The sequence below is a fragment of the Micromonospora sp. D93 genome (assembly GCF_018070365.1).
Classification (GTDB): Bacteria; Actinomycetota; Actinomycetes; order Mycobacteriales; family Micromonosporaceae; genus Micromonospora; species Micromonospora ureilytica.
Map to the genome: position 1 here is coordinate 1 of NZ_JAGPXW010000039.1, position 56,256 is coordinate 56,256.

Genomic DNA, 56,256 nt, shown 5'->3' on the forward strand with positions numbered 1-56,256 from the left:
GGCGGGGGCGGGGCGGGGTTAGGGGAGTTGTTCTTTGCGGGTCTGGTCGGCCAGGTGGGCGGGCATGGGGTCGTGGCGGACGAAGTGGCGGCGGAAGGTACCGGTGCCGGCCGTCATGGAGCGCAGCTCGACGGCGTACCGCAGCAGTTCGGTGGCCGGCACTTCGGCGCGGACGAGGGTGCGGCCCTCGGTGTCCGGGTCCGGTTCGGTGCCGAGCACCCGGCCGCGTCGGCCGGACAGGTCGCCCATCACCGTGCCCACCGAACCGTCCGGAACCCGGATGGTGACCTCGTCGATCGGCTCCAGGAGGGCCGGCTGGCCACGCTCGGCGGCGTCGCGCAGCGCCAACGCGCCGGCGGTCTGGAAGGCCGCGTCGGAGGAGTCGACGCTGTGCGACTTGCCGTCGACCACTGTCACCCGCAGGTCCACCACCGGGTGACCGGCGACCAGCCCGCGCTCCAGTTGGGCGCGGACGCCCTTCTCCACGGACGGGACGTAGTTGTGCGGCACCGCCCCGCCGACGACCCGGTCGACGAACTCGAAGCCACTGCCGCGGGGCAGCGGCTCGACCTCGATGTCGCAGACCGCGTACTGGCCGTGGCCGCCGGACTGCTTGACGTGGCGGCCGTGCCCCTTCGCGGGCACGGTCAGCGTCTCGCGCAGCGACACCTTGACCGGCTCGGTGTCCAGCTCGACGCCCCCGGCGCGCAGCCGGTCGAGCACCACGTCGGCGTGTGCCTCGCCCATGCACCAGAGCACCAGTTGGTGGGTCTCCGGGTTGCGCTCCAGCCGCAGCGTGGGGTCGCCGGCGACGAGGCGGGAGAGGTTGCGGGCCAGGGCGTCCTCGTCGGCGCGGCTACGGGCGACGATCGCCACCGGCAGCAGCGGCTCCGGCATCTCCCAGGGGGCGATCAGCAGCGGGTCGTCAGCTGTCGAGATGGTGTCGCCGGTCTCGGCGCTGCCCGATTTGGTGATCGCGCAGATGTCGCCGGCCACGCAGAGCGACACCTCACGCACTGTGGCGCCGAGCGGGGTGTAGATGTGGCCGACCCGCTCGTCGGCGTCGTGGTCGGGGTGCCCGCGTTCGGCCATGCCGTGCCCGGAGACGTGCACGGTCTGGTCGGGGCGCAACGTGCCGGAGAAGACCCGGACCAGGGAGACCCGACCGACGTGGCGGTCGACGGTGGTCTTGACGACCTCGGCGACGAGTGGCCCGGCCGGGTCGCAGCTCAGCGGTGGACGCGGCGAGCCGTCCACGCCGGTCACCGCCGGCAGCTCGTGCTCCAGTGGCGACGGGAACGCGGCGGTCAGCACCTCCAGCAGCACGTCCAGCCCGACACCGGTCTGGGCGCAGACCGGCACGACCGGGTAGAAGTGACCCCGGGCGACGGCCTTCTCCAGGTCGTCGATGAGCACCTCGTCGCTGATCTCCTCGCCGTCGAGGTAGCGGTCCATGAGGGTCTCGTCCTCGCTCTCGGCGATGATCCCCTCGATCAGCTCGTCGCGGGACTCGTCGATGGCCCGCTGGTGCTCCGGGTCGGGATCGCGCACGTCGGCGGGCAGCCCGGCGCTGTAGTCGAAGACCCGACGGGTGATCAGGCCGAGCAGACCTTCGGTGGAGACCCCGTCGTCGCCGAGCATCGGCAGGTAGAGCGGCATCACGTTGTCGCCGAAGAGGCGTTGGCAGAGCGCCACCGCCTCGTCGACGTCGGCGCGGGGCTGGTCCAGTCGGGCCACCGCGACCGCGCGGGGCATGTCGACGGCGGCGCACTCCTCCCACAGCGCGACGGTGGCAGCGTCCATGCCGCCCGCGGCGGACACCACGAAGAGCGCGGCGTCGGCGGCCCGCAGCCCGGCGCGCAGCTCGCCGACGAAGTCGGCGTACCCCGGGGTGTCCAGGAGGTTGACCTTGATGCCGTTGTGCAGCAGCGGCGCGCAGGACAGGCTGACGGAGCGCTGCTGGCGTACGGCGGCCGGGTCGTGGTCGCCGACAGTGGTGCCGTCGGCCACGGCGCCGGCGCGGCCGATCGTGCCGGTCGCCGCGAGCAGGGCCTCGACCAGTGTGGTCTTGCCCGCCCCGGAGTGCCCGACGAGCACCACGTTGCGAACGCGCTCGGGTTCGGTCACCACCGGCGTGCCGCCGGTGGAACCTTTGTCGTGACTCTTCTGCGCCATGGGGCGCACCTCCCTCAGCCGGTGGTGGTGGCGACCGCCGCGCGACGGGTAGCGGCCCGGGGCGAGTGCGCGGCGTCATCCTCCGGTGGTCTGCTGCACAGCGGGAACGGGACGGGTGGACGGGTGAGCTGGCTCACCTCCCGGCTCGATCTCACACCCGTTGCCGGGTAGGCACAAGCCTCTCCCGGGCGGGTCGGCGGTACCGTCCGTATCGCCGGAGCTGGGCGGACCGTTATCGTGGGGACCGCCATGGCGAAGATCTTCCAAGTGTCGGCCCGCGCGGGGATGACCCGCGTCGTCGAGCCGATTGCCCGCGCCCTGCTGCGCGCGGGCGTCACCCCCAATGCCGTCACCGTCGCGGGCACCGTTGGTGTGCTCGTCGGCGCGCTCGGCTTCGGTGCTCGCGGCCACCTGGTCGCGGGCGCGTTGATCGTCACCCTGTTCGCGCTCACCGACCTGCTCGACGGGACGATGGCCCGGATGAGCGGTGGCTCCACCAGGTTCGGGGCGTTCCTCGACTCAAGCATGGACCGGGTCGCCGACAGCGCCGTCTTCGGCGCGGTCGCGTACTGGCTGGCTACGCAGAGCAACTACTCCGGGGTGGCCGCCGCGTTGGTCTGCCTGGCCGCCGGCAGCCTGGTCTCCTACGTGAAGGCTCGTGCCGAAGGGCTCGGCATGACCTGCAACGTGGGCATCGCCGAGCGCACCGAGCGGCTGCTGATCGTCGGGGTCGGCGGGATCCTCACCGGCGTCGGCGTCGATCCGGCCCTGGAGATCGCGCTCTGGCTGCTCGCCGCCGTGTCGATCTTCACGGTGGGGCAGCGGATGGCGCACGTCTACCGCCAGGCCCAGCAGCTCCAGCCGGACGGCCAGGCGTGAGGGGCGTGCCGGCGACCCGTCGGAAGACCGGCGGCCGAGTCGCGTGAACCTCACCGAGCTGGGCTACGTGGCCGGGTGGCGGGTGGTCCGCGCGCTACCCCGGCCGTTGGTGGCGGCGGCGTTCCGGGCGGGCGCGGACCGCGCCCACCGCGCCGGTGGCGGGGGTACGGCCCGACTGCGCGCGAACCTGCGCCGGGTTGTGGGCCCGGAGCTGCCCGACGCCGAGTTGGACGATCTCGTCAAGCGCGGGTTGCGCTCCTACGCCAGGTACTGGATGGAGGCGTTCCGGCTGCCCGCTCTGAGCCGGTCGCAGATCCTGTCCGCTTTCCGGCTCGACGGCGCCGAGCTGCTCGCCGCCGACGTGGCCGCCGGACGGGGCGCGGTGGTGGCGCTGCCGCACGCCGGCAACTGGGATGCCGCCGGCGCCTGGGTGGCTGCCACCGGTTGGCCGATCACCACGGTCATGGAGCGGCTCAAGCCGGAGGGCGTGTACAAGCGTTTCCTGGCTTTCCGGGCGAGTCTGGGGATGGAGATCCTGCCCACCCACGGGGGGCCGCGTCCGGCGTTCGACGTGTTGCTGGACCGGCTGCGGGCCGGCGCGGTGGTGCCGTTGCTGGCCGACCGGGACCTCTCCGCCCGGGGGGTTGAGGTGGACTTCTTCGGTGGGAAGACCCGGATGCCCGCCGGGCCGGCGTTGCTCGCGCTGCACACCGGTGCGCCGCTCTACGTGGCCTCGCTGTGGTACGAACCGGACGCCGCCTGTGCGTCGCTGGCTGGTCCGTTGCCGGTGCCGGGGCCCGAGGTGGGGCCGCTGGACCAGCGGGTCCGGTCGCTGACCCAGCTGATCGCCGACCGTCTGGCGGCGGGTATCGCCCAACATCCGGAAGACTGGCACATGTTGCAGCGGATGTGGCTGGACCAGGCGAGGTCAGGGGAGGGCGCGGCGCGGTCCTCGTCGGCCCCCGGCCAGGCCTGAGGAGGTGGGCTGACGCATGCGGATCGGCATCGTGTGCCCGTACTCCTTCGACGTGCCCGGTGGGGTGCAGAACCACGTCATGGACCTCGCCGAGGCGCTGATCGCGCTGGGCCACGAGGTCAGCGTGCTCGCGCCTGCCGACGAGGATTCACCGCTGCCGGAGTACGTGGTGTCCGCCGGGCGGGCCGTTCCGCTGCCGTACAACGGTTCGGTGGCCCGGATCGCGTTCGGCCCGGTGTCGACCGCCCGGGTGCGGCGGTGGATCACCAACGGCGACTTCGACGTGCTGCACGTGCACGAGCCGCTCACGCTGAGCCTGTCCCTGCTGGCCGTGCTGTCCGCCCGTGGCCCGGTGGTGGCCACGTTCCACACCGCGATGACCCGTTCGCGGGTCCTCGCCGCCGCGCAGGGTGTGCTCCAGATCGTGTTGGAGCGGATCACGGCCCGGATCGCGGTGAGCGCGCTGGCCCGCAAGGTGCAGGTCGAGCACATGGACGGCGGCGCGGTGGAGATCCCCAACGGGGTGGCGGTGGCCAAGTTCGCCGACGCCGAGCCGTTGCCGGGCTGGCCGGGGGAGTGCGCGGCCGGCACCGGCGGCACGCTCGGCTTCCTGGGCCGGTTCACTGAGGCTCGCAAGGGCTTCCCGGTGCTGCGCGACGCGTTCGTGGCGTTGGCCGCCACCCGGCCCGGTCTGCGGTTGCTCGTCGCCGGCCCGGGTGACCCCGACGACCTGTACGACCAGTTCCCCGCCGAACTGCACGAGCGGATCACGTTCCTCGGCCTGGTCAGCGAAGCGGACAAGGCGCGGATGCTGCGCAGCGCGCACCTCTACGTCGCACCGAACACCGGCGGTGAGTCGTTCGGAATGATCCTCACCGAGGCCCTCGCGGCGGGTACGACCGTGGTCGCCAGTGACCTGGACGCCTTCCGGCGGGTCCTCGACGGTGGGCGGGCCGGTCGCCTCTTCCCCACGGGCGACCCGGTGGGGCTGCGTGACGTGCTGAGTGAGCTGCTGGACGACCCGGCCGGGCGGGCCACGCTGAGTGCCTGCGGCGATCAGGTGGTCGCGAATTTCGACTGGCCGGTGGTTGCTCGGCGCGTTCTGGAGGTATACGCAGCGGCGATCGAGGCAACCGACGGGCGGGTCATCGACCAGGAATGGGTGGGGCTGGGCTGAGCCGGTGTGACGGATGGTGCGGTGGTGACCGGCGGGACCGGTCCGGCCGTGCCCAATCGGACGAAACGGAGCAGCACTACGATGCCGCACATGTGGTGGGTGGTGGCCGGAAGCGTGGTCGTGGGGCTGGTCGCGGCGTACCTCATCTGGACCGCCGGCCGGGTCGAGCGGCTGCAGGGCCGGGCGGAGCTGGCGGCCCGGGCCCTCGACGCCCACCTGCTGCGCCGCGCGGCGGCAGCCGCGGTCCTGGCTGAGCGGCGTTTCGGGGTCGAGCTGTACGCGGCGGCCCGGATCGCCCTGGACGCCAGCCCGGACGAGCGGGAGGCGGCGGAGAACGACCTCACCCGGCAGTTGCGGAGCGTCCAGTTGGACCCGAACGATCCGAGCTGCGCTGCGGTCATCGCCGCCAGCCGTCGGCTCGCGTTGTCCCGGCAGGTGCACACCGACCTGGTCCGGGACGCCCGTTCGGCGCGCAGCCGGCCGCTGGTGCGGCTGTTGCGGATGGGGCGTGGCCGGCAGTGGCCGCGTTACTTCGACATCGACGACCCGACCCTCGTCGTCCCGGCGGACGTCCCCGCCGCCTGATCTCCGACGGTCGCCGTGGCTCCACGTCGGGCCGGTGACCACTGCCACAGTGCAGGCCACCGGGGGTCTGATTGGCTGTCGGAACGGCGTTGAACCGCGCGTAGCATTTCGCTGCCACCCCCAGAGCACGTCCAAGGAGCGATGACCCGTGCCCGAAAACACCGTCTCGAACGCCGGTACCGCCCCCGTCGTCGGCACCGCCCGCGTGAAGCGCGGCATGGCCGAGATGCTCAAGGGCGGCGTGATCATGGATGTCGTCAACGCCGAACAGGCCAAGATCGCTGAGGACGCCGGCGCCGTCGCGGTGATGGCCCTGGAGCGGGTGCCCGCCGACATCCGCGCGCAGGGCGGGGTGTCCCGGATGAGCGACCCCGACATGATCGACGGGATCATCGAGGCGGTCTCCATCCCGGTGATGGCCAAGGCCCGCATCGGTCACTTCGTGGAGGCACGGATCCTCCAGTCGCTCGGCGTGGACTACGTCGACGAGTCCGAGGTGCTGACCCCGGCCGACTACGCGAACCACATCGACAAGTGGGCGTTCACAGTGCCCTTCGTCTGTGGCGCGACGAACCTGGGCGAGGCGCTGCGCCGGATCACCGAGGGCGCGGCGATGATCCGCTCCAAGGGCGAGGCGGGCACCGGTGACGTCTCCAACGCCACCACCCACATGCGGAAGATCCGCCAGGAGATCAGCCGGCTCTCCTCCCTGCCGGCCGACGAGCTGTACGTCGCGGCCAAGGAGCTGCAGGCCCCGTACGAGCTGGTCAAGGAGGTCGCCGAGAGCGGCAAGCTGCCGGTGGTGCTGTTCACCGCGGGTGGGATCGCCACTCCGGCGGACGCGGCGATGATGATGCAACTCGGCGCGGAGGGTGTCTTCGTCGGTTCCGGCATCTTCAAGGCGGGCAACCCGGCTCAGCGGGCCGCCGCCATCGTCAAGGCCACCACCTTCCACGACGACCCGGACGTGCTGGCCAAGGTCTCCCGGGGTCTCGGCGAGGCGATGGTCGGCATCAACGTCGACGAGATCCCGCAGCCGCACCGCCTGGCCGAGCGCGGTTGGTGAGCGCGAGGAGTGAGCCGCTCTTGCGAGCCCCGCAGTCGCGAGCGAAAGAAGGGTTGGTGAGCGCGAGGAGTGAGCCGCTCTTGCGAGCCCCGCAGTCGCGAGCGAAAGAAGGGTTGGTGAGCGAAACGTGGGCGTACCCGTGATCGGTGTGCTCGCCCTTCAGGGCGACGTCCGCGAGCACGTGGCGGCGCTGGCCGCGGCGGGCGCGGACGGCCGCCCGGTCCGCCGTCCGGCGGAGCTGGCCGCGGTTGACGGCCTGGTCATCCCGGGCGGCGAATCCACCACAATCAGCAAGCTCGCCGACATCTTCGAGATGCGCGAGCCGATCGAGAAGCGGATCGCCGACGGCATGCCGGTCTACGGCTCCTGCGCCGGGATGATCATGCTGGCGACCGAGGTGCTCGACGGCCGACCCGATCAGCGGGGTTTCGCCGGCATCGACATGACCGTCCGGCGCAACGCCTTCGGCCGGCAGGTCGACTCGTTCGAGGCGCCGGTGACCGTCGCCGGTGTGCTGGGGGAGCCGTTCCACGCGGTGTTCATCCGTGCGCCGTGGGTCGAGCGGGTCGGCCCCGGTGTCGAGGTCATCGGGGTGGTGGCCGGCGGCCCGGCTGCCGACCGGATCGTGGCGGTCCGACAGGGCAACCTGGTGGCCACCTCGTTCCATCCGGAGCTCACGGGTGACCTGCGGGTGCACGCGTACTTCGTGGACCTGGTCCGCTCTGCCTGCTGAGCGACGGGCGACCGCGCCGGGCTGTCCATGATGCTCGCCGCGGTCGTGACGTCGTCCAGGGTTTTTGTCCCGTCTGCCCTGGTCCGTCGGGGCCGGGCGGTACTGCCGCGCGCGGTGCATGACAGGGACCTGGGGGACGTCGGTAGGATTGCGGAGATTCGGCAGGGCCATCTGCCCGCCACGGCTTCCACCAGAGCTGACCGGCACCTCCGCGTGCGCCGGCGGGAGCGGGGCGTGAGCGGTGCGGTCGATGCAGACGGCGGGTAGCAACGGAGGTAGAAGATGTCCGGCCACTCAAAGTGGGCGACGACCAAGCACAAGAAGGCCGTCATCGACGCCAAGCGCGGCAAGATGTTCGCCAAGCTGATCAAGAACGTCGAGGTGGCCGCACGGATCGGCGGCGGCGACCCCACCGGCAATCCGACGCTCTTCGACGCCATCCAGAAGGCGAAGAAGAGTTCGGTGCCGAACGACAACATCGACCGCGCCGTCAAGCGTGGCTCCGGCCTGGAGGCCGGCGGTGCCGACTGGCAGACGATCATGTATGAGGGGTACGGGCCGAGCGGCGTGGCCATGCTCATCGAGTGCCTCACCGACAACCGCAACCGGGCGGCGACCGAGGTGCGCACCGCGTTGACCCGCAACGGCGGCTCGCTCGCCGACGCCGGCTCGGTGTCGTACATGTTCTCCCGCAAGGGCGTGGTGATCGTCTCGAAGGAGGGCACCAGCGAGGACGACGTGATGCTGGCCGTCCTGGACGCGGGCGCCGAAGAGGTCAACGACATCGGCGAGGCGTACGAGGTGGTCTCCGAGCCGACCGACCTGATCCCGGTGCGGACGGCGTTGCAGGACGCCGGCATCGAGTACGAGTCGGCCGAGTCGTCCCTGATCCCCAGCGTCAACGTGCCGCTGGACGAAGAGGGCGCGCGCAAGATCTTCAAGCTGATCGACGTCCTGGAGGACTGCGACGACGTCCAGAACGTCTACGCGAACTTCGACGTCAGCGACGACGTGATGGCAGCCGTAGACGCCTGACCCCACCCCCACTCCGCCGCGATCTTGCACTTTCTGACCCGACATACCGGGTCGCTCGCGGCATATCGTCAACAGAAAGTGCAAGATCGCGGTGAGGGTTGGAGGGCTTGGTGGGGGAGCGGTTTTCGACTGGTGACGCCGTGGTGCGGCGTGAGGTGCTACGGGGTGAGGTCTGGTTCGGCTGCCCGACGATCTGCGTCGAGGATTCGCCTGACCTGCTCGCCCTCTACCTCCCACCGGGGGCCGAGTTCGGCTTCCCGGAGACCGGCGTCTTCCCGTGCGGGCGGCACCCGTGGGAGGCGGCGGGGCAACGCTCCTGGTCCGGGCACGGCAAGCTGATGCTGCAACGCCCCGGTGAGGCGCACTCGATCGACGTGTTCTGGACCGGGCCGGGGCGCGACTTCGCCGGCTGGTACTTCAACCTCCAGGACCCGGTGCGGCGGACGCCGATCGGCGTGGACACCCTGGATCACGAGCTGGATCTGTGGTGGGCCGCGGACGCCGATCGGTACGTCTGGAAGGACGTGGAGATGTTCGCCCAGCGCCTCGTCGAGGGGCGCTACCCGGGTATGGGGGACGCCATCCAGGCCGAGGGCGACCGGATCGCCGCCCTGCTCGACGGGGGTGAGCGCTGGTGGGACCCGGCGTGGGCCGCCTGGCGGCCCGACCCCGCCTGGACGGTGCCCCCGCTGCCCGCCGGCTGGGACCGGGTGCCGCCCGCGCGCTGAGCAGCACGCGGCGGGCGCCGGCGTCCGATCAGGACACCGACGCCCGCGCGGGCGAACCGTCGTGCTCAGCCGATGGTCTCCCGCTCCCGCCAGGCGGTGCGCAGCGAGGTCCGACCGTTGGTGCGCAGGAGCGACCCCTCGTACACCCGGGCGCCGGCGACGAGGAACGCGCCGGCGGCGAGCACGAGGATGACCAGCGAGACGATCGGTTCCCACCCGGCCGCGTCACCGGTGAACAGCCGCAGCGGCATGGCCGTGGGCGACGAGAACGGCAGGTAGGAGAGCACCCGCATCGCTGTGGCGTTGTCGTTCAGGAAGATCACCGCGAAGAACGGCAGCATGACGGCGAGCTGCACCGGCGTCGACACGGCGGCGATGTCCTCCTGCCGGTTGGCCAGCGCGCCGGCCGCCGCCCACATGGCGGCGAGCAGCACGAAGCCGATCAGGAAGAACGGCACGAACCAGCCGATCGCCGGGGCGAGCAGGCTGAGCAGACCTCCGCTGTCGCCGATCTGCAGCCCGAGCACCGCCACCACCGCGATCAGGGCGATCTGCGCGAACGCCAGGATCGCCCCGGCCACCACCTTCCCGGCCAGCAGGGCCCGGACCGGCACGGCGGCGACCAGGATCTCCACGATGCGGGTCTGCTTCTCCTCGATGACGCTCTGCGCGATCTGCACACCGAACGTCTGCGAGGTGAGGAAGAAGACGAACGCGAAGACGAACGGCACCAGGAACGCCACCACCGGGTCGACCGCGTCCGGGTCGAGCAGACGGACGGTCGGCTGGGTGCTCAGGGCCTTCACCACGTCGTCCGGGGCGTCGTCCATGGCCAGGACGGCCGGTCCGGTGACCACCGCCGCGTCCACGTCGTCGTCGCGGACGGCCTGCTCGGCGGCCCGGTCGTCGGGGACGACCCGGACCTCCAGCCCGGCGGCGCGCAGCGGCGCGGCCAAGCTCTCGGTCACCGCCACTGTGGACGGCCCGCCGGAGAACAGCGGCGGCAGGATGGTGCCCGCCGCGGCGATCAACAGGAAGAACAGCGTGCCGAACAGGAAGGTGCGGTCGCGGAGCTTGACCCGGATCTCGCGTTCGGCGACCAGCCGGGTGGCCTGGGTGACGTTCACTGGGTGACCTCTCGGAAGATCTCGGTGAGCGAGGGGCTGACCGGGCGGAAGGCGCGGACCGGACCACGCGCGAGGGCCGCCCGCAACACGGGCTGTTCGTCGGTGCCGGCCGGCAGGTCGAAGACCACACGGGCGCCGTCCAGCTCGACAACTGTCACCCCGGGGTGGTCGCGTACCCAGCCGGCGTCGTGTTCCACGACAAGCTCGAAGCGGGGCACGGTGTACGAGTCGCGCAGCTGCTGCCGGCTGCCGGCGGCCCGGATCACCCCGTCCCCAATGATCACCAGGTCGTCGCAGAGGCGCTCCACGACGTCGAGCTGGTGACTGGAGAAGAGCACCGGCGCGCCGGCCGTGGCCCGTTCCCGCAGCACGGCCACGACGGTCTCCACGGCCAGCGGGTCGAGGCCGGAGAACGGTTCGTCGAGCACCAGCACCTCGGGATCGTGCACCAGCGCGGCGGCGATCTGGGCGCGCTGCTGGTTGCCCAGCGACAGCGTCTCCAGCAGGTCGTCGCCGCGCTCACCGAGCCCGACCCGGTCCAGCAGCGCGTCGGTGGAACGCCGTGCCGCTGCGCCGTCCAACCCGTGCAGCCGGCCCAGGTAGGTCACCTGCTCGCGGGTGGTCATCTTGGGGTAGAGGCCCCGCTCCTCCGGCATGTAGCCGAAGCGCCGACGGTCCTGCCGGGTCAGCGTCGTGCCGCCCCAGCTCACCTCGCCGGCGTCGGGGGCGAGGACACCCAGGATGATGCGCATGGTGGTGGTCTTGCCGGCGCCGTTGGCGCCCACGAAACCGGTCATCCGACCGGCGGCCACCTCGAAGGACACGTTCCTGAGCACCTGACGGTCGCCGAAGCTGCGGTCGACGCCGTCGAGGCGAAGCGTTCTGGTCACGCACCCACGCTAGATCGCGTACGCCGCCGCGCCGTCCGCCCGACGGGTGAGCGGGCTGGTCCACCTCGCGGCGGACGCCTGTCACCCACCGGGCCGGACCACCCCGTTCTCGTACGCGAACACCACGGCCTGCACCCGGTCGCGCAGGCCGAGTTTGGCCAGTACGCGACTCACGTGCGTCTTCACCGTCGCCTCCCCCAGGTGGATGGTCGCGGCGATCTCCGCGTTGCTCGACCCGGCGGCGAGCAGCATCAGCACCTCCCGTTCGCGCGGGGTCAGTTCGGCCAGCGCGGCATCGGCGTCCGGGCCTCGGTGAGCGGTGCCCGTCGGGTCGCCGGGTCGGGCGAAGGTGGAGATCACCCGGCGGGTGATCTCCGGGGCGAGCAGACCGTCGCCCCTGGCCAGCACCCGGATCGCCTCGATCAGCTCCTCCGGCGTGCCGTTCTTGAGCAGGAAGCCGCTGGCCCCGGCACGCAGCGCGGCGAACAGGTAGTCGTCGCGGTCGAAGGTCGTGAGGATCAGCACCGCGGGCGCCCCGGGGCCGTCGGCGACGATCTGCCGGGTGGCCTCCAGGCCGTCCATCCCGGGCATCTCCACATCCATGAGTACGACGTCGGGGGCCGTGGCTCGGGTCATGGTGACGGCTCGTTCGCCGTCGGCGGCCTCACCGACCACCTCGATGTCGTCCTCCACCTCGAGGATGACCCGGAAGCCGGTACGGACCAGGTGCTGGTCGTCGGCGAGCAGCACCCGGACCGGCTGGCCCGCGTCTGGTGCGGCGCTCATGCCGCAGGCTCCGCGCCAGCTGCCGCCTGCTGCCTGTCGCTCGGCTCCCGCTGCGGGCTCACAGTGTTGGCTTCCGGCACCGCGAGGGGGAAGCGGGCGCGTACCCGCCAGCCGCCGCCGGCCCGCGGCCCGACCTCCAGGTCGCCGTCGTGGGCGGTGACCCGTTCGCGCATCCCGATCAGGCCCAACCCGACGATGTCGGCCCGGCCACCGCCCCGCCCGTCGTCGGTCACGTCGACCTCCACCTCCCGGGCCAGGTACCGGACCCGCACGTCCAGCAGGGCCGCGTCGGCGTGCTTCAGGGTGTTCGTCACCGCCTCCTGCGTCACCCGGTAGGCCGTCTGGGAGACCGAGTCGGGCAACGCGACCGGGTCGCCGTACACCCCGAGGGTGGCCGTCAGCCCGGCGGCCCGAGCCCGCGCGACCAGCTCGTCGATCCGTTCGACGCCGCCGGCCACCGGCGGCGCGGCGTCGGTGCCGGCGGAGGTCCGCAGCACGCCGAGCATCCGACGCAGCTCGTCGACGGCCGTGCGGGCGCTCTGCTCGATGGCGGCCAGCGCCGTGCGGGCCTTGCCCGGGTCGCGGTCGAACACCCGGCGGCAGGCGGATGCCTGCACGCCCATCACCGACACGTGGTGGGCGACCACGTCGTGCAGCTCCCGGGCGATCCGGACCCGTTCGCCGAGCACCGCCCGTTCCCGGGCCTCGGCCTGCGACCGGCGCAGGTCCTCGGCCTGGGCGCGCAGCTCGTGCTCGCGGCGCGCGGCCACCCAGGCGGTCTCGCCGAAGAAGTACGCGAAGCCGAAGACCAGCACGTTGAGCAGCACGCCGTTGACCATCGCGGCGAGCACCGGCGGCACCGGCCCGACCGCGTCGGCGAAGGCGGTCGCGGGAATGTGATCGATCATCACCGTGTAGTAGACCCCCAGCCAGGCGAACATCGTGGCGATCACGCCGATCCGCAGCCGGCGGGACAGCTGACGGTCCCGCCCCCAGGCGCCGACCGTGTAGAGGGCGCAGAACAGGGCCCAGGAGGAGAACTGGGTCTCCGGGGCCGAGCGCGCCTGTGCGGCGATGAACGCCACAGCGACGACCAGCAGGGTCGCGGTCGGCCAGCGGCGCCGCCAGATCAGCGGCAGGGTCACCGCGACGGTCCAGAGCAGCTGCTCCGGCCCGGACGGCGGTGGGCCCAGCAGGAACGCCCCGGTGCTGCGGGCCAGGGTCAGACTCACCAACGCCAGCCCGGTCATCCCCAGGCCGATCCAGAGGTCGTTTCGGCGCTGCTCCGCCGTTGGACCCGGACGACGCCAAACCTGTCGCGGTGCCACTGTCATCCGGGAACGATGCCACGCCGCCCGCCCGGCCCGCCGACCGGGCACGCCGGTTCCCGCGCGGTCGCGTCGACGGGCGGCGGCCCGGCGCGGGGTACGCGCCGGGCCGCCTACTCTGGTGTCGCTCATGCGGTCGTCTGCTGGCGGGCCTTCCGGGCTGTGTCGACCAGGTCCCAGACCACGACCGCGGCCGCGCCGACCGCGATGGCCAGGCCGAGGGAGTCCCGGTTGCCTGCCTCCGCCACCCAGCTCAGGCGCTCGCCCAGGGCCGGGTTGAGCAGTCGGTCGGAGAGCGCCAGCCATGCCAGCGGCACCGAGAAGGCCAGGTTGAGCAGCGCCTTCATGCCGAACAGAGCCCAGGTCCAGCGGTCGATCCGGTACTTGACGATCTCGAAGATCACGCTGAGCGCCAGCACCACGATCAGTGCCGGCAGCCAGAACGACCACAGAGCCGGGTCGAGGATCGGGATGTTCTCGCCGTCGGTGCCGCGCACCCAGGAGTGGTAGTGCTGGAACGGCAGGTACGCGATGGTCAGCACCAGCATGATCACGGATGCGATGGTGTCGGCGAGGGGGATGCCTCGTCGCACCGGCGCGTCGGGCAGCTGGTCGACGGTCCACTCCGGCACGTCCACGGCCGTCTGGGTGCGCTCGATGATGGCGAAGGTCAGGGTGAGCCAGAAGGTGATCTGCACGGCCACCTGCATGGCCGCGACGATGCCCGGCCCGATGGCCCCGAAACCCTTTCCTTCGGCCGCCTCGACCACTGTGACGATCGTGCCGACGAGCGCCGGGATGAAGCTGAGCAGCAGCTTCAGCAGTCGCAGCCAGAGCAGGTAGTAGGTCGGGCCGATGAGCTGCAGCCGGCGGTCGGCGTACCGGGCGGCCAGCACGTCGGGGTTGCCCAGCTCGGTGAGCACCTCCCGCTCGGCGGTGGCGGTGTCCTGCCCTCCATCGGTCCGACCCTCGATCATGTCGTCGATGGAGGCCCGCAGCTCGGTGGCGATCTCGTCCCGGCGCGGTGTGGGCACCGAGCGCAGGGTGGCGGCGAGGTAGCGGTCGGTCAGGGTGTTCATCGGTCCACTCCTTGGATCAGCCCGGTGACGGAGGTCTGCACGGCGGCGAGGTCGTCGAGGAGCCGGCTCAGCATCGACTCGCCCTCGTCGCTGGTCCGGTAGAACTTGCGCGGTCGGCTCTCCGCGGTGTTCCACTCGCTGGTCAGCAGCCCCTGGTCCTCCAGGCGGCGCAGCAGCGGGTAGAGCGTGTTGGCGTCGACCGGGAAGCCGTGGTCGGTGAGCCGTTGCAGTAGTGCGTAGCCGTAGTCCGGTCGGCGCAGCGCGACCAGGCTGGCCACCACGACGGTGCCTCGACGCAACTCCTGTAGGTGCGTCCGTAGAACGTCCTCGCTAACCATGTGTCACACCATACTGTGTGGCACACAGTGTTGTCTACAGCGACATCATCGTGTCCGCCCAACCTCCGTTCGGGCCGACACGACGTAGGGGGCGCCCGGTCGACACCGGACGCCCCGTACCTGGGAAAAGTCAGCAGGCCGCGCCGTGGCGGAAGTTCCGCTCGACGAAGCTGGCCGGGCCGACCTGGAAGTAGCCCACCCCGGGCCGGATCGGGTGCCCGGTGAACAGCTCCACCCGCGACCCGACCCGGACCAGGTACGCCTCGGCGTCCCCCGCGTCGTTGCGGATCAACGAGCCCCGCCGGCCGTAGATCGCCTCCAACTCGTCGAAGGACATGCCGACAGTGGCGCCGGCGGGAGAGCGCGGTGGCGCGGTGGCCGTACCGACCTCCACCAGTCGCCCGTCGCGGAAGGCCAGCAGCAGCACGCCCGCCCAGGAACCGGTCACGCCGGTGTGCACCACCCCGTCGCAACCCGGCGCGGTCCAGCCGACGTGCCCGTTCCTGGTGAGCGCCGCCAGGCTGGCGCCGATGCGGTACACGCCGGCGCCACGAACGCTGAGCACTTCCGGGTGGCTGTGCCCGACAGCGACGGCGAGCGGACCGGACGCCGAGGCGTACGCGGCGCCGCTGGCCGGCGACGCCGCCGCCGGACCGGCGACGGCCGCCGGGACGAGGGTGCCGAGCGCCAACGCGGCGGTGGTGAGGAGGATCGCGGGACGGTTCATGGTGGCTCCTTCGGTGATGGGTCTCCTGCCCTCTTAGTCACCGCGCCAGGGCCAACGGTTCGTCGGGATTCCGACCGGCCCGGTCTACTGTGCAGAGAAACGCCGGCCGGGGGTGACGCCGTGACGGCTCCACTGCGGATCGGGCCCTACGCCGTCGAGCGACTGCTGGGCGTCGGTTCGTTCGCGATGGTCTGGCTGGGCTACGACCGGGCGCTCGACGCGCACGTGGCGATCAAGGTGCTGGCCGAGAACTGGAGCCACGACCTACGGGTCCGGGAACGCTTCCTCGACGAGGCCCGGTTGCTGCGCCGGTTGGAGCACGAGCGACTGATCCGGGTGCACGCCGTCGGTGAGCTGCCCGACGGCCGGCCGTACGCGGTCCTGGCCTGGGCGGACGGCGGCAGCCTGCGCGACCGGTTGGCCGCTGACGAGATCCCCGCGGCGGCGGCGCTGCGACTGCTCGGTGAGGTCTGCGCCGGGGTCGCCGTGCTGCACCGGCACGGCGTCGTGCACCGCGATCTCACCCCGGGCAACATCCTGTTCCGCTCCGCCGGACCCGACGGCGCCGAACAGGTGCTGATCGCCGACCTCGGCCTCGCCAAGGCGCTCGCCGCCGCCTCCGGGCTGACCGCCCGCGCCGGTACCCCCGGTTACATGGCCCCCGAGCAGGACGATCCGGGCGCGGTGGTCGACACCCGCGCCGACGTGTACGGGCTCGGCCGCCTCGGCATCCGGTTGCTGGCGGCCGACCCGTCGGGCGCGAGCCCGGCCAGACCCGAGCCGCCTCGGCGCGCCCCGGAGATCCGACTCCGCGACGGCGTGCCTCCGGCGGTCGCGGCGGTGCTCGCCCAGGCCACCGCCCACCGCCCGGCGGACCGCTACCCCGACGCCGCCGCCCTGCGAACCGCGCTGACCCGCGCGAGCGGCCCGGGGCCCGTCGCGCTGACCGGCGGGAGCGACCCGGCGGGACGACCAGTCGGGGCGACGCGCGGGGGCGGCCGGGTGGGGCGACAGCCGGCACCCTGGCCGGGGGCCCGCCGTCCGTACCGGTTGCGGCTGGCCGGGGCCGCGGTCCTGGCCGTCGCCGTGGTAGGCGCGGTGGGCGCCGAATCGGGGGGCGCCGGGTCGGCTCGGCCGGTCGGCGGCACGTACACGACCGGGCCGCTGACCGTGTCGTTGCCGCCCGGCTGGTCCGCCACGGGTGCCACCTGGGCCGGTCAGTACGGCGCCGACGGCGAATCCGAACCGGCGCTGGTGATGTCGCCGCAACCCCGCCGCTGGGCCGCCGACCCCCGACTGCCCGGCGCGTTCGTGGGCCTCTCCGCCAGCACGGCGGCACGCGCCACGCCGGCCGGGTTCCTGGCCGAGCGCACGCACGGCGACTGCACGCCCGCGCCGGCCCGTGCCACCCGGCAGGCCGGCGTCGAGTGGACAGTGGTGGCGTACCGCTGCGACCGGGGTCGGCCGCGGATCGTCGAGTCGGCCGCCCTGCACCCCGGCCGACCCGCCCTGGTGTACGTGCAGATCGCCCCGCCGGCGGACAGCGGGCCCGACTTCGTGGACGCCCTGCTCGCCGGCGTACGCCTGCGGTAGGTGCGGCCGAACCCGCCCTAGCGGACCACCACGGTGATGGTGTGCTCCCGGCCCTCCTTGGGGATCGTGACGTCGACGGTGCCGGGGCGGACGAAGCGGATGTCCACCACCCCGGCCTCGTACTGCTGGGAGACCAACTCCGGGCGGTCCACGGTGACCAGGCCGGGCCCGATGCCCTGGATCCGGAGCACCGCGCCGGTGGCGAAGCAGAGCGATTTCAGCAGCTCGATCTCGGTCTCGGCGAGCGGGAGGTCGTAGCGGACCGCGCCCTGGCAGGCAGGTGTCGCGTCGGTCGGCGGGGGAGTCGTTCGGGGCGTACCCCTGGTTCTGGTGGGTGCGGGTGGTGCCGCGACCGGGCGCGCGCTGGTCGGCGGCGGTCGGGACGGCGACCAAGTGGGCGTGGGGATCGCGGAGATCGAGGAGGCCGCGGGAACTGTCGGCGTCGAACGGGTCGGGCCGGGCGGTTGGACGGGCAGTGGCGAGACGGCGTCGGCGCCGCAGGCGGCCACCCCCAGGGCGGTCGCGAGGACGACGACGAGCCGGCGGAACGACGCCAGGCTCATTCGGCGCCGAGCCGTTGCCGGACCTGCCGGCGGGCCAGGTGCAACCGGGACTTCACAGTGCCCAGCGGCACGTCGAGCAGAACGGCGATCTCGGGGTAGCTCAGCCCGAGGACGTCGCGCAGGGCGACCACCTCGGCGAGGTCGGGGTGGACCGAGTCGAAGGCGTCGAGCAGGTCGAGGCGGGTGCCCGCGACGACGCTGGTCCGTCGGGGGTCGGCCTGGTCGGGCACCGGCACGCCGCCGGCCTCCAGCCGGCAGCGGCGGCGCAGGGTGCGGTACGTGGAGCGGGCCCGGTTGGCGGTCAGCCGGTGCAGCCAGGTGCGGAACGAGGAGCGCCCCTCGAACCGGGTGATGCCGGCGGCCAGCGCCAGCAACGTGTCCTGGCAGGCTTCCTCGGCGTCCTCCCGACTGGGCAGGAATCGGGCGCACAGCCGCAGCACCTCCGGGCGCACCGCGACCAGCAGGGCGTTCAGCGCGGCCGGGTCGCCGTGCGCGGCGGACCGGGCCAGGGCGTCGATGTCGTCCGCGTCGGGCATGCCGGGTGTCCAATGCTCGCCGGTGCCGATCCCTGAGCGTACGACCGGCGTCGCCGCTGCGGCCCCGTTCGGTCCGGCACCCGACCCGCTACTCGAACCGGGACACGTCCCCGGCGCCCCGGCGCAGGATCTCCGGCTCGGGCCCGGACAGGTCGATCACGGTCGTCGGCTCCTTGCCGCAGTCGCCGGCGTCGAGCACCGCGTCGAGCTGGTGGTCGAGCCGTTCCTTGATCTCCCAGCCCTGGGTCATCGGCTCCTCGTCGCCGCGCAGGACCAGCGTGCTGGACACCAGCGGCTCGGCCAGCTCGGCCAGCAGCGCCTGGGTGACCGTGTGCCGGGGTACCCGAACGCCGACGGTCCGCTTCTTCGGGTGCAGCATCCGGCGGGGCACCTCCTTGGTGGCCGGCAGGATGAAGGTGTAGCTGCCCGGGGTGGACGCCTTGACCAGACGGAAGACCGAGTTGCTGATCTGGACGAACTGGCCGAGCTGCGCGAAGTCCCGGCAGACGAGCGTGAAGTGGTGCCGGTCGTCGAGGTGGCGGATCTGCCGGATCCGGTCCAGCCCGTCCTGGTTGCCCAGCTGGATGCCGAGCGCGTAGCAGGAGTCCGTCGGGTAGGCGACCAGCCCACCACTGCGGATCAGGTCGGCGACCTGGCCGATGATCCGGGGCTGGGGGTTCTCCGGGTGCACGTCGTAGTACCTCGCCATCCTCCGAGCCTAGGCCCACGCGGGGGCGATCAGGAGACGAGGGCCACCCTCGGCGCGGACGGTGGAGCCGCCGAGATCACCTCGGTAGGGTAGGTCCCGGTCGGCTCCGACCAACAAGATCCACACCGCCGGGGGGCGCCACGCATGGCTGATTCGTTCGCGCATCTGCACGTGCACACCGAGTATTCGATGCTCGACGGAGCGGCCCGACTGAAGGACCTGTTCGCCGAGGCCAAGCGGCTGGGCATGCCCGCTGTGGCGATCACCGACCACGGCAACATGCACGGCGCGAACGACTTCTACAACCAGGCGATGGCCGCCGGGATCACCCCGATCCTGGGCGTCGAGGCGTACGTGGCACCGGAGTCGCGCTATCACAAGGCGCGGGTCAAGTGGGGGCGCCCGGAACAGAAGAGCGACGACATCTCCGGTAACGGCGCGATCACCCACAAGACCATGTGGGCGAAGAACGCGCAGGGGCTGAAGAACCTCTTCACCCTCAACTCGCGCGCCTCCATGGAGGGGCACTACGTCAAGTGGCCCCGGATGGACATGGAGCTGATCGCCGAGCACGCCGAGGGGATCATGGCCACCACCGGCTGCCCGTCCGGCGCGGTGCAGACCCGGCTGCGGCTGGGCCAGTTCGACGAGGCCCTCAAGGTCGCCGCCAGCTACCAGGACATCTTCGGCAAGGACAACTACTTCCTGGAGATCATGGATCACGGCCTCTCCATCGAGAGCCGGGTCCGCGAGGGGCTCACCGAGATCGCCCGCAAGCTGGACATCCCCCCGGTCGTCACGAACGACTCGCACTACACCCACGAGGCGCAGGCCACCGCCCACGACGTGCTGCTCTGCGTGCAGACCGGCAGCAACATCGACGACCCCAACCGGTTCCGGTTCGAGGGCGGCGGCTACTTCGTCAAGAGCGCCGACCAGATGCGCGCTGTGGACTCGTCCGAGCTGTGGCAGGAGGGCTGCCGCAACACCCTGCTGGTCGCCGAGAAGGTCGACCCGACCGGGATGTTCGAGTTCCACAACCTGATGCCGCGCTTCCCGGTGCCCGAGGGTGAGACCGAGGAGTCCTGGTTCCGTAAGGAGACCTTCGCCGGCCTGGGCCGCCGCTACCCGAACGGCATCCCGGAGGGGCACGTCGTCCAGGCGGAGTACGAGCTGGGCGTCATCAACCAGATGGGCTTCCCGTCCTACTTCCTGGTGGTCGCCGACTTCATCCAGTGGGCGAAGAACCAGGGCATCGCTGTGGGTCCGGGCCGTGGCTCGGCCGCCGGCTCGCTCGTCGCGTACGCGCTGGGCATCACCGACCTGGACCCGATCCAGCACGGGCTGATCTTCGAGCGGTTCCTCAACCCCGAGCGGGTCTCGATGCCGGATGTCGACATCGACTTCGACGAGCGTCGGCGCGGCGAGGTGATCAAGTACGTCACGGACAAGTGGGGCGAGGACAAGGTCGCCCAGATCGCCACCTTCGGCACGATCAAGGCGAAGGCCGCGATCAAGGACTCGGCCCGGGTCCTCGGTTTCCCCTACGCGGTCGGTGACCGGATCACCAAGGCGATGCCGCCGGCGGTGATGGGCAAGGACATCCCGCTCACCGGCATCTTCGACAACAAGCACCCCCGCTACGCCGAGGCCGGCGAGATCCGTGGCCTGTACGACTCCGACCCCGACGTCCGCAAGGTGATCGACACGGCCAAGGGCATCGAGGGGCTGATCCGGCAGACAGGTGTGCACGCCGCCGGCGTCATCATGTCCGCCGAGCCGATCATCGAGCACATCCCGTTGACGCGCCGCGACGCCGACGGGGCGATCATCACGCAGTTCGACTACCCGACCTGCGAGTCGCTCGGGCTGCTGAAGATGGACTTCCTCGGCCTGCGCAACCTGACGATCATCGACGACGCGGTCAAGAACATCGAGCTGAACCACGGCCGGAAGCTCGACCTGCTGGGCCTGCCGCTCGACGACAAGGCCGCGTACGAGCTGCTGGCCCGCGGTGACACCCTGGGCGTGTTCCAGCTCGACGGTGGGCCGATGCGGTCGCTGCTGCGGTTGATGAAGCCGGACAACTTCGAGGACATCTCCGCCGTCCTGGCGCTCTACCGGCCCGGCCCGATGGGCGTCGACTCGCACACCAACTACGCGCTGCGCAAGAACAAGCTCCAGGAGATCACGCCGATCCACAGGGAGCTGGAGGAGCCGCTGCGGGAGATTCTGGAGCCCACCCACGGCCTGATCGTCTACCAGGAGCAGGTGCAGCGCGCCGCGCAGATCCTCGCCGGCTACACCCTCGGTCAGGCGGACCTGCTGCGCCGGGCCATGGGTAAGAAGAAGAAGGAGATCCTCGACAAGGAGTTCATCCCGTTCCGGGACGGCTGCCGCGAGCGCGGCTACTCCGACGAGGCGATCCAGGCGGTGTGGGACGTCCTGGTGCCGTTCGCCGGGTACGCGTTCAACAAGGCGCACTCCGCCGCGTACGGCCTGGTCTCCTACTGGACCGCGTACCTGAAGGCGCACTATCCGGCCGAGTACATGGCCGGGTTGTTGACGTCCGTCGGTGACGACAAGGACAAGATGGCGCTCTACCTGGCCGAGTGTCGCCGGATGCGCATCCAGGTGCTGCCACCGGACGTGAACACCTCGGCCGGGCCGTTCACCCCGGTCGGCAAGGACATCCGCTTCGGCCTGGCCGCCGTGCGCAACGTCGGGGCGAACGTGGTCGCCTCGATCATGCGTTGCCGGGAGGAGAAGGGCGAGTACGGCGACTTCTACGACTTCCTGTCCAAGGTGGACGCGGTGGTCTGCAACAAGAAGACAATCGAATCGCTGATCAAGGCGGGCGCGTTCGACTCCCTCGACCACCCCCGCAAGGGGCTGCTGGCGGTGCACGCCGACGCCATCGACGCGTACGCCGACGTGAAGCGCAAGGAGGCCGTCGGCCAGTACGACCTGTTCGGCGCCGGCTTCGGCGACGCCGACACCGGCAGCACCACTGTGATGCCCACCATCGGCGACAGCGAGTGGGACAAGCGCGACAAGCTGGCCTTCGAGCGGGAGATGCTCGGCCTGTACGTCTCCGACCACCCGCTGTTCGGCCTGGAGCACATTCTCAACGCGGCAGCCGACACCACAATCGCCTCCCTGGCCGAGGAGGGCGCGGTGCCCGACGGCGCAGTCGTCACCCTCGCCGGCATCCTGTCCGGGGTGCAGCGCCGGGTCACCAAGCAGGGCCGGGCCTGGGCGTCGGCCACCCTGGAGGACCTGGCCGGTGGGGTGGAGACGCTGTTCTTCCCCAACACCTACGAGGTGATCGGGCAGTACATCGCCGAGGACGCCATCGTGGTGGTCAAGGGTCGGGTGGACCGTCGCGACGACACCCCTCGGATCATGGCGATGGACATGTCCATGCCGGACGTCAGCACCAGCGCCACCAACAAGCCGGTCACCCTCACCATCCCGGTGCACAGGTGCACACCACCGCTCGTGGAGAAGCTCAAGGAAACCCTGGTGCTGCACCCCGGCGACACCGAGGTGCACGTCAAACTGCAGAACGGCGGGCGCACCACCACCCTGCGGCTGGGTCCGTTCCGGGTGGCGGCGACGACAGCGCTGATGGGTGACCTGAAGAGCGTCCTCGGCCCGGCCAACGTGAGCTGAGCGGGCCGCGGTCCAGCCGGCGCGCGCCGGCCGGACCGCCGGCCTCAGCCCCGGTCGGGGGCGCTGATCTCCCGCAGGTGGCCGTCGGCCAGCCGCAACCAGCGCTGCACGCCGATCTCGGCGAGGAACCGCTCGTCGTGGCTGACCACCACGAACGCCCCCTGGTACGCCGACAGCGCGCTCTCCAACTGGCCGACGCTGACCAGGTCCAGGTTGTTCGTCGGCTCGTCGAGCAGCAGGAGTTGCGGCGCCGGTTCGGCGCAGAGCACACAGGCGAGGGTCGCGCGCAGCCGCTCGCCACCCGACAGCACCCCGACCGGCAGGTTGACCCGGGCGCCCCGGAACAGGAACCGGGCGAGCAGGTTCATCCGCTTGGCGTCCGGCAGGTTCGGTGCGTACGCGGCGAAGTTCTCCGCCACAGTGCGGTCGAGGTCCAGCAGGTCCAGCCGCTGCGACAGGTACGCGATCCGCCCGTCGGCCCGCCGGATCTCGCCGCCGGCCGGGTCCAGATCACCGTTGACCAGGCGCAACAGGGTCGACTTGCCGACGCCGTTCGCCCCGGTGAGCGCGATCCGTTCCGGCCCGCGGATCACCAGGTCCGCGCCGTCGCCGCCGAACAGGGCCCGGTCGTCGAAGCGGGCCCGCATCCCCTGGCCGGAGAAGACCGTGCGCCCGCCCGGGACGCTGGTGTCCGGCAGGTCGACGGTGATCCGGTCCTCGTCGCGTACCGCCCGCCCCGCCTCGTCGAGTCGGGCCTTCGCCTGCCCGAGCCGGCCGGCGTGCGTGTCCTGCGCCTTGCCCGCCGACTCCTGCGCGCTGCGCTTCAGCCCGCCGGCCACGATCCGGGCCAGGCCGGCGTTCTTCAGGTTCTTGGAGGCGTTGCTGGCCCGCCGGTCGGCGCGCTCCCGGGCCTGCTGCATCTCCCGCTTCTCCCGCTTGACCTCCTGCTCGGCGTTGCGCAGGTTGCTCTCGGCCACCTCCCGCGCCGCCTGCACCGCCTCGGTGTACGCGGTGAAGTTGCCCCCGTACCAGCGGATCTCACCCTGGTCCATCTCGGCGATGCGGTCCATCCGGTCCAGCAGCTCCCGGTCGTGGCTGACCAGCAGCAGGCACCCGGACCAGTCGGTGAGGACGTCGTAGAGCTGGTGCCGGGCCTCCACGTCCAGGTTGTTCGTCGGCTCGTCGAGCAGCAGCACGTCCGGACGGCGCAGCAGTTGCGCAGCCAGGCCGAGGGAGACCACCTGACCGCCGCTGAGGGTGTGCAGCCGCCGGTCGAGCGACAACTCACCCAGGCCGAGCCGGTCCAACTCCGAGCGGGTGCGCTCCTCGATGTCCCAGTCGTCGCCGATCGTGGCGAAGTGTTCCTCACTGGCGTCGCCGGCCTCGATGGCGTGCAGCGCCGAAATCCGCTCGGCCACGCCCAGCACCTGCGCCACGCTCAGGTCACCGGCCAGTGGCAGCGTCTGCGGAAGGTAGCCGAGCACACCGTCGACGGTGACGCCGCCGTCGCTGGGCCGCAACTCCCCGGCGATCAGCCGCAGCAGGGTGCTCTTGCCGGCGCCGTTGGGCGCGACCAGGCCGGTGCGGCCGCCAGGCACGGTGAAGGACAGCTCCGAGAAGACCGGTGTGTCGTCCGGCCAGGAGAAGGACAGGTTCGAGCAGACAATGAACGCATCAGACATGCGAGTGACCTCAAAGGGTGGGGTGGGCGCGCCTCAGCCGCCCGACGACAACGGGAACCGGTGGAACGACGACATGGCCTCGGCGGCTGCGCCTACGCGCGCCGAACCGATGGCCGAACACATCCGGTCTCACCCGGAGATGTCGTCGTCACCCACCATGTCTGGTCTCCCTGGTCGTGCCACTAACCCAACCCGCCGAGTCTAACAACGGATCTCCACCCCGCCACCGCAATAGGGCGCAGCGCTCCGCGTATAGCTCAGGCTATAGTTGTTCCATGTCTCATGAGCCGCCACGTCGCTGGGCGATCAAGACGACAACGGATGTCCGCGACTGGTTGCGATCCCTGCGGGAGGCCGACCCCGCGACGTACCGGTCCGTCAACGTAGCGATCGACATGCTTGCGGATAGCGGTCCGGGCCTGGGGCGTCCACTGGTTGACACCCTCAGGGGTTCGACCATCAGCAATCTCAAAGAACTCCGACCGAGATCCGGAAGGGACGTCGCCGTTCGGGTGTTGTTCGTCTTCGATCCCTGGTCCCAGGCCGTGCTGCTGGTAGCCGGAAACAAGGCGGGCGATTGGAATCGATGGTACGACAAGGCGATTCCAGTGGCCGAGATTGCGTATGAGGGCTGGCTTGCCTTCGAGAGGAAACGGAGGGAGGGCTGATGAGCGACTTCCATGACTGGAACGACATTCGGGCTGAGCTGCACGACGGGGACGATGAAGCGCTCGACGTAGAACGTGCCCGTACCGAGGCGTGGATCAGCGCCTTCCACCTTGCCGAAGAGCGGAAGCGCCTGGGCCTGACCCAGCGACAGGTGGCCGAGCTGATGGGTGTCACGCCCGGCCGGGTCAGCCAGATCGAGAACGGTGATCTGGAAGCCAACGAGGTCGCGACGCTGAGCCGATATGCACGAGCGCTCGGTGCCCGCATGCGGATCATCTTCGACTACGGCGACGACCTCCGTCAGATCGCCTGACGTACTCGGCGTGGTGGCCGCCCCGCCCCTTTGCCTTCGTCGATCTTGCATTTGCTGTTGTGGAAATGTCGCTTATGCGGGCAATAGTCCCAGCAGAAAGTGCAAGATCGACGCGGTGGGGGCGTCAGCGGGGGCGGTACTCGACCTCGGGGCGGCCGGGGGTGCCGTAGCGCGGGGTGCGGGCGGCGCGGTCCACCGTCACCAGGTACTCCAGGTAGCGGCGGGCGGTCACCCGGGAGATGCCGGTCAGCGCGCTCACCTCGGTTGCGGACAGTCCGACCTCCGCGCGGGTGCCGTCGGTGAGCGCGGCGCGTACCCGATTGAGGGTCTGCGCGTCGAGCCCCTTGGGCAGGCTGTGCCCGGCGGTGCCGCGCAGGGTGGCGAACATCTGGTCCACCTCGTGCTGGGCGGCGACCTCGCCGTCGGCGAGCGCCTGGGCGCGATAGTCGGCGTACCGCTCCAGCTTGTCGCGGAACGCGGCGAACGTGAACGGCTTGAGCAGGTAGTGGGTCACCCCGAGGGACACGGCGGTGCGTACCACCGCCAGGTCCCGCGCGGAGGTCACCGCCAGCACGTCGACGCTGCTGCCGGCCGCCCGCAGCGCCCGGCAGACGTCCAGGCCGTGCAGGTCGGGTAGGCGAAAATCAAGGAGTACGAGGTCCACGTCGCCGCCGCCGTTGGCGCGCAGGGCCGCCATCGCCGCCCGCGCGGTGTGCGCCACCCCGACCACCACGAAACCGGGAACCCGTTCGGTGTACGCGCTGTGCGCCTCGGCCAGCAGCGGCTCGTCCTCGACGACAAGCACCCTGATGTTGGTCATGACCGCTCGACCCTGCCCGGCAGCCGGACGGTGAACAGGCTGCCGCCGTCGTCCGAGCGGCAGACCTCGGCGCTACCACCGTGCCGGCGTACCACCTGCCCGACCAGCGCCAGGCCGAGACCCCGGCCGGTGCTCTTGGTGGACCAGCCGCGCCGGAACGCGTCGGCCACCCGTTCCGGGGCCAGCCCGGGGCCGCTGTCGGCGACCCGGACCACCAGCTCGTCGTCGGCCGCGCCGACGAAGACCCGCACCCGGCGGGGCGCCGGCGTGCCGGCCACCGCCTCCAGGGCGTTGTCGACCAGGTTGCCGACCACTGTGAGCAGGTCACCGGTCGGCAGCGGGCTGTCGTCGAGGCGGCAGTCGGGCTCGATGACCAGATCCACCCCGCGCTCGCCGGCCTGTGCCGACTTGCCGAGCAGCAGCGCGGCCAACGCCGGCTCGGTCACCGCGCCGACCACCCGGTCGGTCAGCTGCTGGGCGAGGGCCAGGTCCCGGGTGCCGAGCCGCACGGCCTCGTCGGCGCGGCCCAGCTCGACCAGGGTCAGCACTGTGTGCAGCCGGTTGGCCGACTCGTGGGTCTGCGCCTGCAACGCCTCGGTCAGTGCCCGCACCGAATCCAGCTCGCTGGCCAGTGTGCGCAGCTCGGTCTGGTCGCGCAGGGTCAGCACGGTGCCGAGCACCGCCCCCTCGAAGCGGGTGGTCCGCTGGTTGGCGACGAGCACCCGGTCACCGGCGACGATCGGCTCGTCGCGGGCGTCGCGCCCGGAGTCGAGCAGCTCGGCCGCCGCGGGCGGCAGGTCGATCCCGGCCACCGGCTGGTCGATCACCGGCGTGTCCGCGTCGAGCCCCAGCAGCCGGCGGCCCTCGTCGTTCACCAGCACCACCCGACGATCGGTGGTCAGCACGACGAGACCTTCGCGCACCGAGTGCAGAACGGCGTCGTAGTACTCGTACATCCGAGTCATCTGGGCCGGCCCCAGACCGTGCGTCTGGCGACGGAGCCGGCGGCTGAGCAGCCAGGAGCCCGTCGCCGCGAGCGCCAGAGCCGGCGCGACCACACCGAACAGCACAGGCAACTGGCCGAGCAGCTTCTTGTCGATCGCGCGGGTGGTGATGCCCACCGAGACCAGACCGACGAGGCGTTGCTGCTCGTCGTACACCGGAACGACCGAACGCACCGACTCGCCGAGCGTGCCGACGTTTGTGGTGGTGAACGCGCGGCCCGCCAGAGCGGGCCCGATCTCGCCGACGAACGGCTCGCCGATCCGGTCCTGGGTCGGGTGCGAGAAACGGGTGCGGTCGGGGGCCATCACCACCACGAAGTCGGTGTCCGTGGCTTTCCGGGTCGATTCGGCGTACGGCTGGAGGACCCTGGCCGGGTCGGCGGTCGTGAGGGCCGTCCGGACGTCGGGGGAGCCGGCCACGGTCTGCGCCACCGCGAGCACCTCGTCCTGCGCGGCCTGACGGGAGTCGCTGCGGGCCAGCCAGACGGCGCCGGCCGCGCCGGCCAGCACGAGCAACGTCACCACCATCGCCTGGAGGGCGAAGAGTTGCCCCGCGATGCTCCACTGGCGTCGGGCCACCCTCGACCACCTCCTTGTCGCGCCACCGTCGTGCGTTTCGTGGTGAACAGAATGACCGCAAGGCTGTCAACGGGTGAGACGCGCTTCACATTGTCGACATGGACACCACCGCATCCGCCACCACCCCGGCACCGGCGGTCCGCCGGGACCGTACCCGTTACCTGTATCTGGCCGTCATCGTGGCCGTGGCCGCCGGCATCGTGGTCGGCCTGGTCGCCCCCGATTTCGGCAAGGAACTCAAGCCGATCGGCACCGGCTTCGTCAACCTGATCAAGATGATGATCAGCCCGGTCATCTTCTGCACCATCGTGCTCGGCGTCGGCTCCGTCCGGCAGGCCGCGAAGGTCGGCAAGGTCGGCGGCCTTGCCCTCGGCTACTTCCTGACCATGTCGACAGTCGCGCTCGCCATCGGCCTGGTCGTCGGCAACGTCATCCACCCCGGATCCGGCCTGAACCTCGGCCCGGACCTCGTCGGCTCCGGCAAGGCCGCCGCCGGTGACGAGGCAGCCGGTACTGCCGACTTCCTACTCGGGATCATCCCGACGACGCTGCTCTCCTCGCTCACCGAGGGCAAGGTGCTCCAGACGTTGCTGGTCGCCCTGCTGGTCGGCTTCGCCGTCCAGGCCATGGGTCGACGGGGTGAGCCGGTGCTCGGCGCCATCACCGTCATCCAGCGGGTCGTCTTCAAGGTCCTCGCCATGATCATGTGGCTGGCGCCGATCGGCGCGTTCGGCGCGATGGCCGCCGTGGTCGGCGCGACAGGCGTGGACGCCCTCAAGAGCCTCGCCCAGATCATGGTGGGCTTCTACGCCACCTGTCTGATCTTCGTGCTGGTGTTCCTGGGCGCGCTGCTGTGGTTCGTGGCCCGGATCTCGATCTTCTCGCTGCTGCGTTACCTGGGCCGGGAGTTCCTGCTGATCCTGTCGACCTCGTCGTCGGAGTCGGCGCTGCCGCGGCTGATCGCCAAGATGGAGCACTTCGGCGTGAGCAAGCCGGTCGTCGGCATCACGGTGCCGACCGGCTACTCGTTCAACCTCGACGGTACGGCGATCTACCTGACCATGGCGTCGCTGTTCATCGCCGACGCGCTGGGCAAGCCGCTGGCCATCGGCGAGCAGATCTCGCTGCTGCTGTTCATGATCATCGCCTCGAAGGGCGCGGCCGGGGTCACCGGCGCCGGGCTGGCCACGTTGGCCGGCGGCCTCCAGTCACACCGGCCGGACCTCGTCGACGGGGTCGGGCTGATCGTCGGCATCGACCGGTTCATGTCGGAGGCCCGGGCGCTTACCAACTTCGCCGGCAACGCTGTGGCGACCGTGCTGGTGGGAACCTGGACCGGCGAGTTCGACCGGGAGCGGGCGCTCGGAGTGCTGAGCGGCAACGACCCGTTCGACGAGGCCACCATGGTCGACGTGCACGACGACGACGAGGAGGCGGCGTCCCGCACCGACGAGAAGGCGGCCGCGCCAGCCGGAGCGCCGGCCTGATCCACGGCGTGGGCCGGGTTCGTGGCGCGCCTCCGCCGTCCCGACCCCGGCCCACGCCGTGATCCACTCCGCTTCCTGAAAATCGGGGCATCCGAGCCGCCCGCACACAGCGACGTCCTGAAAACCGAGTTGATCAGTGAGCGGCGGCCGGTGCGTCCAGGTGTCAGCGTCGACGTGCTCGCCACATCGTGTGTTCCCGGGAGATCGCCGTCTCCGTGTCGTTCACGAACCGCGACAGCTCGGCTTCCGAGCCGAGCCGGGTGGCCAGCGACCCCATGGCGGCAAGCTCCTGACTTGCCAGGGCGTAGGCGGTCGCCACCGCGGCGTGTTGCCGCGTCTGCGTCCAGGCCGCGCCGGCCGCGACGGCTGCGGCGGCCACTCCGAGCAGGTCGAGGTCGGTCAGCCCGGCAGCCCTCGACACCGCCAGGGTCACCCCGACGATCTCCAGCACGAGCATGCTGACCGACCAGCGGGTCGACCGCGCCCGGTTCGACAGGGATCGCTCGGCGTACCAGGCTCGCTGAGCCTCAAGACGGCCGGTCAGGTACGCGGCGCGGCGCTCCGCAAAGGAGGCGGCGCGCAGTGTCCGCATTCCCTCCGTGATTTGTTGCCCAGCCACAGCGGGTGCCGCCAAACCGGCGGCCGACATGTCCCGGGTCAAGCCCAACAGTCGGAGGGTGAATTCCTCGGCGCTGTCCGAGTCGCTCCGCGATCGGGGAAAAGGGTCGGCCGCGATGGTGAATCGCCACGTGAGTGACTTGATGGATTCGGAGAGGGCCCTGCCGACGTACCACCGTTCATTGGGACGATTGGTGAGGAGGAAGACCTCGACGATTGAGGTGGCGGCGAACGCGCCCGCCGCGAGCGCCGGGCCCGGGGCGAAATCGTCGAGCTTCCACGTGGCGACCCCCGCGACCGCGGCCACCAGGAGCAGGGACAGCCGCAGCCCGATCAGGGTCGCGTACACGCGTTGGCCGCGCTGTGACTCGTAGGACACGGCGCGCTGAAACGGGGGAAGATCCTCGGCCTTCAGCATGTCGTTGACCTCTCGACAGAACGTCCAGGGCGCCCGCGGGCTGAGCGGCGATGCCGGTACAGGCGGTGTAGACAGTAGACGTCCCCGTCCACCCGGGCGGCCCGCGCGCGGCGCTAGGGCGTGGTGGTCTTGTCGCAGGGGACGCCGATGCCGAGGGTGACGCGGTCGTCCTGGCCGTTCGACGTCACGATGAGCGGTACGCAGGAGGCCCGCGCGACCCAGGTGCCGCCGACGAAGGCCAGCCACTGAGCCTGCCCACCCTCCGGCGCGCAGGCGTGCACCGTGGCGGTCGCCGCGGGCGTGCCGGTGCCGCCCCAGCCGAGCCGGGCCTTGTCCTGCCAGCCCGGTGCCACCCGCAGGTCGACGACCCGGCCGGCGCGGACGACGAGCCCCCACTTGGCGAACAGTCGCGCCGCCGGATCGGCCTCCCCGGAATCCTCCGGCGACAGCACGGGGGCGTCGGGCACCGCCACGTCCTTGCCCACCAGCCGGTAGCCCGCCGGCGGCGCCGGCAGCGCATCGACCGATGGTGTGCAGGGCGGCCCACCGCCGCTGGTGCCCGTCGACGGCTCCGCGCCGTCGGCCGGCCGCGTGCTGTGCTGGCGCGAGTCACCTGCGGGCGTGCAGGCGGACAGGACCAACGCCAGGCACAGGAAGCCCCACCGGGCGATCGGCCCGGTCCGGCTGCCCACCCCGGAATCCGGTAGGGCCGGGGCACGGGGGGTCCGGGTCGTACCGGCGTGGGTACTCATCCGGTATTCATAGCTGGTGGCCGGACCGGGCGCGACAGTGGACAGCGGTGACGGCGGGCGCTGCCATGGTTACGGTCGTGGATGCCGAGGTTCCCCGACCGTGCGGTGGTGCTCGGTGGCAGCATGGCCGGGTTGCTGGCCGCCCGGGTGTTGAGCGACCACGCCGAGGAAGTGCTGATCGTCGAACGGGATCCGTCCGATGTCGACGCCGGCCCACGGCCGGGTGTACCCCAGGGCAGCCAGGTGCACGCGCTGCTTCCCGCCGGCCAGGTCCAGTCGGAGCGCTGGTTTCCCGGCATCGCCGACGAGGCGCTCGCGCTCGGCGCCCCGCCGCCGCCAAACGACCCGGGCACGGCGAAGGTCTTCGTGAACGGCATGTTGGGTCTACCGCCCGCGCCGACCGGCACCGGGCCCGCGTTGATCACCACGCGTCCGTTCCTGGAGGCGCTGGTCCGGCGGCGCACCCTCGCCGTCGACAACATCCGCATGGTGTACGGCCGCGCGGAGGGCCTGCTCTTCGACGAGCGGCGGGTCACCGGCGCCCGGTACCTGCCCGAGGGCGGCGCCGAGCCCATCGTCGACGCGGCGGACCTGGTGGTCGACGCGATGGGGCGGTCCAGCCGGTTGAGCGACTGGCTGGCCGAGCACGGGTGGCCGCGCCCACCGCTGCACCGCATGCCGATCAAACTGAACTACGCGACGGCGCTCTTCACGCGCGACGAGAAGGTCAGTGACGCCTGGGTGGCGGTCTTCCACACCATGGCACTACCCGCAGATGTTCGGTGACATCGCCGAACACGGCGAGATGCTCGGCGGGGTGGTCACGTACCACCAGGCGGACAGCCGACGCCGCGACTTCCACAAGCTCGACCGCCTGCCCGCCGGGTTGGTCGCCGCCGGCGACGCGGTCGCGTCCTTCAACCCGGTGTACGGCCAGGGCATGACCTCCGCGACACTGCACGCCTCCTGCCTGTCGAAGTACCTGCGGTCCCGTCCGAAGCCGCACGACGAGCCCGCGCGCGCGTACTTCGAGCAGGTCCGCGTGGTGGTCGACGCCGCCTGGCAGATCTCCACCACCGCCGACATCGAGCTGCCGCACGTGGACGGGCCGTACCCGCCCGGCTACAAGGTCACCAAGTGGTTCGGAGACCTGCTCTTCCGGGCGTCGCTGACCGACCCGGTGCTCAACGCCCGGCTGGGTCGGGTCACCACAATGCTCGACCACCCGGCCGCCCTGAGCCGCCCCGGCACCCTGTTCCGGGCCCTCCGACTCGGTCTGCTGAGGGGCTCTCGGCGGTGACGCTGGGCCGCTCGTGGCGGTGATTCGTCGGCAAACCCGCCGCCCGTGGCGGGGCGCGGTGGAGAATGGTGGGCCGGGGAGGGGTGCTGCGACGAACCGGGGGAGCGGTCGTGCTCGGAACCAGCCTCCCTGGCCGGCTTCGCCGCCGTGACCCGGGTGACGCCATCCTGCGACGCGCGGCACGACTCACGCTCGTCGCGTCCGCCGTCTTCTACGGCTGCCGGTACGGCGCGGGCAGCTCGACGCTCGCCACGTACGGGTTGTTCGGCACCATCGCCGCCGGGTCGTTCGCGCAGTTGCCCGGTCCGGCGCCGCAGCGGGCCCGGATCCTCCTGCTGTCGCTGCCGGCGGTGTGGGCGCTGATCGCGGTGGGCTCGCTCCTGGCGTGGAGCACGTGGGCGGCCGCCGGCGGCATGCTGGTCGTCGGGTTCGTCGTGGCGTTCGCCGGAGTCGGCAACCCGCGCCTGGTGGGGTTGGCGAGCGCGTTCCAGCTCTTCTACATCCTGGCGTCGTTCCCGCCGTACCAGCCGGGCGCCCTGCCGGAGCGACTCGGTGGGGTGACGCTCGCCGTCGTGCTGCTCGCCGCGGCCGAGGTGTTCCTCTGGCCCGACCCGGTGCCGGTCTCCTACCGGCAGCGCCTCGCCGCGACGGCGGACGGCGTCGCCTCCTTCCTCGACGCCGCCGCCGAGCGGTTGACCGACCCGCCCGCCGCCGCGGGTGATCGGGACGCGCGGCGCGAGCGGGCGTACGACGCGGTGGGGGCGATCGAGCTGAGCCGCAACCCTCCGGCGTGGGCGCCCACCGCGGCGGGCGCTCAGGACCGGGCGTTGCGGATCTGCGCGGCCGCGTTACGGGAGGTGCTCGCCGAGGCCGACCGGCTGGCGGCGGACGCCCCGCCGGAGCCGATCCCGGACCTGGCGGCGGGGCGTCTGCTGCGCTCGTGCGCGGACACGACCCGCGCCGCCGGCCGGAGCCTGTCGCCGGGCGCGCCGGCGGCGGACCCCGCCGACCTGGACGTGGCGGTCGGACGAGCCGAGGCGGCGTACCCGGTGGGAGCGGGCAACGTCCGCGACAGGCCGGACGTACCCCGGTTGTGTCGGGACGCGACGGCGCTGGCCCTCGCGGACCAGGTGCGGGTCTTCGCCGTCGGTTGCCGGGTGGCCACCGGGGCGCGGATCGACGGCGGCGACGCCTCCTCCGAGCTGTTCGAGTACGCCCGGCACAGCCCGTGGACGCTGTACTGGTGGCAGTTCCGCTCCCACCTGGCGCCGCGCTCGGCCCACCTGCACAGCTCGCTGCGGCTGGCCGTGGCGCTCGCCATCGCCCGGGTGGCCGCCGGAGTGTTGCAGCTGACTCACGGCTTCTGGGTGCTGCTGGCCACCCTCACGGTGCTGCGGACCTCGGCCGCCGACACCCGCACCGCGCTGCGGCCCGCCGTGCTGGGCACGATCGTCGGTGCGGTCGTCAGCGGCGGGGTGATGCTGGTCGTCGACGAGCCGATCGTGTACGCCATCGTCCTGCCGATCACCCTGCTGCTGGCCTTCGGCGTTGGCCGCCTGCTGGGTCCGGTGTGGCAGCAGGCGCTGTTCACAGTGCTGCTGACTGTCGTCTTCGCCCAGCTCAGCCCGGAGGGGTGGCGGCTCGCCGAGGCCCGCCTGGTCGACGTATTGCTCGGCGCGGTGATCGGCGTGCTCGCCGGGGTGGCGATCTGGCCGCGCGGCGCGGGCCACGACCTGCGGCACAATGCCACCCGCTACCTGGCGGCCAGCGCGGACGCTGTCGAACAGACGGTCCAGTCGCTGCTCGGCGCTGCTCCGCCACCCGCGCGTGCCCTCGCCCGGGTCCGTCGCCGGATGGTCCTGATCGACTCGTCCTACTGCCAGTACCACTCGGAGCGGCACGATCCGCACCGTCAACAGGTGAACTGGGACGCCGTGCTGAGCGCCGGGCACCACGTCGTGCCCGGCGCGGAGTCGCTGCTGCGCCGCAACCCGCCCGGCAGCCTCGCCGGTTGGCCCGAGGCCGCGGCACTGCTGCGGGAGTCGGCCGGGCGCCTGCGATCGGCGTACGGCACCCTCGCCGACGAGGTCGCCCACGGCCGGACATCGCACCGGGCGCCGGTCTCGACCACCTGCGTCGACCAGCTGGACCGGATCCGTCCGCTCCTCGGCGGGGCCGACCGTCAGTCGGTCCGGCACCTGGTGGAGGTCGACAGGTGGCTCGCCGGCCTCGCCGACAGCCTCGCCCGGATCCACCCGCCCGCTGTTGGTGGGCCGACCATCGACTGACTGGGAGCTGCCCCTGCCCCTGCCCCAACCGCACCCGGCCCGGCAGGGTGCTCGTGAGCGTGATGACTGTGAGTCATTGTGATGCCTCACAGTCATCACGCTCTTCAGGGACTGATGCCCTGTTTGACGCGGCTCGGAGCCCCGGGAGCGCGCCACAGGTCGCCGATTGGTCGTGCCCGTTCGCGGCCACGCCGCCTAGCGTCGAGGGCATGGAGATCGAGCAGGCGCAGAAGCTGTGGCAGCCGGAGCCGGGCTGGTTGAACACCGCCAGTTACGGGTTGCCGCCGGAGCCGGCGTGGACGGCACTACAGGAGGCCCTGGGCGCGTGGCGGGTCGGCAGTACGTCGTGGGAGGGCTGGGGCGAGTCGGTGCACCGGTCCCGTGCGGCGTTCGCCGACCTGATCGGCGTGCCGGTCGGTGACGTGGCGGTCGGGGCGGCCGTGTCCCAGCTCCTCGCGCCGGTCGCGGCGGCGCTGCCGGCCGGTGCCACTGTGGTGGTCCCCGAGGTCGAGTTCACCTCGAACCTCTTCCCCTGGCTGGTTCAGGAGGAGCGTGGCGTCACGGTCCGCACGGTGCCGCTGGGGTCGCTGGTCGACGCCATCGACGCCGATACCGACCTGGTCGCGTTCAGCCTGGTGCAGTCGGCCGACGGGGCGGTCGCGGCGTACGACGAGATCGTGGCCGCGGCCCGTGCGCACGACGCGTTGGTGGTGGTGGACGCGACTCAGGCGTGCGGCTGGCTGCCGTTCGACGGCAGCCAGGCCGACGCGGTGGTGGTGGGCGGCTACAAGTGGCTGATGAATCCGCGTGGGACCGGGTACGCCTATCTGGCCCCCGCGTTGCGCGAGCGGCTGCGCCCCGACGCGGCCGGCTGGTACGCGGGTGCCGACCCGCACGCCTCGTACTATGGCCCGCCACTGCGGTTGGCCGACGACGCCCGCCGGTTCGACATCTCACCGGCCTGGTTCAGCTGGGTCGGGGCGGCGCCCGCACTGGAGGTGGTCGCCGAGATCGGCGTGCCGGCGATCGGGGCGCACAACGTGGCGCTGGCCAACCGGTTCCTGACCGGGCTGGGCCGGCCGCCGGGGGAGAGCGCCATCGTCAGCGTGGACGTGCCCGACGCGGAGCAGCGCCTCGCGGCGGCCGGCATCCGGGCGGCGGTGCGCGCCGGACGGGTCCGGGCCTCGTTCCACATCTACTCCACCGAGGCCGACGTGGACGCCGCGCTGACGGCGTTGACCGGCTGAACCCGGCGTCGAGGACGGCCGGGCGTGCGCCCGGCCGCCCTCGACAGCATCGGGGCCCCGGCGTCAGGCCAGGTGGCCGCCGATCTTCGTGTAGCCGCGCAGCAGGTCCCGCGAGATGATCAGCCGTTGCATCTCGTCGGTGCCCTCGAAGATCCGGTAGAGCCGGACCTGCCGGTACCAGCGTTCGATCGGCAGCTCTCGGGTGTAGCCCATGCCGCCGTGGATCTGGAGCACCCGGTCGACCACGCGGTTGACCATGCCGGCGCCGTAGAGCTTGCCCATCGACGAGGCGTGCCGGGGGTCCAGGCCCGCGTCGACAGTCCACGCGGAGCGCAGCACCAGCCACCGGGCCGCCTCCAGCTCGGTCTCCGAGTCGGCGATCATCCACTGGATGGCCTGGTTGGTGCCGATCTTCGCGCCGAAGGTCTCCCGGGTGTTGGCGTACTCGATGGCCATCTGCAACACCCGCTCGGCGATGCCGATGGCGTGCGACGGGATGGTGTAGCGCCCCTTGCCGATCCACTCCATGCCGAGCGTGAAGCCCTGCCCGATCTCACCGAGGATGTTGCGGTGCGGCACGCGTACGCCGTCGAAGATGAGCGAGGCGGGCCCGCCCTCGCCCATCGTCTGGATGAACTCCGAACGCCAGCCCATCGACCGGTCCACCAGGAAAGCGGTGGCGCCGCCGTTGCGGGCGCCCTTCTCCCGGTCGGTCACCGCGACCACGATGGCGAAGTCGGCGTCGTGACCGCCGGTGATGAAGGTCTTCTCGCCGTCGAGGATCCAGTCGTCACCGTCCCGGCGGGCGGACAGCCGGATGTTGGCCGCGTCCGATCCGGCGCCCGGTTCGGTGATCGCGAAGCAGGAGCGTCGCTCGCCCTCGATGGTCGGGACGAGGAACTCCCGCTTCTGCTCCTCGGTGGCGTGGAACAGGATGTTGTCCGCCTCGCCACCGAAGCGGAAGGGGACGAACGTGCGGCCCAGCTCGGTCCAGATCAACGACTGGAGTACGGCCGGCAGGTTCATCCCGCCGTACTCTTCCGGGGTGGCCAGGCCCCAGAAGCCGAACTTGCGCGCCTTGAGTTGCAGTTCGCGCACCTCGGAGTGGTCGAGGCCCGGCTGGTGCGCCCGTTCCCGGCGGAGCACCTCCGCTTCCAGGGGCATCACCTCGCGGGTTATGAACGCGCGCACGGTGTCTCGGACGGCTCGTTCCTCGTCGGACAGTGCGAAGTCCACGGTTCCCCCTCGGTCGACGTGGCGGTGCGCCGCTGCGGGCCGCAGCGGTCGCTCCTAAACTAGCGGTGTAAGTTTTCCTTCGTCCAGACCCCTTTCCCGGTCGACGTGGTGACGCCTGCGCGGAGACGGCCCGGATAGGGTGCGTGAACAGGTGGTTCCCACGGGGAGGGACACCGCAGACCGAGGAGCTCTGACATGCCCCGACCTCGACGACCTCTGCTCACCCGCGACCGGATCGTCGAGACGGCGCTCGCGCTGATCGACGCCGACGGGCTCGGTGCGCTCTCCACCCGCCGACTCGCCGCCGCGCTCGGCGTGCAGGGTCCCTCGCTCTACAACCACTTCGCCACCAAGGACGAGATCCTCGACGCGGTGGCCGACACGGTCACCGGTGCCGTCGACACCGGCGGCTTCGCCAGCCGGGACTGGGTCACCGCGCTGCGGGACTGGGCATGGTCGTACCGGCGGGCGCTCACCGCGCACCCGAACATCGTGCCGTACCTGGCGCAGGGGCCGGGCCGTCGACCGGCCGCCCTCGCCATGGCCGACGCGGTCTACGGCGGCCTGGTCCGGGCCGGCTGGCCGCCGGCCCGCGCCACCCACATCGGCGCGGCGCTGCGTTACTTCGTGGCCGGGTCGGCGCTCGGCTCGTTCGCCCGTGGGTTCGTCGAGGACCCGGAGCTGTACGCGGCGCACTACCCCCACCTGCGCCAGGCGCACCGGCTCGCCGAGCACCAGCAGAGCGTGGACGAGGGTGCCTTCGCCCTCGGCCTGGACGCCCTGCTGCACGGTCTGGCCGCCGAGTACGCCCGCACCGTCGACGACACGGTGGAGTCCGCCCGGCCCAACGGGTAGCGTCCAAACTCCCAGCGCTAGTTTCATCGCCCGTCGCGACCGCCGTCGCCATCGCCCATCGCCCGCCCTCGAAGGGATGACATGGACCTCGCCGCCCCGCCGTCGCAGTTGCCCGACTCCCTGCGCCTCCGGCACCACCTGCACGTCGGTGGGGAGTGGACGTCCCCCGCCGACGTGGATCTGATCGACGTGGAGAACCCGAGCACCGGGGAGCTGGCCGGGCAGGTGCCGGCCGGCACCCCGGCCGACGTGGATCGGGCCGTGGCCGCGGCCCGCGCCGCGTTTCCCGGCTGGTCGGCCGCCACTCCCGCCGAACGCTCCGCCCACCTCGACCGGCTGTACACGGCGCTCAGCGCCCGCGCCGACGACGTCGCCCGCACCATCGCCGTGGAGCTGGGCGCGCCGCTCAAGCTCGCCACCCGGGTGCAGGTAGGGCTGCCGTTGACAGTGCTGCGCGACCACGTCGCGCTCGCCGCCCGCGCACCCGTCGAGGAGAGCATCGGCAACTCCCTGGTCGTCCGCGAGCCGATCGGTGTGGTCGGCGCGATCACCCCGTGGAACTACCCGCTGCACCAGGTGTTGGCGAAGCTCGCGCCCGCCCTGGCCGCCGGCTGCACTGTGGTGCTCAAGCCCAGCGAGCTGACCCCGTTGACCGCGTACCTGCTCTTCGACGCGGTCACCGAAGCCGGGCTGCCGCCGGGGGTGCTCAACCTGGTCCCCGGCGCCGGGCCGGTGGTCGGCGAGGCTCTCGCCGGGCACCCCGACGTCGATCTGGTCTCGTTCACCGGCTCCACCGCCACCGGGGCGCGGATCATGCGGCTCGCCGCCGACCGGATCGCCCGGGTCGCGCTGGAGCTGGGCGGCAAGTCCGCCAACGTGATCCTCCCCGACGCCGACCTGGCCACCGCCGTCAAGGTCGGCGTCGGCAACGCCCTGCTCAACTCCGGGCAGACCTGCACCGCGTGGACGCGGATGCTTGTGCACCGCGACCGGTACGACGAAGCCCTCAACCTGATTGCCACGGCGGTGGCCGGCTACCGACTCGGCGACCCGTTCGACCCGGCGACTCGGCTCGGCCCGCTGGTCTCCGCCGCTCAGGCCGAGCGGGTACACGGCCACATCGACCGCGCCCTGACCGACGGCGCCCGGCTGGTCGCCGGTGGGCCCGCCGCCCCGGTGCCGGCCCGGGGGCACTTCGTCGCCCCCACCGTCTTCGCCGACGTGCACCCCGACAGCGCGCTCGCCCAGGAGGAGGTCTTCGGTCCGGTGCTCGCCGTCATCCCGTTCGCCGACACCGACGAGGCGGTCGACATCGCCAACAACTCGAAGTACGGGCTGGCCGGCGCGGTCTGGTCCGCCGACACCGACGCGGCACTCGCGGTGGCCCGGCGGTTGCGCACCGGCGCTGTCGACATCAACGGTGCCCCGTTCAACCCGCTCGCCCCGTTCGGCGGCTACAAGCAGTCCGGCCTGGGCCGGGAGTTGGGCGTGCACGGGTTGGCCGAGTTCTGCGAACTGAAGGCGATCCAGCGATGACCGACCCTGAGCTGTCCCCGCCCGCGCCCGCGGGCCGCGCCGAGCTGTCCCCGGCCGCGCCGGGCGGCGGCACCGAGCCGGCGCCCGCGCCAGTCATCGTTCGCGCGCTCGTCGCGCGCGGGTCCGGTGCCGAACTGCGGGTCGAGCGGGTACGCCTGCCCGCGCCCGGCCCCGGCGAGGTGCGGGTGACGATCAGGGCGGCCGGTGTCTGCCACTCCGATCTGTCCATGGTCAACGGCACCCTCGCCGCGAGGTTCCCGCTGGTGCTCGGGCACGAGGCGACCGGAGTGGTGGCCGAGGTCGGGCCGGGCAGCGAACTGACCGTCGGCACACCGGTGGTGCTCAACTGGGCGCCGGCCTGCCGGGCGTGTTGGTGGTGCCGGCGTGGCGAGCCGTGGCTCTGCGCCGACACCACGGCCCCGACCGTGCCGCGTGGCGAGACCGACGACGGGGTCCCGCTGCACCTGACCCTCGGTCTCGGCGCGCTCGCCGAGGCGGTGGTGGTCCCCGAGCGTGCCGTCATCCCGATCCCCGCCGGGCTGCCGCCGGAGCAGGCCGCGCTGCTCGGCTGCGCGGTGCTCACCGGCGTCGGCGCGGTCCGGAACACCGCCCGGGTGGCGCCCGGCGAGTCGGTGGCGGTCGTCGGGCTCGGTGGAGTCGGGCTCGCCGTGCTCAGCGCGGCCCGCCGGGCCGGGGCCACGACGATCCTGGCCATCGACGTCGCGGAGGCGAAACGGGACCTGGCGCTCGCCGCCGGGGCGACCGACTTCCTGCTCTCCGACGATCGGCTCTCCAAGGAGGTACGGGCGCGCACCGAGAGCCGGGGTGTCGATCACGCCTTCGAGTGCGTCGGTCGGGCCGCCACCATCCGTGCCGCCTGGCGGCTCACCCGGCGTGGGGGAGCGGTGACAGTGGTCGGCATGGGCGCGAAGGACGACATGGTCAGCCTCGGCGCGCTGGACATCTTCCACTCCGCGCGCACGCTGCGCTCCTCGGTGTACGGCTCGTCCGACCCGGACCGGGAGGTGCCGGTGCTGGCCGCCGAGTTGGCCGACGGCGCACTGGATCTGCGCGTGCTGGTCAGCGGCACGGTCCCGCTGGACGAGGCACCCGCGGCGTTCGACCGGCTCGCCCGGGGCGAGGGCGCTCGCTGGGTGGTCACGCTCGACTGACGTGGTTTCCCAGGTGCCCTGGGCTGACCCGGGAAGGGTCATCCCCGGGCACCCGGGCGACGAGAGTCGTGCGACTGGTCAGAAGGGTGGGGCGTCCTCGCCCATCAGCGCCAGTACGACGCCGCCCTTGCCGCTCTTGAGGCCCTGGACGACGACCTTGCCGGTGCTGCCGTCGGGCAGCTCCAGGGTGAAGGTCTTTCCGACGGCGTTCTTGGGGCCGTTGCCGGCGCTGTTGGCGGGCCGGAAGTCGCCCGCCCACGGGGGAGTCCCACCCCTACGGGCTGGCTCGGCGAAGAGGGCGGCGGTGCCGGGGGTCCTGGTGCCGTCCGAGGAAAGGAGCACTGAGGCGCTGCGAAAGGTAGCCATATGCGCCAAGGCTAACCCGGACCATGCCGTTCGCGGCACCACAGCTGCGTGGAACGGCGATTCGGGCGACCTCTTCGTCCCGGGACGTTGCGCCGGGAGCCATACCTAGCAGTACTATGCATCGTACTTCTAGGTTTAGAGGCGGGAGGTTTCGTGAAGGTCGCCAAGGATCTGGTCGCCGCCTCGGCGACGCCGATGGTGCTCGGCATCCTGGCCGAGGGCGAGAGCTACGGCTACGCCATCCTCCGGCGGATCAACGAGTTGTCCGGGGGTGAGTTGGAGTGGACCGAGGGACTGCTGTACCCGTTGCTGCACCGGCTCGAGCGGCTCGGCCATCTGGAGTCGAACTGGCAGTCGGTCGCCGGCGAGCGGAAGCGCAAGTACTACCGCGTCACCGATCGGGGCCTGGCTGAGCTGGTCGAGCAGCGCCGGCAGTGGGACACGGTCGTGGGTGCTCTCCGGGAGATCTGGCACGACCGCGCGCCACTGGCGGTCAACAGGTTGGAGGGCCTGGCATGACGGCGCACGACGGGCCAGCGGAGCTGGAAGCGCAGTTCGCGCAGTGGCGCCAGTACGTGCTGCGCCGCAGGGAGCTGCAGGCGGTGGACGCCGACGAGTTGGAAGACCACCTTCGCGGCTCCGTGGACGAGCTCGTCGCCGCTGGCCTGAGCCCGGACGAGGCGTTCCTGGTCGCTGTGAAACGGATGGGCAGCCTCGACGAACTCTCCCGCGAGTTCGCGCGGGAACACTCGGATCGGTTGTGGAAGCAGTTGGTGCTGACCGGCGACTCCGACAGCCCGGTCGCCGGCACGCGCTCCCGGCGGACCCTGTGGGTCATGCTCGGCTGCGCGGCGGGTGCGGTGGCGTCCGTCAAGGTGCCGGCGCTGTTCGGGCTGAGCTTCGCCGACGACGGCTCGTTCTACGCGCGCAACGCCACAGTGTTCGCGCTGCCCTGGCTGGCGGCTTTCCTGGCCTGGCGCCGGGGAGCCCAACGGTCGGTGATCGCGGTGCTGGTGGCGCTCTTCGCTCTCGGCGCCGTGGCGGCCAACGCCTACCCCCTGGCGGACGACTCGCAGTCCGTGGTCGTCACAGGCGTCCACCTTCCCATCGCCCTGTGGCTCGTGGTCGGTCTGGCCTATGTCGCCGACGACTGGCGCTCGTCCCGTCGACGCATGGACTTCATCCGGTTCACCGGCGAGTGGTTCATCTACCTGGTGCTGATGGCCCTCGGCGGCGGCGTGCTCGCCGCGTTCCTGTTCAACACCTTCGCGGCCATCGGAATCGTCCCGGAGGAGTTCATCTCGCAGTGGCTGCTGCCCTGTGGCGCCGCGGCGGCGGTCGTCGTGGCCGGGTGGCTCGTCGAGGCGAAGCAGAGTGTCGTCGAGAACATCGCGCCGGTCCTCACCCGGCTGTTCACCCCACTCTTCACGGCAGCCCTGCTCGCCTTCCTCGTCGCTGTCGTCTGGACCAGCCACGGCATCGACGTCGAGCGCGAGGCGCTGCTCCTCTTCGACCTCCTGCTGGTCGTGGTGCTGGGCCTGCTGCTCTACTCACTCTCGGCCCGCGATCCGCTGGCCCCGCCCGGCCCGTTCGACAAACTCCAACTCGCGCTGGTGGTCAGTGCGTTGGCCATCGACGTGCTGGTGTTGGTGGAGATCACCGGGCGCATCACCGACGACTACGGCAGTACGCCCAACCGGGCGGCCGCGCTCGGCGAGAACGTGATCCTCCTGGTCAATCTCGCGTGGTCGGCGTGGCTCCTGCTGACCTTCATCCGCCGGCGCACGCCCTTCGCGGCGCTCGAACGGTGGCAGACCGGCTACCTGCCGGTGTACGCCGCGTGGGCCTGGATCGTGGTCCTCGTCTTCCCGCCACTGTTCAGCTACGCCTAGGCGCTGCCGGTACGGCTCGTCCGACCGCATCAACCAAGCGGTTGGTTGACAGTACGGCACAGTGATGCTGGACTATCAACCAACCGCTTGGTTGAGGATGGCTGAGGATGACTGAACAGCTCGACCGCCGGCAGGCCCTGGTGCACGCGGCCTTCTCGGCGATCGCCGAGAGCGGCTTCGAGGGGTTCCGGCTGCGACCGATCGCTGCCGCGGCAGGCATCGACCACTCCACCCTGCACCACTACTTCCGGACCAAGGCCGATCTGATCGCCGCGGTGCTCGAGCACGTGACCAGCCAATTCGAGGCGACGATGCACAACGATCTGGAACCCGCCGCCCGGTTGCGGCAACACCTCAGCGAGATCGCCAGAGCCGTCGCGGAACGACCCGAGTTGTTCGTCGTGCTCGACGAACTCGATCTTCGGGCGCGACGTGACGAGTCCACCGGGGCCGACATCGAGCGCGACGAACAGGGCTGGCGCGACGCGCTGGCGGCGATCTTCGCCGAAGGCATCGAGCACCACGTCTGGTCGGTGAACCTCGACGTCGCTGCCAGCGTCGAGTTGGTGATCGCCACCGTCAAGGGCGTTCGCCTGCGTCCGGAAAAGGCCGAGTCGGTTGTCAACCAACTGTGCGACCTCTTCTCACCAGAAAGGCTCACGCATGATTGACGTACTCATCGTCGGCGGTGGCATCGGCGGCCTCGCGCTCGCCCAGGGTCTGCGCAAACACGGCATCAACGTCGCCGTGTACGAGCGTGACCGGCGCCGCGACGACCGGGTGGACCGCTACCGGCTCGCGATCAACCCGGCGGGCAGCCGGTCGCTGCGTGCCTGCCTGCCCGACCGGCACTGGCAGGCGTTCACGGACAGCACGGGCCGCCCCGGCGGCGGTTTCGGCTTCCTGGGCACGGACCTGCGCACGCTGGTCCTCGTCGAGGACGCGCTCATGTATCCCGACGATCCCGACCCCGCGGAACGGGCCTACCCGGTCGACCGTCAGACGCTGCGCGGCGTTCTTCTCGACGGACTCGACGACGTCGTCCACTACGGCAAGACATTCCAACGCTACGAGTTCACCGCCGACGGTCGCCCCACCGCGCACTTCGCCGACGGAACGGCCGCCACCTGCGACGTCCTGGTCGGCGCCGACGGGATCAACTCCCGGGTACGCGCGCAGTACCTGCCGACCGCCACCCAGCGGGACACCGGTGCGGTGGGCGTTGGGCTCAAGTTGCCGCTGAACGACGGCACCCGAGCCTGGTTACCCGCTCGGCTGGCGAAAGGCATGAACCTCGTCCTGACCGGTGCGCCGCACTTCCTGTTCACCTCCGTGTTCGAGCGCCAGAAGCCGGTGGGGGACGACTATCTGCTGTGCGCGTTCGTCGCCCGCAACGAACTGTTCCCCTCGCGTCCGGAGCGCCTCGACGGCGCACAGTTGAAGGCGTACGTCGCCGGGCTGATCACGGACTGGCACCCCGCGCTGCGCCGACTGATCGACGGGTGTCCACCAGACGACGTGAGCGTGTTTCCGTTCCAGGCGTCCGACCGTCCCGCGCCCTGGGCGCCCGCACGGGTCACCGTGCTCGGCGACGCCGTGCACGGCATGCCACCGGCCGGCGGTAACGGCGCCAACACCGCACTGCGCGACGCCGCCCTGCTCACCCGCCAGTTGTCTCTGGCCGGCACCTGTCACCTGCCGCTGCTGGACGCGATCGGCGAATACGAGACCGAGATGCGCGAGTACGGTTTCGAGGCCGTCGACCTGGCCATGCGGACCCTTCAACAGGGCATGATGAGCAACCCGGTGAACGTGGGCTTGACTCGTGGCTGGTTCAGCCTCTGCGGCATGGTGTCACCGCTGCGCCGGATGACCTTCGGCCCAAGCTGGGCCAAGATCAGTGCTCCCCGCCGGTGGGAGCGGGCCGCCACCGTCTGACGAGCTGATCCGCTCAGGAAACTTGATCATGTTGAGTGCCTCAGGTCGGCTGACATGCCGGCCAGCCACCGCAGGAGAACCGGCTCTACCAGGGCGGCGAGGCTGGCATAACCAGCCGCGAACGGATGGTGGGCATCACCCGCAGCGATCTCCCGGCTCCAGACCGGGTCTGCTGAGAGCTCCGTGACATCGACGAACGGCACGCCTCGGGTGGCGCACACCTGCGCCATCGCGGCGGCGAGATCGGCTGCCCGTTTGCTTGCCTGCCGGTCCAGCACCGGTCCCGTCGCGCCGGGCTCCTCCGGTGACGGCAGCCTCACCCCGCTCATCTGACTGTCGGGCGGCGTGTGGCCGCCGGGAGGGTCCGACTTCCCCCGAGTAGTGAACTGTCGAGACAGGCGCACGGACAGGTGGAGAGCACGCCCGAGCATATCTATGCGTAAATCCCGCGCCGGCGCATCCACCGCGCCCCGTTTCAGCGAACCCCCGGACAGGGACTGTCTATCCGGGGGTACGTGTGGTGCTGACCGAGCCGATGCCGGCGGAGACCGTGGAGATCGCACACAAGCGGGTCTCGCTGGCTGCCGAGGACCTGGACGGCAACGCCGTCGCCACGCTGATGCTGGAGTTGGCCGAGGCGTGGGGCGTGCCGGCGCTCTGGGAGCAGGTCTGTCGTCCGCTGCTGGCCCGGCTGTCGGGGCGTAGCGCCGCCGAGGTCGTCATCGAGCACGCCCTCTGCGAGGGCGTCCGGGTCGGGTTGGACGTGTACCGCCGGGAGCCGGGCCGGTCACTGCCCACCGGCGGGGTGCTGCTGGCCGGCGCGGAGAAGGAGGCGCACTGCCTTGGTCTGCACGCCCTTGCCGCCGCGCTGCGCGAGGAGGGCAGGGGTTGTTTGAATCTCGGCCCCGCGCTGCCCTGGCCCGCCCTCACGAGCGCGGTGTACCGGGCGCGCCCGCGCGCCGTCGTGCTCTGGTCGCAGACGCCGCTCACCGGCCGCGCGTACCGCCTGGTGCGCTTCGCCCGGGAGTTCCCGCTCCTTCGGGTGTACGGCGCGGGGCCGGGCTGGATCGAGCCGCTGGGTAGGCCGGCGGTCCGTCTCGGCGCACTGACGGACGCCGTCGCCGCCTGTGTGGCGGTCACGCCGATGCGTGACGTCCACCACATACGATACGGATCGGTCCCGTATCGTTAATACCCGTCGTAGGCTGATCCGCGTTACGAGTCTGACCCGTATCGTATTTCGTTGCGGGTGATCATCGTGGGGGGAAGCCAGGCATGGAGCTGCACAACAACACGGGACACCCGAGGAGGTGGGCGATCCTGGGGGTGCTGGTGATCAGCCTCCTCGTGGTCGTCCTCGACAACACGATCCTCAACGTCGCCCTGCGCACCCTGGCCGACCCGGTGCACGGCCTCGGCGCCAGCCAGGGCGAGCTGGAGTGGTCCATCAACTCCTACACGCTCGTCTTCGCCGGGCTGCTGTTCACCTTCGGGGTGCTCGGCGACCGCGCCGGCCGCAAGCGTTTCCTGATGATCGGTCTGCTGCTGTTCGGCCTGGCGTCGCTGCTCTCCGCGTACGCCCAGAGCCCCGGACAGCTCATCGCGGCCCGCGCCCTGATGGGGGTCGGCGGCGCGGCCATCATGCCGGTGACGCTCTCGATCATCTCCAACGTCTTCGACCCGCGCGAGCGTGGTCGGGCCATCGGTGTCTGGGCCGGCGCGGTCGGTCTCGCCGTGGCGATCGGCCCGATCCTCGGCGGCGCGCTGCTGGAGCACTTCTGGTGGGGCTCGGTCTTCCTGATCAACGTGCCGGTGGTCATCGCCGGCGTGGTTCTGGTGGCACTGCTGGTCCCCGAGTCGCGTGACCCGCGGCCGGGCCGGATCGACGTGCTCGGCGTCCTGCTCTCCGTGGTCGGCCTGGTCGCCCTCTCCTACGGCATCATCGACGGCGGCGAGCACGGCTTCGGCCGCCCGTTGGCGTGGGGCTCGATCCTGGTCGGCCTCGCGGTGCTGGGCTGGTTCGTGCAGCACGAGCGGAGCAGCGACCACCCGTCGCTGGACGTCCGACTGTTCAAGGTGCCCCGGTTCGCCGCGCCGGTCGCCATCGTCGGCCTGGTGTTCTTCGCCGCGATGGGCTCGATGTTCTTCGGCTCGTTCTATCTGCAACTCGTGCGCGACTACAGCCCGCTGCAGACCGGTCTGCTCTTCCTGCCCTTCGCCGGCGCCCAGCTGATCTTCGCGCCGCGCAGCGCCGCGATGGTCCGCCGCTACGGCGGTAAGGCCGTCGCCACCGTCGGGTTGGCGCTGACAGTGGTGTCCCTGGGCGCCTTCGTCTTCATCGGCGCCTCCACCCCGATCTGGATCGTGCTGCTCGTCTTCCTCATCCAGGGCGCCGGGATGGCCAACATCATGCCGCCGGCCACCGAGTCGATCATGTCGGCGCTGCCCCGGGAGAAGGCCGGGGTGGGCTCCGCGGTCAGCAACACCATCCGCCAGGTGGCCGGAGCGCTCGGCGTGGCCGTCCTCGGCTCGGTGCTCTCCGCGGTCTACCGCAGCGACATCGGTGACGCGCTGACCGGACTGCCCACGCAGGCCCAGGACGCGGCCAACGAGTCGATCTCCGGGGCGTACGCGGCGGCGGGCCAGCTCGGCCCGGCGGCGCCGGCGCTGATCTCGGCGGCCAACGACGCCTTCGTCACCGCCATGCACTGGGCGGCCGGGCTCTCCGCGGTCATCGCCGCGCTCGGGATCATCGTGGTGCTGCGCTGGATGCCGGGCAAGGAGGACACGAGCGTCGCTCCGGCGGCTCCGGTCGCCGAGCCTGAACTGGCCGGCACGGCATAGGTCCGGGGACAATGGCGGACATGACGTCCACTGCCGATGCTCCGCGGTCGCCCGGGCGACCGCGGAGCATCCGCGCCGACGAGGCGATCATCGAGGCAACCCTCGACCTGCTCGCCGAGGGCAGCACCATCGAGGCGCTGTCGATCGAGGCGATCGCCACCCGCGCAGGGGTGGGCAAGGCCACCATCTACCGCCGCTGGGCCGGCAAGGACGCGTTGCTGCTGGACGCGTTGCGGCGACTCAAAGGCGTCATGGCGCAGCCGGCGGGCCACTCCGTCCGCGACGACCTGGTGCTGCTGGTCGGTGCGATCGGCAAGAACGTCGACCCGCGAGCGGCCAAGATCATGCCCTGCCTGGCGCCCGCCGTGAACCGCAGCGCGGACCAGTTCCAGCTCTACCAGAACATCATCTCGCCCCGGCGTCAGCTGATGCGCGAGGTGCTGCGCCGCGGCATCGACGAGGGGGTGCTCCGCGCCGACATCGACGTGGAGGTGACGATGGCGCTGCTCACCGGGCCGATGCTGATCCAGCGGGTCTTGCAGTGGAATCCGGACCTGGACGAGCAGACCCTGCCCGAACGGGTCGTCGACGCCGTGTTGGACGGCATCCAGGCCCGCTGACGTCGAGCGCCCGGTCGGCGGCGTTCGTGCCGCCGGCCGGCCCCGCTCAGGCGGCCGGCGCGCGCAGCCGGTGCAGACGCAGTGCGAGCTGCACCTCCAACGCCCGCTCGGGCCGCTGCCAGTCGACGCCGAGCAACTGCCCGACCCGCTCCAACCGCTGGGTCACCGTGTTGACGTGCACGTGCAGTTGCTCGGCGGCCCGGGCCAGGCTGCCACCCACCCCGAAGTACGCCTCCAGCGTCTTCACCAGAGCCGTGCCCCGCCGGGCGTCGTAGTCGAGCACCGGCCCGACGGTGGCGCTCAGGAACTCGGTCACGTCCTTCTCACCCCGGTCACCGACAGTCCCCAGCAACAACCCGACGAAGCCCAACTCCGCAGTGCTCGCGCCCTGCCCGGCACGGCCCAGCGCGCCCAACGCCGTCAGGCACCGGTCCGCCTCCTGGAACGTCCCGGCCAACGCCGCCGGCGTGTTCGACGGGCCACTCGCCCCGGCGGTCACCGGTCGGCCGGTCACCCGGGACAGGTCCCGGGCCACCGCGCGTGCGCTGCCGCCCGCGTCCAACCCCGGCAGCATCAGCACCACCCGGCCATCGCGCGCCGCGGCCAGACCGCCACGCGCCGAGGCGTACGTGGTGGCCCAGGAGAGCACCCGCTGCCGAGCCGAGCCGGTCGCGGCGATCGCGTCGTCGCCCACCGCCACCAGCACGTGCGGCGCGTCCAGGTCCACGCCGAGCCGACGGGCCCGGCTGCGCAGCGCGTCGGTGTCGCGCAACGGGCGGGCGATCAGGTCGTCCAACAACTCGCCACGCACCCGTCCCTCTGCCTCCGCGACCGTCCGCCGGAACAGCAGCAGCAGCGCGGTCACCAACGCCGCCCGCTCCAGGATGCGCTGGTCGGCGTCGACCAACTCGTCGTCCGGGCGCAACACCAGGGCGCCCAGGTTCTCCGCGCCGGCCACCACTGCCGCGTACCAGAACGGACCCCGGCGTACGCTGCGCCCCTCGGTCCGGGACGCGGCCACCGCCTCGACGATGTCCGCGCGGTCCGGCTCCTCGATCTCACCCACCCGGGCCAGCAGGCGACCCTCGGCGTCCAGCGCCAGCAGCGCACCGCCCAGCACCTCGGTCACCGCCGCCGCCACGTCCTCCACACCGCCGCCGCGCAGCACCAGCGCGGTCATCCGGTCGTGTGCCGCCGCGGCCCGCTCCACCGAGCTGCTGTGCGCCCGGATGGTGGTGTTCGCCGCCGACAACTCCGCCAACGCCGAACGGGTCTCGGTCAGCAGGCGGGCGGTGTCGATCGCCACCGCGGCGTGCGCGGCCAGCGACACCAGCAGCGCCACCTCCTCCCGGACGAACGGCCGGGCCGAACGGTTCGCCGCGTAGAGCACCCCGATCGAGGTGGAGCCGAGCCGCAGCGGCACCCCGAGGATCGCCACCAGCCCCTCCTCGCCCACCCCAGCGTCGATCTCGCCGGTGTGGTGGAAACGCGCGTCCTCGCCGTAGTTGGCGGTGACGTACGGGGCGCCGGACTGGGCCACCAGACCACCGAGACCGGCGCCCATCGGCAGGCGCAGCCGCTGGAAACGGGCCGAGACCGAGCCGTCGGTCACCCGCATGTAGGTGTCGCCACGTTCGTCGTCGTTGAGCGTCATGTACGCCACGTCCGCGCCGAGCAGGTGACGGGCCCGGTGCACGATCGCCCGCAACACGTCGTCCAGGTCGCGCAGCCCGGCCAGGTCACTGACCGTGTCGTACAGGCCGGACAACTCGCTCTCCCGGCGGCGCCGACGCTCCAGAAGCGCGCGGACCCGCAACGCCACCGACTTGGCCTGCTCCAGCTCGGCCAGCCGGTCCGCCGGTAGCCCGGCGGCCCGCGCGGCCACCAACGGTCCCTCGAACTCGACCGCCGCGGCCTCTCGGGCGAGCAGCTCCAGGAACTCCACCGGCGATGACATGGTCGACATTGTGCTCAGCCCCACTAGTTGGCCGTCCAGCCCCCGTCGAGGGCGATCGACGCGCCGGTGATGAACGCCGCCGGCGGCGAGCAGAGGTACGCCAACAGCTCGGCCACCTCCTCCGGCTCGATCAACCGCTTGATCGCGGCCCGGGCCAACATGATCTTCTCGATCACCTCGGCCTCGTCGATGCCGTGACTGGCCGCCTGGTCGGCGATCTGGCTCTCCACCAGGGCGGTACGCACGTACGCCGGGTTGATGCAGTTGGCGGTCACCCCGTGCGCGGCGCCCTCCAACGCGACCACCTTCGACAGCCCCTCCAGAGCGTGCTTGGCCGAGACGTAGGCCGCCTTGTACGGCGAGGCGCGCAACCCGTGCACCGAGGAGATGTTGACGATCCGCCCCCAGCCCCGGGCGTACATGTGCGGCAGCGCCCGGCGGATCAGCAGGAACGGCGCCTCCACCATCACCCGCTGGATGTACTCGAAGCGCTCGACGGGGAAGTCCTGCAACGGCGCGACGTGCTGGAGCCCCGCGTTGTTCACCACGATGTCCACGTCCACGTCGAGTGCGTCCACCGCAGCGGCGTCGGACAGGTCGACGCCCTCGGCCCGGCCACCGGCCTCGGCGGCCACCGCCTTGGCGGCCTCCAGGTTGCGGTCCACCACGAGCACCTTGGCGCCGGCCGCGCCCAGCCGCAGGGCACACGCCCGCCCGATGCCGCCGCCGCCCCCGGTGACCAGGGCGGTCCGACCGGAGAGGTCGACCTGTACGACGTGGGGGACCACCACGGGTTCTGCCGTCATGGCGCAAGAAGTTACGAGCTGTGTGCTCCCCGGCACATGGGCCAGCGACACATACTCCGTACCAAAGCTGTGTGGCCCCACCCGCCCTCGCCGCCGGCCCACGCCCCGCCCCGCCGCATGCCGCGCTCGCCGCCCCTCCCGTGCCGTGCCGCGCAGCGTCAAGATCGCGCAGTATCCAGGTTGTAGTGGCATCCAGGCGCGTCGTGCCCACTACAACCAGGTTCGAGCGTGACCTTGACGGCTGCGCGTGCCCCGGACCTCGCTCCCGCTCTCTCAGCAACCGAGTTCGTCCTCAAGATCCGCGCAACATCAGGGATGTTGCTGTCTCATCCGCGCCGGAGGCAGCAACATCCGGGAAGTTGCTCGGATCTTGGTGCGGGGGCCGGGGCGGGGGCCGGGGCGGGGGGTGGAGTGCGGAGGGCGTGTCCCGTGGGGCTGGTGGGAAGGGCGCCGGTTAGGGTGTCGAACACACGTACTGCTGACGGTTGGGGAGGGGGCGGCGTGCGCGTGCTCGGTGTCGATCCGGGGTTGACCCGGTGTGGGGTGGGCGTCGTCGAGGGTGTGCCCGGCCGGCCCTGCACACTTGTCGCCTACTACGTGGTCTACACCGACCCGGCCGACGACCTGGCGCTGCGCCTGTTGCACCTGGACCGGTCGCTGACCGAGCTGGTCGCCAAGCACGAACCGGAGAGCGTCGCCGTCGAGCGGGTGTTCAGCCAGCACAACGTCCGCACCGTGATGGGCACCGCGCAGGCCAGTGGGATCGCCGTGCTGGCCGGGGCGCGCGCCGGGTTGCCGGTGCAGACGTACACGCCGAGCGAGGTGAAGGCGGCGGTCACCGGTTCCGGTCAGGCCGACAAGGCGCAGATGACCGCCATGGTGACCCGGCTGTTGCGGCTGGCCGAGCCGCCGAAGCCGGCGGACGCGGCCGACGCGCTGGCCCTGGCCATCTGTCACGTGTGGCGCGGCGGGACCCGTTCCAAGCTGGCCGCAGCGGCCGACCGGGCACGACGAGGAGGAGCTCGATGATCGCCAGCGTGCGCGGCACGGTGACCGCGACGGGCCCGGACCAGGCCGTGATCGAGGTCGGCGGGGTCGGGCTCGCCGTGCACTGCGCCCCTGGGACCCTCGCGGAGCTGCGCGTAGGCCAGGTCGCCCGGCTCGCCACCAGCTTGATCGTGCGGGAAGACTCGCTGACCCTCTACGGCTTCGCCGACGACGACGCCAAGTCACTGTTCGAGCTGCTCCAGACCGCCAGCGGGGTTGGCCCGCGGCTGGCCCAGGCGGTGCTGGCGGTGCACACCCCCGACGCGGTACGCAAGGCGATCGCCAACGCCGACACGGCCGCCCTGACCCGCGTACCCGGGATCGGCAAGAAGGGTGCGGAACGCCTGGTGCTGGAGCTGCGTGACCGGATCGGTCCGGTGCCGATCGGCGCCGACGGCGTGGCCGGGGTGACCCGCGGCAGTTGGCCCGAGCAGGTCCGGCAGGCGCTTGTGGGGCTGGGTTGGACGGCCGGGCAGGCCGATCAGGCGGTGGCCGCGGTGGCGGAGTCGATCGAGGGCGAGACCCCGCCGGTGCCGGTCCTGCTCAAGCAGGCCATCCGACTGCTGGGCCGCACCCGATGACCGCGCGGGCGGCACGATGAGCGAGGCCGAGGGGCTCGTGTCGGCGTACGTCAGCGACGCCGACCTGGACGCGGAGGCCACGGTGCGGCCGAAGCGGCTGGCCGAGTTCATCGCCCAGGACCGGGTGCGCGACCAGCTCGACCTGTTGTTGCAGGGCGCCATGCGGCGGGGGGCGCCACCGGATCACATTCTGCTCTCCGGCCCACCGGGGTTGGGTAAGACGAGCCTGGCCAACATCGTCGCCGCCGAGCTGGGCGCGGGCATCCGGGTGACAAGTGGTCCGGCGATCGAGCGTTCCGGTGATCTGGCGGCGATCCTGACCAGCCTGGCCGAGGGCGACGTGCTCTTCATCGACGAGATCCATCGGATCGCGCGGCCGGCCGAGGAGTTGCTGTACAGCGCGATGGAGGACTTCCGGGTCGACGTCGTGGTGGGCAAGGGTCCGGGGGCGACGGCGATTCCGCTGGACGTCGAGCCGTTCACCCTGGTCGGCGCGACGACCCGCTCGGGGTTGTTGACCGGGCCGATGCGGGACCGGTTCGGCTTCGTCGCGCATCTCGACTTCTACGCTCCGGCGGATCTGGAGACGTTGCTGCACCGTTCGGCGCGGATCCTGGGTGTGCCGATCACCCCCGAGGGCGCGACCGAGATCGCCGGTCGGTCCCGGGGCACTCCCCGGATCGCCAACCGGCTGTTGCGCCGGGTCCGCGACTACGCCGAGGTTCGGGCGGACGGGGTGGTCGATCTCGACACCGCCCGTGCGGCCCTGATCGTGTACGACGTGGACGCGCTCGGCCTGGACCGGCTGGACCGTGCGGTGTTGACCGCGCTTGTCGACTCGTTCCGGGGCGGCCCGGTCGGGTTGTCCACGCTCGCCGTGGCGGTGGGGGAGCAGCCGGACACGGTGGAGGAGGTCTGCGAGCCGTTCCTGGTGCGGGCCGGTCTGTTGGCCCGTACGCCCAGGGGTCGGGTGGCGACCGAGGGCGCCTGGCGGCATCTGGGGCGCACACCACCGAATGGTACATTTGGTGTGGATAGTCCACCTGTGCCGGACTTGTTCTCCTTGGATGTCGATCAGCCGTGATGTGAACGTGATCTGTGCCGCATTCGGCGTTCTCAGGTGCAGGGTTTAGACTTCGCCGCGGTCTGTACAGGACGTGAGAATCCGCCTCCGCTCCGGCACCCTCGTGCCGGGCAGGTGGCCAATGGGAAGGTCAGTAACCGTGCATTACGCAGCAGCGGGTGGCGGGGCCGGCGGTATCACGCCGATCCTGATGATCGCCCTGCTCTTCGGTGTCATGTACTTCATGATGATCCGGCCCCAGCAGAAGCGCCGCAAAGAGGCGGAGTCGATGCAGTCCAACCTCGGGCCCGGCGATGAGGTCGTGACCATCGGTGGGCTCTACGGCACGGTCACCGGCATCGAGGACGACACCGTCCTGATCGAGGTCGCACCGGGCGTGCAGACCCGCTACGCCCGCCCGGCCATCGCGCGGGTGGTCACCCGCGCGGAGCTGCCGAGCGAGCCGGTCACCGAGGACGCGGACACCGTCAAGGAGTGATCCTCCCCCGGGAGCGGCGAGTCCGGCGTACGGCCGGTCGGCCGACTTCCGGGTCGTCGCGCCCGAACGGGGCAGCGGGCGAGACGTGAAAACTGGATAGTTGGGTCGACGCCGGGCGTCGGCACGTTCCCGTGACCGTCGGCGTTCCGCGCCGGGGTGCCCGGTCCTCGTGTCGGCATTCCGTCGGCTCAAGGCAGACCCCGTCGGGCGGGACCCCCGGCCCGACACCGCCGCCGCTGCGACAGCGGCGCGACCGTACAGGGAGACAGGACAGCCGTGGCACCACCTCAGGGACAGATGCGCCCCGGGCGGCAGCTCGCCGTGCTCGGGTTCATCTTCGTGGTCCTCTATCTTTTGGTGTTCTTCGCTGGCGCCAGCGGCAGTTGGAAGGACCGGCTCGAGCCCAAGCTCGGCCTGGACCTCATCGGCGGCACGCGGGTGACACTGGAGGCGACCAACAGCGTCGACGGCAAGCCCCCGACGGCGGAGAACCTCGAGGAGGCCCGCGAGATCATCGAGAGCCGGGTCAACGCGTTCGGCGTGGCCGAGGCCGAGGTGGTCACCGAGGGCAACCGCAACATCGTCATCTCCCTGCCCGGTGAGAACCGGGACCTCACCGATGTGGGCAGCGCGGCCGAGCTGCGCTTCCGCAAGGTGCTCAAGGCCGCCTCCGGCAGTGGTGTGGCCGAGGCGCCGCCCGCCGCCACTCCGGTCCCGTCCGGCAGCGCCGCCCCGACCGGCAGCGCGACCCCGACCCCGACGGGCAGCGCCTCGCCGAAGGTGACCTCGTCGCCCAGCGGCGGTCAGGGCGGAATGGCCCCGGCGTCGCCCAGCGCCACGCCCTCCGCGTCCGCCACGGCCTCGCCGAGCGCCGCCGCGCCCAGCGCCAGCGCCGAGCCGGTGCCGGCCAGCGTCGAGGAGCAGCGCAAGGCCGTCGAGCAGAAGGTCGGCGCCGCCGCGTGGCAGGCCGCCAACGGGCTGCAGGCCCCGGCCGACCTGACCGCCGACCCGTCGCTGGCCGAGAAGCTCAAGCCGTTCGGCACGCTGTCTCCGCAGGAGATCGCTGTGCTGCCGGCGCAGATGCAGTTCAACGTGCCGACGATCGGCTGCACGCAGCTCGACCAGCGCCCCCCGGCGTCGATCTCCGACGCCAACCAGCAGGTGGTCTCCTGCGAGGACGGCGCGTCGAAGTACCTGCTCGACAAGGCCAAGGTGCTGGGCACCGACGTGTCCGACGCCGACGCGGTGCTCGACCAGACCAACGCCTGGGTGGTCAGCCTGGACTTCACCGGCGACGGCCAGGGCAAGTGGACCTCGCTGACCCGTGAGGCGTTCAACAACGAGGGCCAGGCCTGCGACGCGACCGCGCTGGGTCAGGACGGCAAGTGCCGGGTGGCCGTCGTCCTGGACAACGAGATCGTCTCCTCCCCGGAGATCCAGGGCGTGCTGACCGGCAACTCCCAGATCACCGGCACCTTCACGCAGAAGGACGCCAGCACCCTCGCGGGCCAGCTCCGCTACGGCGCGCTGCCGGTGACCTTCGAGCAGCAGGAGGCGCAGAACGTCACCGCCACGCTGGGTGCCAGCCACCTGCGCGCCGGTCTCCTCGCGGCCGGCATCGGCATGCTGCTGGTCATCGTCTACGCGTTCTTCTACTACCGGCTGCTCGGCTCGGTGATCTTCCTGAGCCTCATCCTCTCCGCGCTGCTGGTCTTCGGCGCGCTCGTGGTGCTCGGCCGGCAGATCGGCTTCACGCTCACCCTCGCCGGCATCGCCGGAATGATCGTCTCGCTAGGTGTGGCGGCGGACTCGTTCGTCATCTACTTCGAACGACTGAAAGACGAGATCCGGGAGGGGCGAAGTCCGCGTAGCGCGGTGCCCCGGGCCTGGATCCGGGCCCGTCGGACGATCATCTCGGCCAACGCGATCACCCTGCTCTCCGCTGTGGTGCTCTACGTGGTC

The 56,256-nt window shown here is 71.5% G+C and carries 53 protein-coding genes (1 of these 53 only partly in view); 32 read left to right on the forward strand and 21 right to left on the reverse strand.

Translation table 11 applies throughout. The features are described 5' to 3' along the window. Positions 1–18: 18 nt before the first annotated feature. On the reverse strand, positions 19–2,175 hold the full coding sequence (locus tag KBX71_RS30155; protein WP_210821151.1) for an elongation factor G-like protein EF-G2: 2,157 nt from the start codon (positions 2,173–2,175) through the stop codon (positions 19–21). 249 nt (positions 2,176–2,424) lie between these two features. On the opposite strand from KBX71_RS30155, the gene pgsA reads away from it, so the two are divergent. The 8 genes from pgsA (at position 2,425) to KBX71_RS30195 (ending at position 9,354) form a co-directional block, all read left to right on the forward strand. Next, complete coding sequence (gene pgsA / locus KBX71_RS30160) at positions 2,425–3,054, forward strand: phosphatidylinositol phosphate synthase (protein ID WP_210821152.1); 630 nt, start codon at positions 2,425–2,427, stop codon at positions 3,052–3,054. 43 nt (positions 3,055–3,097) lie between these two features. After that, positions 3,098–4,030 carry a phosphatidylinositol mannoside acyltransferase gene (locus KBX71_RS30165; protein ID WP_210821153.1) on the forward strand — a complete coding sequence of 311 codons (933 nt, stop codon included), beginning with the start codon at positions 3,098–3,100 and terminating at the stop codon, positions 4,028–4,030. A gap of 16 nt (positions 4,031–4,046) precedes the next feature. Continuing rightward, positions 4,047–5,207 (forward strand): glycosyltransferase family 4 protein, encoded by a 1,161-nt coding sequence (locus KBX71_RS30170; RefSeq protein ID WP_210821154.1) that lies wholly within the window; start codon positions 4,047–4,049, stop codon positions 5,205–5,207. Between the two features lie 81 nt (positions 5,208–5,288). Beyond that, positions 5,289–5,792: a hypothetical protein gene (locus KBX71_RS30175; RefSeq protein WP_124823307.1), complete on the forward strand. Its 504-nt coding sequence runs from the start codon at positions 5,289–5,291 to the stop codon at positions 5,790–5,792. A gap of 148 nt (positions 5,793–5,940) precedes the next feature. Further along, a complete protein-coding gene (gene pdxS / locus KBX71_RS30180) occupies positions 5,941–6,858 on the forward strand; it encodes a pyridoxal 5'-phosphate synthase lyase subunit PdxS (RefSeq protein WP_210821155.1) in 918 nt (305 codons plus the stop codon). Positions 6,859–6,985: 127 nt separating this feature from the next. Next, positions 6,986–7,591, forward strand: coding sequence for a pyridoxal 5'-phosphate synthase glutaminase subunit PdxT (gene pdxT / locus KBX71_RS30185; protein ID WP_210821156.1), 606 nt, complete (start codon positions 6,986–6,988; stop codon positions 7,589–7,591). 282 nt (positions 7,592–7,873) lie between these two features. After that, positions 7,874–8,626 (forward strand): YebC/PmpR family DNA-binding transcriptional regulator, encoded by a 753-nt coding sequence (locus tag KBX71_RS30190; protein ID WP_210821157.1) that lies wholly within the window; start codon positions 7,874–7,876, stop codon positions 8,624–8,626. A gap of 110 nt (positions 8,627–8,736) precedes the next feature. After that, a complete protein-coding gene (locus KBX71_RS30195; RefSeq protein ID WP_307847391.1) occupies positions 8,737–9,354 on the forward strand; it encodes a DUF402 domain-containing protein in 618 nt (205 codons plus the stop codon). 65 nt (positions 9,355–9,419) lie between these two features. Here KBX71_RS30195 and KBX71_RS30200 read toward each other — a convergent pair whose 3' ends face one another. The 7 genes from KBX71_RS30200 to KBX71_RS30230 all read right to left on the reverse strand — a co-directional run bounded on the left by KBX71_RS30200 (position 9,420) and on the right by KBX71_RS30230 (position 15,629). Further along, positions 9,420–10,481 (reverse strand): ABC transporter permease, encoded by a 1,062-nt coding sequence (locus KBX71_RS30200; RefSeq protein WP_210821159.1) that lies wholly within the window; start codon positions 10,479–10,481, stop codon positions 9,420–9,422. Continuing rightward, a complete protein-coding gene (locus KBX71_RS30205) occupies positions 10,478–11,371 on the reverse strand; it encodes an ABC transporter ATP-binding protein (protein WP_210821160.1) in 894 nt (297 codons plus the stop codon). Before KBX71_RS30205 ends, KBX71_RS30200 begins: the two co-directional genes overlap by 4 nt. Positions 11,372–11,452: 81 nt before the next feature. Next, entirely contained in the window at positions 11,453–12,157 is a 705-nt protein-coding gene (locus tag KBX71_RS30210; RefSeq protein ID WP_124822290.1) for a response regulator transcription factor, read from the reverse strand. After that, entirely contained in the window at positions 12,154–13,491 is a 1,338-nt protein-coding gene (locus KBX71_RS30215) for a sensor histidine kinase (protein WP_210821197.1), read from the reverse strand. Before KBX71_RS30215 ends, KBX71_RS30210 begins: the two co-directional genes overlap by 4 nt. A 122-nt stretch (positions 13,492–13,613) precedes the next feature. After that, positions 13,614–14,564, reverse strand: coding sequence for a permease prefix domain 1-containing protein (locus tag KBX71_RS30220; RefSeq protein WP_210821161.1), 951 nt, complete (start codon positions 14,562–14,564; stop codon positions 13,614–13,616). Continuing rightward, complete coding sequence (locus tag KBX71_RS30225; protein ID WP_124822287.1) at positions 14,561–14,902, reverse strand: PadR family transcriptional regulator; 342 nt, start codon at positions 14,900–14,902, stop codon at positions 14,561–14,563. The genes KBX71_RS30220 and KBX71_RS30225 overlap by 4 nt, the downstream gene beginning before the upstream one ends. Positions 14,903–15,032: 130 nt before the next feature. Next, positions 15,033–15,629: a hypothetical protein gene (locus tag KBX71_RS30230; RefSeq protein ID WP_210821162.1), complete on the reverse strand. Its 597-nt coding sequence runs from the start codon at positions 15,627–15,629 to the stop codon at positions 15,033–15,035. 120 nt (positions 15,630–15,749) lie between these two features. Here KBX71_RS30230 and KBX71_RS30235 point away from each other — a divergent pair, with 120 nt between their 5' ends. Beyond that, positions 15,750–17,222 (forward strand): serine/threonine-protein kinase, encoded by a 1,473-nt coding sequence (locus KBX71_RS30235; protein WP_210821163.1) that lies wholly within the window; start codon positions 15,750–15,752, stop codon positions 17,220–17,222. A 17-nt stretch (positions 17,223–17,239) separates the two neighbouring features. On the opposite strand, the gene KBX71_RS30240 is transcribed toward KBX71_RS30235, so the two are convergent. The 3 genes from KBX71_RS30240 to KBX71_RS30250 all read right to left on the reverse strand — a co-directional run bounded on the left by KBX71_RS30240 (position 17,240) and on the right by KBX71_RS30250 (position 19,030). Beyond that, the gene (locus KBX71_RS30240) at positions 17,240–17,785 is read right to left on the reverse strand and encodes a hypothetical protein (RefSeq protein ID WP_210821164.1); all 546 of its coding nucleotides are present in this window, start codon (positions 17,783–17,785) and stop codon (positions 17,240–17,242) included. Then, entirely contained in the window at positions 17,782–18,321 is a 540-nt protein-coding gene (locus KBX71_RS30245; protein WP_210821165.1) for an RNA polymerase sigma factor, read from the reverse strand. The genes KBX71_RS30240 and KBX71_RS30245 overlap by 4 nt, the downstream gene beginning before the upstream one ends. Positions 18,322–18,409: 88 nt before the next feature. After that, positions 18,410–19,030, reverse strand: a complete 621-nt coding sequence (locus KBX71_RS30250) for an L-threonylcarbamoyladenylate synthase (protein ID WP_210821166.1) — start codon at positions 19,028–19,030, stop codon at positions 18,410–18,412. A gap of 144 nt (positions 19,031–19,174) precedes the next feature. Here KBX71_RS30250 and dnaE point away from each other — a divergent pair, with 144 nt between their 5' ends. Further along, the gene (dnaE, locus tag KBX71_RS30255) at positions 19,175–22,705 is read left to right on the forward strand and encodes a DNA polymerase III subunit alpha (RefSeq protein ID WP_210821167.1); all 3,531 of its coding nucleotides are present in this window, start codon (positions 19,175–19,177) and stop codon (positions 22,703–22,705) included. A 44-nt stretch (positions 22,706–22,749) separates the two neighbouring features. On the opposite strand, the gene abc-f is transcribed toward dnaE, so the two are convergent. Then, positions 22,750–24,387: a ribosomal protection-like ABC-F family protein gene (gene abc-f / locus KBX71_RS30260; protein ID WP_210821168.1), complete on the reverse strand. Its 1,638-nt coding sequence runs from the start codon at positions 24,385–24,387 to the stop codon at positions 22,750–22,752. 275 nt (positions 24,388–24,662) lie between these two features. Here abc-f and KBX71_RS30265 point away from each other — a divergent pair, with 275 nt between their 5' ends. Together KBX71_RS30265 and KBX71_RS30270 are read left to right on the forward strand one after the other, a co-directional pair. Beyond that, positions 24,663–25,055, forward strand: coding sequence for a type II toxin-antitoxin system RelE/ParE family toxin (locus tag KBX71_RS30265; protein ID WP_210821169.1), 393 nt, complete (start codon positions 24,663–24,665; stop codon positions 25,053–25,055). After that, positions 25,055–25,369 (forward strand): transcriptional regulator, encoded by a 315-nt coding sequence (locus KBX71_RS30270; protein ID WP_196922256.1) that lies wholly within the window; start codon positions 25,055–25,057, stop codon positions 25,367–25,369. The genes KBX71_RS30265 and KBX71_RS30270 overlap by 1 nt, the downstream gene beginning before the upstream one ends. Before the next feature lie 124 nt (positions 25,370–25,493). Here KBX71_RS30270 and KBX71_RS30275 read toward each other — a convergent pair whose 3' ends face one another. After that, positions 25,494–26,189 (reverse strand): response regulator, encoded by a 696-nt coding sequence (locus KBX71_RS30275; protein ID WP_210821170.1) that lies wholly within the window; start codon positions 26,187–26,189, stop codon positions 25,494–25,496. Further along, a complete protein-coding gene (locus KBX71_RS30280; RefSeq protein ID WP_210821171.1) occupies positions 26,186–27,772 on the reverse strand; it encodes a sensor histidine kinase in 1,587 nt (528 codons plus the stop codon). Before KBX71_RS30280 ends, KBX71_RS30275 begins: the two co-directional genes overlap by 4 nt. A 98-nt stretch (positions 27,773–27,870) precedes the next feature. Here KBX71_RS30280 and KBX71_RS30285 point away from each other — a divergent pair, with 98 nt between their 5' ends. Then, the gene (locus KBX71_RS30285) at positions 27,871–29,259 is read left to right on the forward strand and encodes a cation:dicarboxylate symporter family transporter (protein WP_210821172.1); all 1,389 of its coding nucleotides are present in this window, start codon (positions 27,871–27,873) and stop codon (positions 29,257–29,259) included. 163 nt (positions 29,260–29,422) lie between these two features. Here the strand turns inward: KBX71_RS30285 and KBX71_RS30290 are convergent, their stop codons facing one another. Further along, a complete protein-coding gene (locus KBX71_RS30290; protein WP_210821173.1) occupies positions 29,423–30,295 on the reverse strand; it encodes a DUF4231 domain-containing protein in 873 nt (290 codons plus the stop codon). Between the two features lie 113 nt (positions 30,296–30,408). Further along, positions 30,409–31,047 (reverse strand): hypothetical protein, encoded by a 639-nt coding sequence (locus KBX71_RS30295; RefSeq protein WP_210821174.1) that lies wholly within the window; start codon positions 31,045–31,047, stop codon positions 30,409–30,411. Between the two features lie 81 nt (positions 31,048–31,128). On the opposite strand from KBX71_RS30295, the gene KBX71_RS30300 reads away from it, so the two are divergent. From KBX71_RS30300 to KBX71_RS30315, 4 genes are all read left to right on the forward strand, one after another. Next, positions 31,129–31,833 carry an NAD(P)/FAD-dependent oxidoreductase gene (locus KBX71_RS30300; RefSeq protein ID WP_210821175.1) on the forward strand — a complete coding sequence of 235 codons (705 nt, stop codon included), beginning with the start codon at positions 31,129–31,131 and terminating at the stop codon, positions 31,831–31,833. Further along, complete coding sequence (locus tag KBX71_RS30305; RefSeq protein WP_210821176.1) at positions 31,823–32,347, forward strand: hypothetical protein; 525 nt, start codon at positions 31,823–31,825, stop codon at positions 32,345–32,347. Before KBX71_RS30300 ends, KBX71_RS30305 begins: the two co-directional genes overlap by 11 nt. A gap of 110 nt (positions 32,348–32,457) precedes the next feature. Then, positions 32,458–34,635 carry an FUSC family protein gene (locus KBX71_RS30310; protein ID WP_307847394.1) on the forward strand — a complete coding sequence of 726 codons (2,178 nt, stop codon included), beginning with the start codon at positions 32,458–32,460 and terminating at the stop codon, positions 34,633–34,635. Between the two features lie 209 nt (positions 34,636–34,844). Further along, a complete protein-coding gene (locus KBX71_RS30315) occupies positions 34,845–35,882 on the forward strand; it encodes an aminotransferase class V-fold PLP-dependent enzyme (RefSeq protein ID WP_210821178.1) in 1,038 nt (345 codons plus the stop codon). A 63-nt stretch (positions 35,883–35,945) separates the two neighbouring features. On the opposite strand, the gene KBX71_RS30320 is transcribed toward KBX71_RS30315, so the two are convergent. Further along, on the reverse strand, positions 35,946–37,118 hold the full coding sequence (locus KBX71_RS30320; RefSeq protein ID WP_124817362.1) for an acyl-CoA dehydrogenase family protein: 1,173 nt from the start codon (positions 37,116–37,118) through the stop codon (positions 35,946–35,948). A gap of 195 nt (positions 37,119–37,313) precedes the next feature. Between KBX71_RS30320 and KBX71_RS30325 the strand changes: the two genes are divergently transcribed. The 3 genes from KBX71_RS30325 (at position 37,314) to KBX71_RS30335 (ending at position 40,681) form a co-directional block, all read left to right on the forward strand. Then, on the forward strand, positions 37,314–37,973 hold the full coding sequence (locus KBX71_RS30325; RefSeq protein ID WP_124817364.1) for a TetR/AcrR family transcriptional regulator C-terminal domain-containing protein: 660 nt from the start codon (positions 37,314–37,316) through the stop codon (positions 37,971–37,973). Between the two features lie 81 nt (positions 37,974–38,054). Further along, positions 38,055–39,509: an aldehyde dehydrogenase family protein gene (locus KBX71_RS30330; protein ID WP_210821179.1), complete on the forward strand. Its 1,455-nt coding sequence runs from the start codon at positions 38,055–38,057 to the stop codon at positions 39,507–39,509. Next, complete coding sequence (locus KBX71_RS30335; protein WP_247684357.1) at positions 39,506–40,681, forward strand: alcohol dehydrogenase catalytic domain-containing protein; 1,176 nt, start codon at positions 39,506–39,508, stop codon at positions 40,679–40,681. Before KBX71_RS30330 ends, KBX71_RS30335 begins: the two co-directional genes overlap by 4 nt. A gap of 78 nt (positions 40,682–40,759) precedes the next feature. Here the strand turns inward: KBX71_RS30335 and KBX71_RS30340 are convergent, their stop codons facing one another. Then, the gene (locus KBX71_RS30340; protein WP_231392589.1) at positions 40,760–41,047 is read right to left on the reverse strand and encodes a hypothetical protein; all 288 of its coding nucleotides are present in this window, start codon (positions 41,045–41,047) and stop codon (positions 40,760–40,762) included. A 153-nt stretch (positions 41,048–41,200) separates the two neighbouring features. On the opposite strand from KBX71_RS30340, the gene KBX71_RS30345 reads away from it, so the two are divergent. The 4 genes from KBX71_RS30345 to KBX71_RS34455 all read left to right on the forward strand — a co-directional run bounded on the left by KBX71_RS30345 (position 41,201) and on the right by KBX71_RS34455 (position 44,877). After that, a complete protein-coding gene (locus KBX71_RS30345; RefSeq protein ID WP_210821180.1) occupies positions 41,201–41,566 on the forward strand; it encodes a PadR family transcriptional regulator in 366 nt (121 codons plus the stop codon). After that, complete coding sequence (locus KBX71_RS30350) at positions 41,563–42,939, forward strand: permease prefix domain 1-containing protein (RefSeq protein ID WP_210821181.1); 1,377 nt, start codon at positions 41,563–41,565, stop codon at positions 42,937–42,939. Before KBX71_RS30345 ends, KBX71_RS30350 begins: the two co-directional genes overlap by 4 nt. Positions 42,940–43,046: 107 nt before the next feature. Then, positions 43,047–43,610 (forward strand): TetR/AcrR family transcriptional regulator, encoded by a 564-nt coding sequence (locus KBX71_RS30355; RefSeq protein WP_210821182.1) that lies wholly within the window; start codon positions 43,047–43,049, stop codon positions 43,608–43,610. Further along, positions 43,603–44,877 carry an NAD(P)/FAD-dependent oxidoreductase gene (locus KBX71_RS34455; RefSeq protein ID WP_210821183.1) on the forward strand — a complete coding sequence of 425 codons (1,275 nt, stop codon included), beginning with the start codon at positions 43,603–43,605 and terminating at the stop codon, positions 44,875–44,877. Before KBX71_RS30355 ends, KBX71_RS34455 begins: the two co-directional genes overlap by 8 nt. Before the next feature lie 26 nt (positions 44,878–44,903). Here KBX71_RS34455 and KBX71_RS30365 read toward each other — a convergent pair whose 3' ends face one another. Then, on the reverse strand, positions 44,904–45,155 hold the full coding sequence (locus KBX71_RS30365) for a hypothetical protein (RefSeq protein ID WP_210821184.1): 252 nt from the start codon (positions 45,153–45,155) through the stop codon (positions 44,904–44,906). A gap of 242 nt (positions 45,156–45,397) precedes the next feature. Here KBX71_RS30365 and KBX71_RS30370 point away from each other — a divergent pair, with 242 nt between their 5' ends. The 3 genes from KBX71_RS30370 to KBX71_RS30380 all read left to right on the forward strand — a co-directional run bounded on the left by KBX71_RS30370 (position 45,398) and on the right by KBX71_RS30380 (position 48,341). Next, the gene (locus tag KBX71_RS30370; RefSeq protein WP_307847395.1) at positions 45,398–46,069 is read left to right on the forward strand and encodes a transcriptional regulator; all 672 of its coding nucleotides are present in this window, start codon (positions 45,398–45,400) and stop codon (positions 46,067–46,069) included. A gap of 83 nt (positions 46,070–46,152) precedes the next feature. Further along, a complete protein-coding gene (locus KBX71_RS30375; protein ID WP_210821185.1) occupies positions 46,153–47,721 on the forward strand; it encodes an MFS transporter in 1,569 nt (522 codons plus the stop codon). Positions 47,722–47,732: 11 nt separating this feature from the next. Continuing rightward, positions 47,733–48,341 carry a TetR/AcrR family transcriptional regulator gene (locus tag KBX71_RS30380; protein WP_124817379.1) on the forward strand — a complete coding sequence of 203 codons (609 nt, stop codon included), beginning with the start codon at positions 47,733–47,735 and terminating at the stop codon, positions 48,339–48,341. Positions 48,342–48,387: 46 nt separating this feature from the next. Here KBX71_RS30380 and KBX71_RS30385 read toward each other — a convergent pair whose 3' ends face one another. Then, a complete protein-coding gene (locus KBX71_RS30385; RefSeq protein WP_210821186.1) occupies positions 48,388–50,307 on the reverse strand; it encodes a helix-turn-helix domain-containing protein in 1,920 nt (639 codons plus the stop codon). A 14-nt stretch (positions 50,308–50,321) separates the two neighbouring features. Further along, positions 50,322–51,104, reverse strand: a complete 783-nt coding sequence (locus tag KBX71_RS30390; protein ID WP_210821187.1) for a 3-hydroxybutyrate dehydrogenase — start codon at positions 51,102–51,104, stop codon at positions 50,322–50,324. A 501-nt stretch (positions 51,105–51,605) separates the two neighbouring features. Between KBX71_RS30390 and ruvC the strand changes: the two genes are divergently transcribed. The 5 genes from ruvC to secD form a co-directional block, all read left to right on the forward strand. After that, positions 51,606–52,133, forward strand: coding sequence for a crossover junction endodeoxyribonuclease RuvC (gene ruvC, locus KBX71_RS30395; protein WP_210821188.1), 528 nt, complete (start codon positions 51,606–51,608; stop codon positions 52,131–52,133). Then, entirely contained in the window at positions 52,130–52,732 is a 603-nt protein-coding gene (gene ruvA / locus KBX71_RS30400; protein ID WP_124823022.1) for a Holliday junction branch migration protein RuvA, read from the forward strand. Before ruvC ends, ruvA begins: the two co-directional genes overlap by 4 nt. Before the next feature lie 16 nt (positions 52,733–52,748). Next, the gene (ruvB, locus tag KBX71_RS30405) at positions 52,749–53,816 is read left to right on the forward strand and encodes a Holliday junction branch migration DNA helicase RuvB (protein ID WP_210821189.1); all 1,068 of its coding nucleotides are present in this window, start codon (positions 52,749–52,751) and stop codon (positions 53,814–53,816) included. A gap of 121 nt (positions 53,817–53,937) precedes the next feature. Next, positions 53,938–54,294 carry a preprotein translocase subunit YajC gene (yajC, locus tag KBX71_RS30410; RefSeq protein WP_124823024.1) on the forward strand — a complete coding sequence of 119 codons (357 nt, stop codon included), beginning with the start codon at positions 53,938–53,940 and terminating at the stop codon, positions 54,292–54,294. Between the two features lie 276 nt (positions 54,295–54,570). Then, on the forward strand, positions 54,571–56,256 hold the 5' portion of the coding sequence (gene secD, locus KBX71_RS30415; protein WP_210821190.1) for a protein translocase subunit SecD. The gene runs 210 nt beyond the window's last position; 1,686 of the gene's 1,896 nt are visible here — the first part of the coding sequence; it begins with the start codon at positions 54,571–54,573; its stop codon lies beyond the right edge, outside the window.

Bases quoted from the DNA above. Each gene is read 5' to 3' on its own strand.
- KBX71_RS30155 (WP_210821151.1), bottom strand. From the start codon at position 2,175: ATGGCGCAGAAGAGTCACGACAAAGGTTCCACCGGCGGCACGCCGGTG.
- pgsA (WP_210821152.1), top strand. From the start codon at position 2,425: ATGGCGAAGATCTTCCAAGTGTCGGCCCGCGCGGGGATGACCCGCGTC.
- KBX71_RS30170 (WP_210821154.1), top strand. From the start codon at position 4,047: ATGCGGATCGGCATCGTGTGCCCGTACTCCTTCGACGTGCCCGGTGGG.
- KBX71_RS30175 (WP_124823307.1), top strand. From the start codon at position 5,289: ATGCCGCACATGTGGTGGGTGGTGGCCGGAAGCGTGGTCGTGGGGCTG.
- KBX71_RS30190 (WP_210821157.1), top strand. From the start codon at position 7,874: ATGTCCGGCCACTCAAAGTGGGCGACGACCAAGCACAAGAAGGCCGTC.
- KBX71_RS30210 (WP_124822290.1), bottom strand. From the start codon at position 12,157: ATGAGCGCCGCACCAGACGCGGGCCAGCCGGTCCGGGTGCTGCTCGCC.
- KBX71_RS30215 (WP_210821197.1), bottom strand. From the start codon at position 13,491: ATGACAGTGGCACCGCGACAGGTTTGGCGTCGTCCGGGTCCAACGGCG.
- KBX71_RS30220 (WP_210821161.1), bottom strand. From the start codon at position 14,564: ATGAACACCCTGACCGACCGCTACCTCGCCGCCACCCTGCGCTCGGTG.
- KBX71_RS30225 (WP_124822287.1), bottom strand. From the start codon at position 14,902: ATGGTTAGCGAGGACGTTCTACGGACGCACCTACAGGAGTTGCGTCGA.
- KBX71_RS30230 (WP_210821162.1), bottom strand. From the start codon at position 15,629: ATGAACCGTCCCGCGATCCTCCTCACCACCGCCGCGTTGGCGCTCGGC.
- KBX71_RS30240 (WP_210821164.1), bottom strand. From the start codon at position 17,785: ATGAGCCTGGCGTCGTTCCGCCGGCTCGTCGTCGTCCTCGCGACCGCC.
- KBX71_RS30245 (WP_210821165.1), bottom strand. From the start codon at position 18,321: ATGCCCGACGCGGACGACATCGACGCCCTGGCCCGGTCCGCCGCGCAC.
- KBX71_RS30250 (WP_210821166.1), bottom strand. From the start codon at position 19,030: ATGGCGAGGTACTACGACGTGCACCCGGAGAACCCCCAGCCCCGGATC.
- dnaE (WP_210821167.1), top strand. From the start codon at position 19,175: ATGGCTGATTCGTTCGCGCATCTGCACGTGCACACCGAGTATTCGATG.
- abc-f (WP_210821168.1), bottom strand. From the start codon at position 24,387: ATGTCTGATGCGTTCATTGTCTGCTCGAACCTGTCCTTCTCCTGGCCG.
- KBX71_RS30265 (WP_210821169.1), top strand. From the start codon at position 24,663: ATGTCTCATGAGCCGCCACGTCGCTGGGCGATCAAGACGACAACGGAT.
- KBX71_RS30270 (WP_196922256.1), top strand. From the start codon at position 25,055: ATGAGCGACTTCCATGACTGGAACGACATTCGGGCTGAGCTGCACGAC.
- KBX71_RS30275 (WP_210821170.1), bottom strand. From the start codon at position 26,189: ATGACCAACATCAGGGTGCTTGTCGTCGAGGACGAGCCGCTGCTGGCC.
- KBX71_RS30285 (WP_210821172.1), top strand. From the start codon at position 27,871: ATGGACACCACCGCATCCGCCACCACCCCGGCACCGGCGGTCCGCCGG.
- KBX71_RS30290 (WP_210821173.1), bottom strand. From the start codon at position 30,295: ATGCTGAAGGCCGAGGATCTTCCCCCGTTTCAGCGCGCCGTGTCCTAC.
- KBX71_RS30295 (WP_210821174.1), bottom strand. From the start codon at position 31,047: ATGAGTACCCACGCCGGTACGACCCGGACCCCCCGTGCCCCGGCCCTA.
- KBX71_RS30300 (WP_210821175.1), top strand. From the start codon at position 31,129: ATGCCGAGGTTCCCCGACCGTGCGGTGGTGCTCGGTGGCAGCATGGCC.
- KBX71_RS30305 (WP_210821176.1), top strand. From the start codon at position 31,823: ATGTTCGGTGACATCGCCGAACACGGCGAGATGCTCGGCGGGGTGGTC.
- KBX71_RS30315 (WP_210821178.1), top strand. From the start codon at position 34,845: ATGGAGATCGAGCAGGCGCAGAAGCTGTGGCAGCCGGAGCCGGGCTGG.
- KBX71_RS30325 (WP_124817364.1), top strand. From the start codon at position 37,314: ATGCCCCGACCTCGACGACCTCTGCTCACCCGCGACCGGATCGTCGAG.
- KBX71_RS30330 (WP_210821179.1), top strand. From the start codon at position 38,055: ATGGACCTCGCCGCCCCGCCGTCGCAGTTGCCCGACTCCCTGCGCCTC.
- KBX71_RS30335 (WP_247684357.1), top strand. From the start codon at position 39,506: ATGACCGACCCTGAGCTGTCCCCGCCCGCGCCCGCGGGCCGCGCCGAG.
- KBX71_RS30340 (WP_231392589.1), bottom strand. From the start codon at position 41,047: ATGGCTACCTTTCGCAGCGCCTCAGTGCTCCTTTCCTCGGACGGCACC.
- KBX71_RS30350 (WP_210821181.1), top strand. From the start codon at position 41,563: ATGACGGCGCACGACGGGCCAGCGGAGCTGGAAGCGCAGTTCGCGCAG.
- KBX71_RS30355 (WP_210821182.1), top strand. From the start codon at position 43,047: ATGACTGAACAGCTCGACCGCCGGCAGGCCCTGGTGCACGCGGCCTTC.
- KBX71_RS34455 (WP_210821183.1), top strand. From the start codon at position 43,603: ATGATTGACGTACTCATCGTCGGCGGTGGCATCGGCGGCCTCGCGCTC.
- KBX71_RS30375 (WP_210821185.1), top strand. From the start codon at position 46,153: ATGGAGCTGCACAACAACACGGGACACCCGAGGAGGTGGGCGATCCTG.
- KBX71_RS30380 (WP_124817379.1), top strand. From the start codon at position 47,733: ATGGCGGACATGACGTCCACTGCCGATGCTCCGCGGTCGCCCGGGCGA.
- KBX71_RS30385 (WP_210821186.1), bottom strand. From the start codon at position 50,307: ATGTCGACCATGTCATCGCCGGTGGAGTTCCTGGAGCTGCTCGCCCGA.
- KBX71_RS30390 (WP_210821187.1), bottom strand. From the start codon at position 51,104: ATGACGGCAGAACCCGTGGTGGTCCCCCACGTCGTACAGGTCGACCTC.
- ruvA (WP_124823022.1), top strand. From the start codon at position 52,130: ATGATCGCCAGCGTGCGCGGCACGGTGACCGCGACGGGCCCGGACCAG.
- ruvB (WP_210821189.1), top strand. From the start codon at position 52,749: ATGAGCGAGGCCGAGGGGCTCGTGTCGGCGTACGTCAGCGACGCCGAC.
- yajC (WP_124823024.1), top strand. From the start codon at position 53,938: ATGGGAAGGTCAGTAACCGTGCATTACGCAGCAGCGGGTGGCGGGGCC.